A 46499-nucleotide genomic window follows, 5' to 3' on the forward strand; every position below is an offset into this window, starting at 1 on the left:
CCTCGGCGTGTCCACGTTCCAGCGCTGGCTGTGGCGCCGCTTCGGCGAAGAGCCCGGTGCGGCGATGCTGGTCAACCTGCTGATCCCGTTCGCGGCGTACCTGCTGGCTGAAGAGATCAACGCCTCGGGCATTCTTGCTGCGGTGGCAGCGGGCATCTCCATGAGCTACGTGGAAATGACCGGCCGTGTTTCCGGCAGCATGCGCGTGCAGCGTGCCGGCGTCTGGAACATGCTGCAGTTCAGCTTCAACGGCATCATGTTCGTGCTGCTGGGCGAGCAGTTGCCGGGCATCGTCGAACGCGCCACCACCACCATGAACGAGAGCGGCCACCAGAGCGCATGGTGGCTGCTGGTGTACGTGCTGGTGATCAACGCGACGCTGATCGCGCTGCGCCTGCTGTGGGTGTGGCTGTCGCTGCGCTGGAACCTGCTGCGCGCGCGACGCCGCGGCCTGGAGCATGGCGAGGCACCGAACTGGCGCATCGTGGTGGCCACCTCGGTGGCGGGCGTGCGCGGTGCGATCACCCTGGCCGGTGTGTTGACGCTGCCGCTGTTCCTGCCCGATGGCAGCCCGTTCCCGGCACGCGACCTGGTGATCTTCCTGGCTGCCGCGGTGATCCTGTGCTCGCTGGTCGGCGCCAGCGTGGCGCTGCCGCAGCTGTTGAAGGGCCTGCAGCTGCCGGCCGATTCGGGTGAGCGCAAGGAAGAGGATCTGGCCCGCAAGCTGTCCTCGAAGGCCGCGTTGGCGGGCGTGGAGCGCATGCGCCAGCAGCTGGTGCTGAACCAGAACACCGAGAACGTGCAGCTGTACAACGACGCCGCATCGCGGGTGAGCATGCTGTACCAGCGGCATCTGGACCGCGACAACCCCGACGTGGACCCGGAGAAAGTGAACCGGATGGAGGTCGGCTACCGCCAGCTGCGCAGCGCCGGCCTCAACGCCGAGCGCGAGGAACTGTTCCGGCTGACCCGCCGCGGGGTGGTGTCGGACGAGATCGCACGGCGGCTGATTCGCAACCTCGACCTGCTGGAATCGCGCAAGCGCGAGTGACCGTGCACCTCGGGTAGGTGCGGACCTTGGTCCGCACACCTTTCAGCCCTTATTCCGGCTTCTGTTCCAGGAAGTAAGCCTCGACCTTGCCCTTGACCTTGATGGTCATCGGGTTGCCGCGACGGTCGCGGGCCTTGCCGGCCTGCACGCGGATCCAGCCTTCGCTGACCGAGTATTCCTCGACGTTGTCGCGCTCGACATCGTTGAAGCGCACGCCGACGCCGCGCTCCAGGGCCTGCGCATCGTGGAAGGGGCTAGCCGGGTTGATCGCCAGGTGGTCGGGAGGGGTATCGCTCATCGCTTCATTCACAGTGACGGCCACCACGGCCGGCTTCAGCGGTACAGGATAAACCGTAGAATGCCCACCTGCTCCCGAGGATGTTCCGCCATGCCTGACAACAGCGACTATTTCGACTTCGAGGAAGACGCCCACGATTTCGACGAGGACGACTTCGAGGCGCGGGTCTGGAATCTGCTCGTGCTGATCAATCCGGGCGACGAAGAGCTGGCCCTGCAGCAGTTCAACCGCTGGCGCGAGCATCTGTCCGAGGACGGCCAGCCGCTGGAAGCCGACAGCGATTGGCTTCCGGCGCTGTTCACCGCCATCGCCTGGCAGTCCGGCTTCGAGGTCGAGCGTGATGACTTCGATTCGCTGCAGTCGGCGGTGAACGAGCTGTCAGCGCGCTTCAACCTGCAGCTGGACTGGGGTGGCGACCTGGACGATGAGGATTTCGCCGCAGACCTGGACGGCGTGCAGCTGATGAGCACTGCCTTCGACCGCCTGCGCGAGCACAACTACACGCTGTGGAGCGTGGATGCCGGCAACGAGGGCTTCAGTGGCTGGATGGCGCTGACCCGCGATGACGACGCCCTGCTGGCGCTGTGCTCGCTGCTGAACGTGGAAGTGCGGCTGGGCAGCGACCCGTTCTGAGAGTCACCGGTAGCGCCGGGCCATGCCCGGCGGCTTCTCGCCGCGCTGCGCGCTCGCCGGGCATGGCCCGGCGCTGCCCGTACCCGCCTACGGCCGGTACTGCGCCCTGGCGTTGGCGATCACCGCTTTCACCTGCACGCGATCCACGTGCCGGGAAATGGCCACCGCGCCCAGCGCGAGCGCCTGCGCACGAAGCTCGGCGGTGACATCGTAGTGCGCCCCGCTGGCCTTGTTCTGGAAGGCGCGTGGGGGAATGCCGAGCTGCGCCGCCATCGCGTGCAGCTCGGCCAGGGTATCGGCCATCAGGTGCGCCCAGCGCTGGCCGCGCCAGGGATGCACCGCGTCATCGACGTAGACCGACACCGCCGCCGCCGGATCAGGCCTGCGGCTTGCCGTCGGCGTCGGCGGCCGTAGCGGCCTCGGCGTCGGCAGCGCCTTCGGCGCCGGCAGTGTCCGCAGCCGCTTCATCGGCAGCTTCGCCTTCGGCAGCTGCGTCTTCAGCCTGCTCGCTGGCGAACTCGGCCACCAGCTTGTCCAGGTACTCCTCGGCGGTCTGGCCTGCTTCTTCGGCCAGGGTGTCGAGCAGCTTCTGCATCAGCTCGGAATATTCCAGGGTGACCTTGCGGCCTTCGGCTTCCTGCACGTTGGACAGGTGCTTGAGCATGGCCAGCATCGGCACCGGGTTGTCGGCGTTGCCCATGGTCTGGCCACCGATGGCCAGCAGCCACTCGCGGCCCTGCAGGCCGATGGCGGCCACGGCCTGGCCGTCTTCGTTGACCAGCACGGCATGGTTCTGCACCTGCTGCTGGGCGTTCAGACGGAGGAACGGGCGCTTGGCCTGCTGCTTCTTGCGCTTGTCGCGCTTGGCCTTGGAAGACTGGGACATGGGGGTGGGATCACCTGGAATCGGAAAGACCGCCATTGTACTGGGTGCCGCGCTGCGCGCTCGCCGGGCAATGGCCCGGCGCTGCCCTTTGGGCGTTGGGATCCGGTAGCGCCGGGCCATGCCCGGCGGAAACCGGTCAGGGGTCAGAGCCCTTTCCTGCAGAAAGGGATCCGACCCCGGCCTGCCCCTGCGCAGCCTGCACGTCCGGATCCACGGTGGTCGCCGACAGGCCCACCTGCGGGCCGGCACCGGCCAGCGCGGCTTCCTCGGCGGCCTTGGTCATCACCACGATGCTGATGCGGCGGTTGATCGGGTTCTGCGGGTCGGTCCTGTCGAACAGCACCGACGAGGACAGGCCGACCACGCGGGTGATCTTGCTGTCGTCCATGCCGCCATCGATCAGCGCACGGCGTGCGGCATTGGCGCGGTCGGCGCTCAGTTCCCAGTTGCCGTAGCCGCGTGCGGCCGAATAGGCGGTGATGTCGGTGTGGCCGGTCAGGCTGATCCGGTTCGGCACGTGGTTCAGGTACTCGGCCAGTTCGTGCAGGATCTGCTGCGTGTACGGCTTCAGGGTGGCGCTGCCGAGGTCGAACATCGGCCGGTTCTGCTTGTCCACGATCTGGATGCGCAGGCCTTCCGGGGTCAGGTCCAGCAGCAGCTGGTCCTTGAACGGCTCCAGCGCCTGGCTGCGGCTGATCGCCTCCTGCAGCTCCTTCATCAACGCTTCCAGCTGCTGCTTGTCGCGCTGCTGTTCGTCCACCGGCTGCGGTATCGCCTTCTGCTGGTTCTGGAAGGGATCGTTGTTGTTGCCGCGCGAGACGTCGGTGGCGCCGCCCAGCTTGATCATCGAGGTGCTGGCACCGCCCGGCCCGGCCATGCCCGGCGCCGGCGTCGCGCTGGAGCCGACCAGCGGGCTGGGGTTGCGGAAGTACTCGGAAATGGCCGCGCGCTCGGGCTTGCTGGTGCTGGCCATCAGCCACAGCACCAGGAAGAAGGCCATCATCGCGGTCACGAAGTCGGCATAGGCCACCTTCCACGAACCGCCGTGGTGGGCGGCGTGGCCGGCCTTCTTGACCCGGCGGACGATGACGGTGGGCTTGGTCTCGGCCATGGCTTACTTGACCGTCTTCAGGTGCTGCTCGAAGTCGGAGAACGCCGGGCGCACGTTCGACGGCAGCGTCTTGCGGGCGAACTCCAGCGCGATCTTCGGGTTGTAGCCGCGCAGGCAGGCCAGCAGGGCAGTTTTCACCGACTCGTAGATGCGGCTGTCCTGCTCGGCACGGGCTTCCATCGCCGAGGCCATCGGACCGACGAAGCCATAGCCCAGCAGGATGCCGAGGAAGGTGCCGACCAGCGCGCCGGCCACATGGCCACCCACTTCGACGATGTCGCCGCCGATCGAGCCCATGGTGATGACGATGCCCAGCACCGCCGCCACGATGCCGAAACCGGGCAGGCCGTCGGCGACCTTGTTCATCACCTGCGACGGCGCCATCGCTTCGGCGTGGTGCTTCTCCAGCTCCAGCTCCAGCAGCGGCTCCAGCTCGTGCGGCTCGATGTTGCTGCCGATCATCAGGCGCAGGCAGTCGGTGATGAAGTCGATCAGGTGGTGATCGGCCTGCACCTTCGGGTAGTTGCCGAACAGCGCGCTTTCGGCCGGGCGCTCGACGTGGTCTTCCAGGGCCATGAAGCCTTCACGACGGGCCTTGTTGAGCAGTTCGTACACCAGGCTGAGGACATCGATGTAGTCCTGCTGCTTGTAGCGCGGGCCCTTGAACACGCCGACCATGGCCTGCAACGTCTGCTTGACCGTCTTGGCCGGGGTGCCGACCAGGAACGCACCCAGCGCGGCACCGCCGATGATGACCAGTTCGTAAGGCTGCCACAGCGCCCCAAGGCGGCCGTGTGCGCCGAGGTAGCCGCCCAGCACGCTGATGATGACGACCAGGAATCCAACGATGATGAGCATGGCGCGACGCAAGGAGGGGGGATATCTCCTTGTCGGCCTGACACCGGTGTTTCTGAAGAGGGAATTCTGTGAAGTCGGTCAGCGGGCCATTCCGGCGCGTGTCAGCCCGCCACGCCGGCTTCCGCGCCGCCACGCTGCAGCGGATCGGGCCAGGGCTCGCCGTTGCCGGTGAATGAAAGTGAGACCGAGTTCAGGCAATGGCGCTCGTAGGTGGGCGGCGGACCGTCCGGGAATACGTGGCCCAGGTGGCTGCCGCAGCGGGCGCAGGTGATCTCGGTGCGGACCATGCCGTGGCTGCTGTCGCGGATCTCGCGCACATGTGCCGGGTCGAACGGAGCGAAGAAACTGGGCCAGCCGGTGCCCGAATCGAACTTGGTGCTGGAGCGGAACAGCGGCAGCGCGCACAGCCGGCAGCAGTATACGCCCTCACGCTTGTTGTCGAGGAACACCCCGCAGAAGGGCGCCTCGGTGCCGTGCTGCAGCAGCACGCGGCGCTCCTCGGCGCTGAGTCCGGCGACCAGGGCTTCGGTCTGCGTGGCGGTGGGGGGCGTCAGATCGAAAGCGCTCATGCCGGCTCTCCGTGGGGTTGTGGCCTGGGATGCCGCAGACGTGGGGGTGTCGGCACGCGCTTGCAAGTGTGATGGCCGTTCATGGCCGGCACACAGGGGCAGGCGCAGGGTGCATGTGGACCACCCCGGAGCGCGCCATGAAACCCCGCCTTGTCCTGCTGTTGTCGGCCCTGCTGCCTCTGCTCGCCCAGGCGCAGGTTCCCACCGGCAATCCGACCACTACCCGCAGCAGCTCGACGGTGGCACCGCCGCCTGTAGCCCCGCCACCGCAGGCATCGCGCCCGCAGCCGCAGGTGCTGCCCTCGCCGCAGCCGGCCCAGCCGATCCGCTCGACCGGCCCGGCCCAGGTGACCCCCACGCCCGCACCGGCACTGCCGGACAAGGTCTACGACCGCAACGGCCGCATCGTTCCCGGCGTCAAACCGGTCGGCCCCAACCGCGTGTTCGACTCGCGCACCGGCCGCTACTACGACAGCGTACCCACCGGCGACGGCCAGCAGATCAAGCGCTGACCCCAGCACCCGCAACCAATCGCGCAACCCAAAGAGAGCGCAGCGACCCGCTGTCGCTCTTTTTTCTTCTTTCCGTGGCTGGAGCCCGCGTGAACCTGTCAGAGGTCGGGCGGGTGGGGGCAGGCGGGGTGTCCGCGGCATGGATGCCGCGGCCAAGCCCCCAAGGACGGGTTCACGGCGTCCCCGCCTGACTCCACCCGCCCGGCCAACGCGCAGCGCCGCACCAGGCCCCAGCCACGAGGGGCTCAGCCGTTGGCAGGAATCCCGCCACCCACATGAACGCCGGAAAACAGCCCCCCCCACCCTGCACGCCCCGCATCACCCGTTTTTCGCCTGCGATTAACCGTGCCAGGACCACGGTGGACCTGCGCCGGCATCCCCGCCGCCGCGCTTCCCTCGTCCCCTTGGAATACGATCATGGCCAACCAGCAGAACCGTCATCCCGGCAAGGAACAGCAGGGCAAAACACCGCAGGAACAGCAGCGCCAGCAGCAACAGCAACAGCAGCCGAACGAGCAGCAGAAGAAGAACCCGCAACAGGGTTCCATGAAGAACCCGCAGCAGCGCTGATGCAGCCAGGGGCCAGAGTCCGTGCTACGGGGTCTGGCCCCGCTGCCGCCCGCCGACTCAATCGGGAATCGGCAGCGACCAGGTCTCCTTGACCTCTTCCATCACGATGTAGCTCTTCGATTCACGCACATGCGGCAGGGTCAGCAGGGTGCTGCCAAGCAGCTTGCGATAGGAGGCCATCTCGCTGATCCGTGCCTTCAGCAGGTAATCGAAATCGCCCGACACCAGATGGCATTCCAGTACGTTGGGCAGCTTCAGCGCCGCCCGCCGGAACTCCTCGAAGATGTCACCGGATTTGTAGGCCAGGCTGATCTCCACGAACACCAGCAGGCTGGCTTTCAGCGCCGACGGGTCCAGGTGGGCGTGATAGCCGGTGATCACCGCTTCGCGCTCCAGCCGGCGCACGCGCTCGGTGCACGGGGTGGTCGACAGACCGACCCGTTCGCCCAGCTCGGTGAAGGAAATGCGGCCTTCGCCCTGCAGGATGCGCAGGATCTTGCGGTCGATCTTGTCCAGTTCGCGGGGGCGGGTGGTCATGGCCGTCAACCTTGGGGAATGAATCAGAGGAAAATATCCTGCCTGCATTCCTAAAATCAGGCAAATCACCTAGGAACGGAAGAATATACTTCCCCGATTATGGCCCCTGCGCACCCAAATGCAGGGAATGATCGGGTTGGAGAATTTCCATGCGAGTCCTAGTTCTCGGCAGCGGCGTGATCGGCACCACCAGTGCCTGGTACCTGCGACAGGCCGGGTTTGAAGTCACGGTCGTCGACCGCCAGCCCGGTCCCGCGCTGGAAACCAGCTTCGCCAATGCCGGCCAGCTGTCCTTCGGCTACACCTCGCCGTGGGCCGCCCCGGGCGTACCGAAGAAGGCCATCGGCTGGCTGTTCGAAAAGCACGCGCCGCTGGCGATCAAGCCGGGCATGGACCTGGCCCAGTACCGCTGGCTGTGGCAGATGCTGCGCAACTGCACCCACGAGCGCTACGCGATCAACAAGGCGCGCATGGTGCGCATGTCCGAGTACAGCCGCGACTGCCTGAACGAGCTGCGTGCGCAGATCGGCATCGATTTCGAAGGGCGCGACCTGGGCACCACCCAGCTGTTCCGCACCCAGCAGCAGCTGGATGCCTCGGCGCAGGACATCGAGATCCTGGCCCAGTACGGCGTGCCGTACGAAGTGCTGGATCGCGCCGGCATAATCAAGGCCGAGCCCGCGCTGGCCCACGTCGATGGCCTGGTCGGCGCGCTGCGCCTGCCGCGCGACCAGACCGGCGATTGCCAGCTGTTCACCCGCCGCCTGGCGCAGATGGCGGCCGAAGCGGGTGTCGAGTTCCGCTACGACCAGGACATCACCGGTGTGGAATTCGACGGCGACCGCATCACCGGCGTGCGGATCGGCGGCAAGCTGGAAACCGCGGATCGCTTCGTGGTCGCACTGGGCAGCTATTCACCGGGGCTGGTCGCGCCGCTGGGCATGCGCCTGCCGGTGTATCCGCTGAAGGGCTACTCGCTGACCCTGCCGATCACCGACCCGGCGATGGCGCCGACCTCGACCATCCTCGATGAGAGCTACAAGGTTGCGGTGACCCGCTTCGACAACCGCATCCGCGTCGGCGGCATGGCCGAAGTGGCTGGTTTCGACCTGTCACTGTCGCCGCGTCGCCGCGAGACGCTGGAGCTGGTGGTGCGCGATCTGTACCCGAAGGGCGGCGACCTGGCCAAGGCCGAGTTCTGGACCGGCCTGCGCCCGGCCACGCCCGACGGTACGCCGGTGATCGGCGCTACGCCGTTCCGCAACCTGTTCCTCAACACCGGCCACGGCACGCTGGGCTGGACCATGGCCTGCGGCTCGGGCCGCTACCTGGCCGACCTGATGAGCGCGCGCCAGCCGCAGATCAGCACCGAAGGCCTGGATATCTTCCGCTACGGCCAGTACCGCCACGCCCCGCAACATGAGAACCGCACATGCGTCCTGCCCGCGCGCTGATCGATCTGGGCGCACTGCGCAGCAACTACCGTCTGGCCCGTGAACTGGGTGGTGGCAAGGCGTTGGCGATCATCAAGGCCGATGCCTATGGTCATGGCGCGGTGCGCTGCGCGCAGGCACTGGAAGGCGAGGCCGACGGCTTCGGTGTGGCCACGATCGAAGAGGCACTGGAACTGCGCCAGGCCGGTATCCGTGCACCGATCCTGCTGCTGGAAGGCATCTTCGAGCCCAGCGAAATGGCGCTGGTGGCCGAGCATGACCTGTGGTTCTCGGTGGGTTCGCCGTGGCAGCTGGAAGCACTGGCCGCGTTCGACAGCCCGCGTCCGCTGACGGTGTGGCTGAAGCTGGATAGTGGCATGCACCGGCTGGGCCTGGACGTTGCCGGTTTCCGCGCCGCGCACGCACGTCTGTCTGCATTGCCGCAGGTGGCGCGCATCGTACTGATGACCCACCTGGCACGCGCCGACGAGCTGGACAGCGAGCGTACCCATGAGCAGGCCGCCACCTTCGTCGAGGCCATCGAAGGCCTGCAAGGTGAGACCAGCGTCTGCAATTCGCCAGCACTGCTGGGCTGGCCGGACGTACGTAGTGACTGGGTACGCCCGGGCCTGATGCTGTACGGCGCCAACCCGCTGCCGGACAACAGCGAGCTGACCGCGCGCCTGCGCCCGGTGATGACGATGCAGTCCAAGGTGATCGCCGAGCGCTGGATCGAGGCCGGTGAGCCGGTCGGCTACGGTGCGCGTTTCGTCGCCAAGGCACGCACACGCGTGGGCGTGGTCGCACTGGGCTATGCCGATGGCTATCCGCAGTTCGCGCCCAACGGCACCCCGGTGCTGATCGATGGCCAACCTGGTGGGCTGATCGGCCGCGTGTCGATGGACATGCTGACCGTGGATCTGACCGCACATGCGCAGGCCGGCGTCGGCAGCGTGGTGGAACTGTGGGGCACAGCGCCGACGCTGTCCGAGCTGGCCCCGCGCTGCGGTGTCAGTGCCTACCAGCTGCCGTGCGGCGTCAAGCGCGTGGCACGTGTCTACCAGGATTGACCGGCGCTGGTAGCGGCCGACCTTGGTCGGCGCCGTGGATGCGTGTCGACCAAGGTCGACACCTACCGGTGGGTCGCGCTGCGCGGGGTTACCGGGCAGCGGTGACGCGCGAGGTCAGCTGACGCTTCACCCAGTCGTCGATCAGGCGCTTCTCATAGCGCAACGGATCGGTATCGCTCTTCAGGCCGATGTTGTGCAGGTAGCCGCTGTCGCTCAGGCGGGCGTCGCCTTCATCGATGATGCGCCCGCTGGCGTCCTTCAGCGTGTACTGCAGGGTGATCCGCGGCGGGTAGATGTCGCGCATGATCCGGATATCGCTGCCACGCGGGCCGTGCCACGGCTCGTAGTCGCCCGCGCGCTTGATATCGACCAGGGTCACGTCCAGCGTCTGCCCGGCCTGCAGCGGCTTGGCGGCGCTGGTCTGTACGTAGCGTGCCAGCTGCTGCACCCAGTCACCGCGTTCAGCCTCGAAGCGGTTGCTGCTCTGGCGGAGCTCGGTGAATTTCGCCGGATCGTCCCACTTCACGCTGACCGGGCCATCGGCCTGCAGCGCGCGCGGCGCATCGGGCGCCGTTACCGTCCGCGGCGCGGCGGCCACGCTGCCCACGGCAAGCATGCCGGCCAGCAGCAGGGCGGTTGAAAGCGAACGTTTCATGGCAGTCTCCTGCGTCCCCGAAGCGGGGAGGATGATGATCTCGGATCGAGTGTGATCCCGCCGCAGGGCCGCAGCAATGGCCAATAGCGTCAAATGCGTCAACAGTTGCCGCCAATTCATGGTCGTCAACCCTGACTGACGGCGCTTGACGCTGTGAATACGCGCTCTGGAAGATGCTGTACCTCCATCCGGTCTTTTCTTCCCCACGCCCTTGTCCACATTGCCGCCCCTCGTGGAGCGCTCACCCTTGATGGTGCCGACGCCCGAACCCGACCTGCACCATGGCGTGCTTGAGCGCATCCACGCAGGTTTCTGTGTGATCCAGGTGCTGTTCGACGGCGACGAGGCGATCGATTACCGCTTCCTCGAGGTCAACGATGCCTTCGAGCGTCATACCGGCCTGAAGGATGCCTGCGGCAAGCGTATGAGCGCGCTGGAGCCACAGCACGAAGGCGACTGGTTCCGGATCTACGGCGAAGTGGCGCGGACCGGGCGACCGGCGCAGTTCGAGATGGACGCCCGTGCCCTCGGGCGTTCGTTCGCGGTGGATGCGGTGCGTGTCGGCCGGCCGGGCGATGATCTGGTGGGCGTGCTGTTCTTCGATGTGACCGCGCGCAAGCAGATGGAAGTGGAGCTGGGCGAGAGCGAGGCGCGTTTCAGTGCACTGGCCGATGGTTTGCCGATGCCGGTGTGGGTGCTGGACGAGCGCGGCCACGCCCGCTTCGTCAACAGTGCCTTCAGCGAGTTCTTCGGCGGCGACGAGAACCGTGTGCCGGAAGATGTCTGGCGCGGCCTGGTGCATCCCGACGATGCGTCGGTGTTCGAGTACGAACTGCAGGAAGCGCTGAAAGCGCAGCGTTCGATGCATGCTCTGGTACGCGCCCGTCGCGCCGATGGGCAGTGGCGCTGGCTGGAAATGAACGCCCGTCCGCGCTTCTCGCGGATGGGCCGTTTCATCGGTCTGGCCGGCAGCAGCCCGGACGTCACCGAGCGTCGCGAGATCGAACTGGCGCGCGAGGAGCTGCTGCAGTCCGAGCGCGCCGCACGCAGTGCCGCGGAGAACATGGCGCGGCTGAAGGATGAATTCCTGGCCACGCTGTCGCACGAGCTGCGCACGCCGCTGACCACGATCCTGGGCTGGAGCGAACTGCTGCTGCAGCGCGTGGATTCCACCAGTCCGCTGTACAAGGGCCTGGGCGTGATCGCCAACAGTGCGACCGCGCAGAAGCGGTTGATCTCGGACATGCTCGATCTCAGCAGCATGCTGCTGGGCAAGGTGCAGCTGGAAGTGGAAGTGCTGGATCTGCGCGACCAGTTGAACGAAGCGATGGGCGCGCAGGAGCTGGTGGCCGAGGGCAAGGCGCTGGACGTCACCCTGCAGTTGCCGGCGCAGGCGTGCCAGGTGCTGGGCGATGCCACCCGCCTGCAGCAGGTGTTCTGGAACCTGCTGTCCAACGCTATCAAGTTCACCCCAGCCGAGGGCCGCATCGACGTGCAGCTGCAGGCCGATGGCAACTATTGGACGATCACCGTGCGCGATACCGGCGACGGCATCGCACCGGAGTTCCTGAACCATCTGTTCAGCCGCTTCCGCCAGGCCGACGGCACCACCACCCGCCGTCATGGCGGTCTGGGCCTGGGCCTGGCGATCGTGCAGCAGCTGGTAGAACTGCACGGCGGTACGGTCAGTGCGGCCAGCGATGGCCATGGTCACGGCGCCACCTTCACCGTGCGCCTGCCACAGCACCTGCCCGATGCCGAACGGCGTCCGCTGCGTGAGGTCGTCAGCGGTCCGATCCTGGAACCGATGGTGGTCGAACCGTACCCGTTGCGCGGCCTGCATGTGCTGGCCGTGGAAGACCAGCCAGAAGTGCTGGAGTACCTGCGGCGCATGCTGGAAGAGCAGGGCGCCAGCGTGTCCGCGGCCAGCTCTGCGGGCGAGGCACTGGTGCTGCTGGCCGACAATGGCCACCTGCAGTACCACGTGCTGCTGACCGACATCGGCATGCCGGGCATGGATGGCTATGGCCTGGTGAGCACGCTGCGCGAGGACCTGGGCGTGGATGCCACGGCATTGCCTGCGGTGGCGGTGACGGCACTGGCGCGTGCTGATGACCGTCGCCGTGCGTTGGCCTCGGGCTTCCAGGAGCATGTGGCCAAGCCGTATTCGGTGGCCCAGTTGGTGGGTGTGGTGCGGCGCGTGCAGGCCACGCGCGGGGACAGCCTGCTGCACTGAGCATTCACGGCCAATCGGCGACCCTGCACGTCTGCACGCAGGAGGTTGTCGATGTCCCGTATTGCTCCCCGGATCCATACCGATGCCGCGCAGATCGCGCGCCTGGAAGCCCTGCTGCCGCAGTTGCACGGGGAAACTCAGGTGCAGCTGACCCTGCACGACGGCCGCCGCCTACTGGGCACGGTCGCGGTGCAGCCGACGCTGCAGCAGTACCGCAACGAGGCCGGCGACGAAGGCAGCAACGGCCAGCTGCGGCTGGACGATCTCGATACACCGGTGCAGCAGCATCACGTGTGGCTGGATGAAATCGCCAGCATCCGCGAGCTGCCGCCCACGGCGCCTTGATCCGATGTAGAGCCGAGCCCATGCTCGGCTGCCGTCCGCGCGGCTGCGCCGCCGCCCGAGCATTGGCTCGGGCGCTACAGGCCTATCAATGCTCGAACAGCGTTGCCGTCGCCTCGAACCTGCGCGCATAGGCGCGCTCCTCGGCTACCCGGGTCACTTCATCGTCTGCCAGGTCCGGCGCGCCATAGACGGCGTAGGCCACGCTGCCATCGGCGCCGTGGCCGACCTGGTGCAGGCGGTAGCGGGAATGGCCGCCGCCGGTGTCCTCCGGGTAATGCACGGGGGGATGGCTGCCTTCCAGGTCCATTTCACTGTTGTCGACAACACCTCCGACGAACAAGGCGCGCATGCAGGATCTCCAGGAGTTGCGGGGGAGCTTCTACCCTGAACGCTGGCATGTTGCTGCGGCATCAAGGCAACGTTGAAGTTTCGCAAAGCGGCGGCCGGGGCCGGGCCGGACAAGCCGGTACAATGGACGGCCCTCACGCTTCCAGTACCCGCGCCGATGGCATCCAGCGACGACGCCCCCCTGCAGACCTTGTTCCTGCCGTTCTCCAGCGGCGCCCTGCGCTGGCCGGAGGGTCCGGTGGCCTTCCTGCGCGCCCGTGACGGCTGGCCCCTGCGCGAGCAGGCCGGCGGCCGCGAGGTCGACTGCGAGCAGAGCTTTGCCCCGTTCGCGCAGCCGCTGCAGCAGGCCGCTGGCTGGACCGTCAGCGGCCAGCTGGATGATGTTGCCGGCCGCGGCCGTTACCCGCTGGTGCTGGTGCTGCCGCCGCGCCAGCGCGAGGAAGCCCGCGCGCTGTTCGCCCGCGCCCTGGCGCTGGTCGCCGAGGGTGGCCGCATCGTGGCCTGCCAGCACAACAACGAAGGCGCCCGCTCCGGCGAAGGCGACCTCAAGCAGTTGGCCGGCCTCGGCGGCAGCCTGACCAAGAACCACTGCCGCGTGTTCTGGACCGCGCCGTTGCAGGGCCAGCACGATGCGGACGTGGCCAAGCGCTGGGGCAGCCTGGACGCAGTGCGGCCGATCGTCGGCGGCCGTTTCCTCAGCCGCCCGGGCGTGTTCGCCTGGGACCGCATCGACCCGGCCTCGGCGCTGCTTGCCGAACATCTGCCGGCCGACCTGGCCGGGCGTGCGGCCGACCTCGGTGCCGGTTACGGCTACCTGTCGCGCGAGCTGCTGGAGCGCTGCCCGAAGATCACCGCGCTGGACCTGTACGAGGCCGAGAAGCGCGCGCTGGACCTGGCCGAACTCAACCTCGCGCCGCCACCGCGCCCGGTGCCGCTGCGCTTCCTGTGGCGCGATGTCACCGCCGGCATCGAGCCGGACTACGACGTCATCATCAGCAACCCGCCGTTCCACACGCCCTCGCGTGCGGATCGTCCGGACATCGGCCAGCGCTTCATCGCCGTAGCCGCGCAGGCGCTGCGCCCGGGCGGGCGCCTGTACGTGGTGGCCAACCGTCACCTGCCGTACGAGTACACGCTCAACGAGAGCTTCGGCGCGGTGCGCGTGGTTGCCGAGCGCGATGGCTTCAAGCTGGTCGAGGCAGTGAAGGGCAAGGGGAAGGCCCGGTGAAACTGGTCAAGCTCATCGCCAACCTCGGCTACGGCAGCCGCAAGCAGGTGCAGTGGATGTTCCGCGAAGGCCGCGTCACCGACGCCGACGGCGAGGTGCTGTATGCCGACGACCAGGTGCCGCATGAAGCGGTGCGCGTCGATGGCGAGCCGCTGGACCCGCCGGTGGGCCTGTCGCTGGCGATGTACAAGCCGGCCGGCTACACCTGTTCGACCAAGGACAAGGGCCGCCTGATCTACGACCTGCTGCCGCCGCGCTTCCGCGACCGCGACCCGGTGCTGTCCACCGTCGGCCGCCTGGACCGCGAGACCAGCGGCCTGTTGCTGCTGACCGACGACGGCAACCTGCTGCACCGGATCATTTCGCCGAAGTCGAAGCTGCCCAAGGTCTACGAAGTGGAGCTGGCCGACGACCTGCGTGGTGACGAGGTGGCGCTGTTTGCCAGCGGCACGCTGATGCTGGAAGCGGAGAAGACGCCCCTGCTGCCGGCTGAACTGCAGGTGCTCGGGCCGCGCAAGGCGCGCCTGATACTGCACGAAGGCCGCTACCATCAGGTACGCCGCATGTTCGCTGCCGCAGGCAACCACGTGCAGGCACTGCATCGCAGCCGTGTTGGTGGCCTGGACCTGCAGGGACTGGCCGAAGGGCAATGGCGGCTGCTGACCTCCACCGACCTGGATACGTTGTTCGCTCCATGACCTCCATCGCTGCGCTGCCGTTCCTGCCCGACGCCGTCATCTTCGACATGGACGGCCTGATGATCGACAGCGAGCGCGTGTCGCTTGCCTGCTGGAGCGAAGCGGCGGAGGAATTTGGCCTGCCGCTGGATGCCAGCTTCTTCGTGCGCATGGTCGGTCTTGGCGACCGCGACAGCCAGGCGCTGCTGCGCCAGCAGGGCATCGAAGACAGCATGATCGAGGCCTTGGCCGCGCGTTGCCATGATCTGTACGAGGAACGCACGCAGACAGGGTTGCCGCTGCGCCCGGGCATCCTGGAACTGCTTGAGTTGTTGAAGTCGCACGCGGTGCCGCGTGCGGTGGCGACCTCGACCCGACAGCCGCGGGCCAACCGCAAGCTGGCGGCGACCGGGTTGTTGCCGTACTTCGATGCGGTGATCGCCGGTGGCGACGTGGCGCGGGCCAAGCCGGCACCGGACATCTACCTGCTGGCCGCGCAGCGGCTGGGCAAGGCACCGGAACGCTGCCTGGCGCTGGAGGATTCCCCGGCCGGCACGCGTGCCGCGCTGGCTGCGGGCATGACCGTGATCCAGGTGCCGGACCTGGTGCATCCCGATGAAGAACTGCGCGCGCTGGGCCACCGCATCGTCGGCTCGCTGGTGGACGCCCACGCGCTGCTGCTGCCGCTGTTGCCGAGGTAGCTGCCAACCTTGGTTGGCACTGAGCCGAGCATGGGCTCGTCTCTACATCCATGGCAACCGCTCTGGTGGGTGCCGACCGTTGGTCGGCACGCTTTCAGATCACACCCTGCCGAACACCAGCGCCGCGTTGGTGCCACCGAAGCCGAAGCTGTTGGACATCACCGTGTCCAGCTTCTGCTCGCGGCTTTCGCGCAGGATCGGGAAGCCTTCCACCCTCGGGTCCAGCTCGCCGATGTTGGCCGAACCGGCCACGAAGCCGTCGCGCATCATCAGCAGGCAGTAGATCGCTTCATGCACGCTGGCAGCACCCAGCGAATGGCCCGACAGCGCCTTGGTCGAGGACAGCGGCGGAATCGCATCACCGAACACCTCGCGGATCGCACCCAGCTCGGTCACATCACCCAGCGGGGTGGAGGTGCCGTGGGTGTTGAGATAATCCAGCGGACGGTCGACGTTCTGCAGCGCCATCTTCATGCAGCGCACGGCACCTTCACCGGACGGGGCGACCATGTCGGCGCCATCGGAGGTCACGCCATAACCGATCAGCTCGGCATGGATATGCGCGCCACGTGCCACGGCGTGGTCGTAATCCTCCAGCACCAGCATGCCGCCACCACCGGCGATGACGAAGCCATCGCGGTCCTTGTCATACGGGCGCGAGGCGCTCGCGGGGGTGTCGTTGAAGCTGGTGGACAGTGCACCCATCGCATCGAACATCACGCTCATCGACCAGTGCAGGTCTTCACCGCCACCGGCGAACATGATGTCCTGCGCGCCGTGGCGGATGAGGTCGGCAGCCGCGCCGATGCAGTGTGCGGAGGTCGCGCAGGCGGCCGACAGCGAGTAGCTGACGCCCTTGATCTGGAATGCGGTGGCCAGGCAGGCCGACACGGTCGAGCACATCGTGCGCGGCACCATGTACGGACCGACCTTGCGCACGCCGCGGCTGCGCAGCAGATCGACCGCACCCACCTGCCATTCGCTGGAGCCACCACCGGAACCGGCGATCAGGCCGGTGCGCAGGCCACTGACCTGTTCCGGGGTCAGGCCCGCATCGGTGATGGCATCGGCCATCGCCAGGTAGGCGAAGGCGGCGGCATCGCTCATGAAGCGCTTCTGCTTGCGGTCGATCAGCGCGTCCAGGTCGAGGTCGACGCGACCGCCGACCTGGCTGCGCAGGCCGGCTTCGGCGTGGTCGGCCAGCGCGGTGATGCCGGCGCGGCTCTCGCGCAGGGCGGCCGAAACGGTATCCAGATCATTGCCGAGGCAGGACGTGATGCCCATGCCGGTGATGACGACGCGACGCATCAGAAGCTCCCGGTTTCAGTGAACAGGCCCACGCGCAGGTCGCGGGCGTTGTAGATCTCGCGGTCGTCCACGTACATGCGCGCGTCGGACTGGGCCATCACCAGCTTGCGGTTGATGACGCGGCTGATGTCGATCTCGTAGCGCACCAGCTTGGCATCGGGCAGCACCTGGCCGGTGAACTTCACTTCGCCGCAGCCCAGGGCGCGGCCCTTGCCGGGCGCACCCAGCCAGGTGAGGAAGAAGCCGGTCAGCTGCCACATGGCATCCAGGCCCAGGCAGCCGGGCATCACCGGGTCGCCGATGAAGTGGCAGCCGAAGAACCACAGGTCCGGACGGATATCCAGTTCGGCGCGTACCATGCCCTTGCCATGCGGTCCGCCGTCCTCGCGGATTTCGGTGATGCGGTCGAACATCAGCATCGGGTCGTTGGGCAACCGGCCGGCGGCAGCGCCGAACAGTTCACCGCGTGCGCTGGCCAGCAGCTGGTCGCGGTTGAACGCGTGGAGACGAGTCATGGAAAGCGCAATCCTGGAAGCGAAAACAAGGCAACGAGTTCCCGAGGATGCACGACGGATCAGGCGGATATCAAACCGCGTCTCCGTACGCGTGCGTAGTGTTTTCAGCTGAAACCACGCATCCCGTTGATGCACAACGACCATACTTCGGCGTCTGGACGGTTACGGTGCAGGTATCATGTGGGCCAACCATGAACGCACTGCGCAAGATCATCCACGTCGACATGGACGCCTTCTACGCGTCGGTGGAGCAGCGCGACGATCCGTCACTGCGCGGCAAGCCGGTGGTTGTGGCATGGCGCGGCGCGCGTTCAGTGGTGTGTGCCGCCTCGTACGAGGCGCGCGTGTTCGGCGTGCGTTCGGCGATGCCGGCCCTGCGCGCCGAGCGCCTGTGCCCGGACGCGATCTTCGTGCCGCCGGACTTCGCACGTTACAAGGCGGTGTCGCGCCACGTGCGCGAGATCTTCCTGCGCCATACCGACCTGGTCGAGCCGTTGTCACTGGATGAGGCCTATCTGGATGTCACGGTGCCGAAGAGTGACATCGTGCTGGCCACCGACATCGCCCGCACCATCCGCGCACAGATCCGCGAGGAAACCCACCTGACTGCTTCAGCCGGGATCGCGCCGAACAAGTTCCTGGCCAAGATCGCTTCGGACTGGCGCAAGCCCGACGGCCAGTTCGTGATTCCGCCGCAGCGGGTGGATGCGTTCCTGCTGCCGCTGCCGGTGAACCGCGTGCCCGGTGTCGGCAAGGTGATGGAAGGCAAACTGGCAGCGCGCGGCATCGTCACCTGCGGCGACCTGCGGCAGTGGACGCTGCCGGATCTGGAAGAAGCCTTCGGCAGCTTCGGCCGCAGCCTGTACAACCGCGCACGCGGTGTCGACGAGCGTCCGGTGGAGCCTGACCAGCAGGTGCAGTCGATCTCCTCCGAAGACACTTTCGCCGAGGACCTGTTGCTGGAAGACCTGGCTGAAGCGATCGTGCAGCTGGCCGAGAAGACCTGGCATGCCACGCGCAAGACCGAACGCATCGGCCACACCGTGGTGTTGAAGCTGAAGACCGCGCAGTTCCGCCTCCTCACCCGCAGCTTCACCCCGGAACGCCCGCCGGAATCGATGGCCGAACTGCGCGACATCGCGCTGGCACTGCGCGCCCGTGTAGATCTACCCGCCGACACCCGCTACCGCCTGGTCGGCGTCGGCCTCGGCGGCTTCCGTGAAAAGGAGCCGGTAGTGCAGGGCGAATTGTTCGAGCACACCCCGACCGACCGATCCTGATTGTTCATCCACGCATGTCTGGATCTGCGTGTCGACCAAGGTCGACACCTACCAAGGGCAGGCCATGCCATCCAGACAGATTGCGGAAATCTGTCGAAGGCGGGGTGGGTCCGGTTGCGGGGGCGTGAGCCGCATGGATGCGGCGACCGAGCTTACATGGACGTACTTGCAGCGTCCCCCGCAACCGGACCCACCCCGCCAACCCACGGAATGCCCGCTTTTGCCGTTGCCGTTGCCGTCGATTCGGCAGGTGCAGGGCGCAGCCCTGCAAAAGAAAACCCCTACCTTACGGCCACTGCATCTCGCCCTTGGCCACCTTCGCACTCAACTCCAGCGACTCCACGCCCGCCAGCTTCGGATAGCGCGCCTGCATCGCCTTCACCAACGCCGCACTGTCCTTGGCCTTGGCTGATTCAACATCGAAGGCGCGGATGTACTCCGCCGTGAAGCGCAACGCACTGGCATCCAGTGCCGCACCCTCTGCGTAATGACCGGGCACCACCACCTTCGGCTTCAACGCCTGCAGCTGCTGCAGCGTGCGCAGCCAATCGGCATGCGACTTCGGCGTCTGCGTATCGGCCATCCACACATGCTCGCCGGCCACCACCGGAATGCCACCGACGATCGCGCGCAGTGACGGCACCCACAGCACGCTGCGGTCCGGCGTCGGTCCATCCAGGCCGATCAACGGCAGGCGCTGGCCTTCCAGCTGCAGTGCATCGCCTTCCAGTACCGCCGGCACCACGATGCGTGCGGGAACGTCGGCGCCCATCTTCGGCCCCCAGTACGCCAGCTTGCCGGCCTGGGATTCACGGATATGCGCCACGGTCTGCGCGGTGGCGACGATGCGCGCCTGCGGGAACGCGTCCTGCACGGTGGCCAGGCCGAAGTAGTAATCCGGATCGCCATGGCTGATGTAGATGGTGGTCAGCTGCTTGCCGCTGGCGCGGATCTGCTCGACCAGCCGACGCGCATCGCCGGCAGCGAACTGCGCGTTGACCAGGATCGCATCGTTGCGCCCTTCGATCAGCACCGAGGACACCGAGAACATCGCCTGCGGGCCGGGATGGAAGGTCTGCAGGCGCAGTTGCGATTTCGCGGCGCTGGCAGGCGCAGGCGCGGCCGGTGCGGCCAGCAGCGGGGTGCTGGCGGAACCTGCAGCCAGCGCGAGGGGGAACAGCAGGGCAGCGGTACGCATGGGAGGTGTCCTTTGGGATATCGAGCCGAGCGTGGGCTATGCCGGGCGTCCTTGCCCGGCCCCCTACGGGCCGTCGCAAGCGACGTTGGCAACGGCTCCTGCCGTTGCCTTCGGCTTTACAGGTGGGTAGCGCCGGGCCATGCCCGGCGGGCGGGCGGGCAGGCCGGCGGGCGCCATGATCAATACGCTGCAGTGATGATCTGCTTCGGGTACTTGCGCGCTTCCAGTTCGGCGACGAACGCGGCGCCGTAGTCGGCGTAGCTGATGCGGCTGTGGCCGCTGGCATCGGCGAGGAAGGCCTTGGGCTGCACGCGATACTGCCCACGCTCTTCACCCGGGCCGATTTCGGCCGCCGGCGAGAAGAAGGTCCAGTCCAGGTCATCCACTGCCTGCAGGCGGTTGAAGGCTTCACGGTGGGCCAGCGCGTAGGGCTTGTAGGCCTCCGGGAAGGTGGGGGTGTCGACCAGCTGCACGCCGGGGGCGACTTCCAGGCTGCCGGCACCACCGACCACCACCAGGCGCGGCACGTTGGCCTTGCGGGCGGCGTCTGCAAGCTGCGCGGCAACTTCGCCGACGCGGCCGATGTCGTCGCCCGGGCGCGGGCCGTAGGCGCTGGCCAGCACATCGTGGCCGGCAATGGCGGCGACCAGGGCATCCTGGTCGTCCAGCGAGGCGATGACCGGATGGGCGCCGGCCAGCTCGGCCGGCAGGTCCTGCGCACTGCGCACGATGACGGTCAGTTGGTGGCCGTTGGCCAGCGCGTGGCGGGCGATCTGGCGGCCGATATTGCCGGTGGCACCGACGAGGGCGATCTTCATGGCAGGATTCCGTGGGGTGGGGCTGGGGAATGAGGCCACTGTAGGCCGCTGCAGTCGCTCGAAAAACAGCGTATAACGCGCTTGTTTGTTGCATGGATCGAGCAGATGGACCGATTGACCGCCATGACCGTGTTCGTCGAAGTTGCCGAGCGCGGCAGCCTGACCGCCGCCGCCGAGGTGCTGGACATGTCGCGGGCGATGGTCAGCCGCTACCTCGCCGAGGTGGAGGGCTGGCTGGGCGCGCGGCTGCTGCACCGGACCACGCGGCGGGTCAGCCTGACCGGGGCCGGTGAAGCCGCGCTGGCGCGTTTCCGGCAGATGCTGGCAATCGGCGAGGAACTGCAGGGCGAGCTGGCCAGCGACGATCCCGAGCCACACGGAACGCTGCGCATTACCGCCAGCGTGTCGTTCGGGCAGAGCCATCTGGCGCGCGCGGTGGCCGCGTTCGTGCAGCGCCATCCGGCCGCACGCATCGAACTGCTGCTGGTCGACCGCATGGTCAACCTGGTGGAGGAGCGCGTCGACCTGGCGGTGCGCATCGCAAGGCAGATCGATCCCAGCCTGATCGCACGTCGCTTGGCGATCTGCCGCTCGGTGCTGTGCGCGACGCCGGCCTACCTGCAGGCACGTGGCACGCCGACTGCACCCGAACATCTCGCCGCGCACAACTGCCTGACCCATCACTACGTCGGCAAGAGCCTATGGCAGCTGCATCGCGAAGGGCGTTCGTTGTCGGTTGCGGTGGGCGGCAACATCAGTGCCAATGAAGCGTCGCTGCTGCTGGAGGCCGTGCGCGCCAATGCCGGCATCGCCATGTTGCCGACCTACCAGGTCGCACCGTTGCTGCGCAGTGGCGAACTGATCGAACTGCTGCCCGAGTACAGCCTTGACGAGCTCGGCATCCATGCGGTGTACGCGTCGCGTCGACAGCAGCCCGCTATCATGCGGCGATTCCTGGACTTCCTCGCCGAATGCTTCGCGAGCCCGGCCTTCCAGGATCTGGACTGGCGCCCTTCGGGCAAGGAGAACACATGAACCATGGACAGGCGTTGATCGACCACAACCGTGCTGCCTGGGACCGCCAGGCCAGCGAGGTGCGCGAGTGGTCGCGACCGGTGGATGCCGCAACGATTGCCGCCGCCCGCGAGGGGCGTTGGCAGGTGCACCTGACGCCGCGTGCGCTGCCGCTGGATTGGCTGGGCGATGTGCGGGGCAGGCGCATCCTGTGCCTGGCCTCGGCCGGTGGCCAGCAGGCGCCCGTGCTTGCTGCGGCAGGCGCCGAGGTGACCGTGTTCGATCTTTCCGACGGGCAGCTGGCGCAGGACCGCGCTGTGGCCGACCGCGATGGTCTGTCGCTGCGCACCGTGCAGGGTGACATGCGTGATCTGCAGGCCTTTGCCGACGACAGCTTCGACGTCGTGTTCCATCCCATCTCGAACCTGTATGTGCCCGACGTGCGCCCTGTGTGGGGCGAGTGCCGCCGGGTGCTGGCGCGCGATGGCCTGCTGATGGCCAGCTTCTACAATCCGGTGGTGTTCGTCGCCGCGCGTGACGCACAGTTGAGTGAGCAGGGCCTGATCCGCCCGCAGTACGCGATTCCCTATTCCGACCTGGAAGACCTGGAGCCGGCCGCACGCGAGGCAAAGCTGGCCCGTGGCGAAGCGCTGACATTCGGCCACAGCCTGGGTGATCTGATCGCCGGGCAGCTGGATGCAGGGTTCGTCATCGATCGCTTCATGGAAGACTGGCAACCGCAGCCGCGCTTCCTGATCGACCGCTACCTGCCGACCTTCCTGGCCACCCGCGCACGCCGGGTCGGCTGAAGGCGCGGGCGTACAATGGACGGCCCCACGTTGCACGAGTGAGCCGTCCCTTGTCGTATCCCTATCCGCTGGTCGTGTTCGACCTCGATGGCACGCTGGTCGACAGCGCCGCCGATATCGCCGAAGCACTGAACCGCACGTTGCAAGACATCGGCCTGGCACGCGTACCCGAAGCCACCGTGCTGGGCTGGATCGGCGACGGCGTGCGCCGGCTGGTCGAACAGGCGGTGCAGGCTGCCGGGCGCGAGATCGATCTGGCAGCGGTGATGCCGACCTTCATGGTCCACTACCGCGAATGCCTGCTGCGCAGCCCGCAGCTGTTCGATGGCGTGGTCGAAGCGCTGGCGCAACTGCGCGCGTTGAACGTACCGCTGGCGATCTGCACCAACAAGCCGGCCGCGCTGGTGCCGCCGTTGCTGCAGCACCTGGGCATCGCCGAGGCCTTCGCGCTGGTGCTGGGCGGTGATTCGCTGCCGCAGCGCAAGCCCAGCGGTGAGCCGTTGCGGCATATCGCCGCGCACTTCGAACTGCCCGTCGATGCGTGCCTGATGGTGGGCGATTCGCTTACCGATTACCGCGCCGCCGAAGACGCCGGCATGCCGATCGCGCTGGTGCGTTACGGCTATCCGCGCGGACTGGACCTGGACAACGCGCACGCGGTTGCGGTGATCGACGACCTGCGCGAACTGCCGGGGTTGGCTGCAGGCATTCCGGTGTAGAGCCGAGCCTGCGCTCCGCTGTTTCGATGCCTGAGCCGAGCATGGGCTCGGCTCTACAAGTAGATCGACGCCATGCGTCGATGGCATCAGGGGGCGCCGGGCAATGCCCGGCGCCTCTTTTCACTTTGGCTGGTAACGCACGCTCAGCTGGTACTCGCGGCCGGGCTGGTTGAACCACGCCACGGTCTCGTACTCGCGGTCGAACACATTGGCCACCCGCGCCAGCACCGACCATGCCGGGGTCAGCGCGTATTCGGCGCGCAGATCCAGCGTGCCGTAGCCGCCGACCTTCACCGCGTTGGTGGCATCGTCGTAGCGCTTGCCCGCGCCCTGCACGGTCAGGCCAGTGCGGAAGTCGCCGAAGCGGCGGTCGATGTCCAGGCGCGCGGTCTGCTGCGCACGGCGTGCCAGCCAGTTGTCGAACTGCGCGCTGCCGCTGGTGCGGTTGCGCGGATCGGTGAAGCTCAGCTGCGCGTTGATGTCGAAGCCGGCCAGGGTGGCGCCGCCGGTCAGTTCCGCACCGCGGATGCGTGCCTTCTCGACCTGCTGCATGCGGAAGGTGGCCGCGTCATAGGTGATCAGGTCATCGATGCGGGTCTCGTACACATCCAGGCCCCAGCGCCAGCCCTGGCCCTGCTGCGAGATGCCGAGGTTGGCACTCTTGGACTTCTCCGGGTCCAGCGTCGGCACGCCGCTCCACGGGTCGTACAGGTCGCTGAAGGTCGGCGCCTTGAACGCGGTGCCGTAGCTGGCGTTGACGCGCAGGCCATGGCCCAGCTCCATCGCCCAGCCGAGGCTGCCGGTGGCGTGGTTGCCGAACTGCTGGTTGTCGTCATTGCGCGCGCTGGCCTGCAGCTGGTGACGGCCGAAGCGCGCCTGGTACTGCAGGAACACGCCGGTATTGCGGCGGCTGTCGACCAGGTAGCCGGCGCTGCTGCCGTCCAGGTTGTCTTCGCTCCAGTCCACGCCGGCACTGAGCAGCTGGCCTTCGGCCACACCGATGTCGGCCTGCAGCGAGGCGCTGTCGCGGTGTGTCTGTGCGCTGCCGCGTGCACCGAAATCGCCGAAGTTGTCGGACTCGTTGTCGCTGCGGCCGACATTGGCAGTCAGCGTCAGCTGCTCGGACGGGGTGTAGCGCACCTTGCCGGCCAGCACCTGCTGGCGGGTCTCGGAGTAGTTGTAGTAGCCGTCGTAGTGGTTCTTGCCGTCGGCGCGCAGGGCGCTGCCTTCCACGGTCCACTGGTCGCTCAGGTTGTAGCCACCGCGCAGGCTCTTGGACAGGTTGCGGTAGCCGTCGCGGTCGGGTTCATCGGCGAAGCAGCCGGCAAACAGCGTGGCCGAGCCACGGCAGGCATCGATGCCGTCCGAATGCTGGTAGGCGATGTCGGCGCCGAACCAGCCGCGTTCGGTGCCACCGCCGATGCCGCCACTGGCTTCACGCAGGCCGTTGCTGCCGCCGCCCAGCTGGAAGTGCGGAGCGAAGTCGCCCTGGTTGCGGCGGGTGAAGATCTGGATCACGCCACCGATGGCGTCGGCACCGTACAGGCTGGACTGCGGGCCGCGCACGATTTCCACGCGCTCGATCTGCGCCAGCGGCAGATCCTGGTACATCGCCAGGCCGAGGTCGGCGCTGTTGATGCGCACGCCATCAACCAGCACCACGGTATGCGAGGAGTTGGTGCCACGCAGGAACAGCGAGCTCTGCTTGCCCAGGCCACCGGCATTGGTCAGGTTGATGCCGGCGCGGCCCTGCAGCAGTTCCTGCAGCGAGGTGGCCTGGCTGGATTCGATCTGCGCACGGTCGATCACCTGCGCAGGCGCAATGCTGTCCTGCAGGGCGATCGGCGTGCGGGTGGCGGTGACCAGCACCTGATCGAGGTCGGCGGCGCGATCTTCGGCCAGGGCCAGCGCAGGAAGAGCGGCCAGCACGGCCAGGGACAGCATTCGGGACTGCAGCTTCATCGGGGGGACTCCAGGTGCCGCGCACGCCCGCGCAGCGAAGGGGAGGAGTCACAACAGGCAGGCACGCGCCGATGCCGCGGCCATCGCCACAGACATCCAGCGCCATGCCCACCGCATCGCGACCTGAGGCTTCCGGGCCGGTCTCCGGGCTCGCCGCCGGGTGGCCCAAGGCCACCGTCCAGGCGCCTTCCCATGCCTGCGGCACAGTGGCGGGTTGCCTGGAACTGACGTGCTTACCGTTGCGGGGGCAGCGCCGGCATGGCGTGTTGTCACGCGTCACCGGCTTCCCGTTTCAACCTGCCGGCAGGGCCGCAGGTCACCTGGAAGTGCGCGCAGTCTACGGCATCGCGACCGGCCGGTAGCGTCGAACCTGCTCGGCTGATCAGGTGCGGATGTGCCTGCACGGTGCAGCAGACCTGCGCCAGCGCCTAGAATGCAGCTCGAATTATCGTGGTGCCGTTGCCGATGTCCGTCTGTTTTCCGCTGTTCCCGCGCCGCCCTGACTGGGCACGCGCATGATCCTCGACCTGGTCCGCCATGCCGGCAACGGTCGTGATGAGTTCCTCGATGGCCGCAGCGATCCGCCGCAGCTGGCCCGCCTGCCGCAGGAGCTGGTCGATGCCTATGCCGGGCAGTCGTGGGAACGGGTGATCAGTTCGCCGCGCCTGCGCTCGCTGCATACGGCGATGGCACTGGCCACACCGCGCGCGCTGGACGTGGAGGCGGACGAGGAGTGGGAAGAGCTGGATTTCGGCGACTGGGATGGCCAATCGCTGTTCGACCTGCCGGAAGACGCATTGGCCGCCTTCCACGCGGATCCGCACGCGTTTCCGCCGCCGCATGGCGAGAGCTGGGGCCATTTCGAACGGCGCATCGCACGCGCGCTGGATCGACTGCTGGACGACGACGACCCGGCGCCGACGGTAGTGGTCAGCCACGGTGGTCCGCTGCGCATGGTGCTGTCGCAGGTATGTGGCCTGCCGATGTCGTTGTGCTGGGCGTTGCGCATCGACCACGGCACGCGCCTGCGCGTGTGGGTCGAGCGCGGTGAAGCCGGGCTGGTGGGTGAGCTGCTGGAGCTGCAGCAGCCCTGAGCGCGCTCGCCGGGCATGGCCCGGCGCTACCGATCAATCCTCGTCGGTGCTTTCGGCCGCGCCTTCTTCGCCGTCGTCCTCGGCGCCGAAGCGCTGCTCATGCACCGGGCCTGATGCCGGGCCTGCCGCCTTCAGCGGATGCACGGCGATACGTGCTTCGTAGTCCTGCACCAGCGCGGTGCGCTGCGGTTCGCTCAGTTCCTGCCAGTGGCAATCCAGCAGCGCACCTTCCAGCGAATACAGCAGGTTGAGGCTGGGCTTGAAGCCGGCACGCTTGACCTTGACGAAGGCGCCGACGGCACCGATGGCGACCAGATCCTCGCGGCTGCGCAGGCCTACCTGGCGCAGCCACGCCGCACTCTTCGGGCCGATGTTGCGCAGCTTGACCGCGCTCACTTCAACGCCCCGACGAACACGTGGGCGATGGCTTCCAGACCGGCCTGGTCTTCAGCATCGAAGCGGCTGACGATGGGGCTGTCGATATCGAACACGCCGATCAGCTCCTCACCCCGGACCAATGGCACCACCAGCTCCGAGCGCGATGCGGCATCGCAGGCGATATGGCCGGGGAAGGCCTCCACGTCTTCGATGCGCTGGGTCACGCGCTGGCTGGCGGCCGCACCGCACACGCCCTTGTCCAGCGGAATGCGTACGCAGGCCGGCAGGCCCTGGAACGGACCGACCACCAGTTCCTTGCCGTCATACAGGTAGAAACCCACCCAGTTCAGGTCGGGCAGGGCGTGGTAGACCAGAGCAGCGAGGTTGGCCGCATTGGCGATGCGGTCGGACTCGCCGTAGACCAGGCCACGGGCCTGTTCCAGCAGCTGGGCGTATTGTTCCGGCTTGCTGCCGGTGAGCGAGGCGTTGGCGAACATGGCCGCAGTCTAGCAAGCGTGCCGGGCCAGCGATAATGCAGGCTCTGTTGCCCTGCTGGAGCCTGTGATGTCCCTGCCTGCCACGTTGCCGACGGCCCTGTTCGTCACCGGCACCGATACCGAGATCGGCAAGACCGCCGCCAGTACCGCGCTGCTGCACGCGCTGCGCCGGCGCGGCCTGCGCGCGGTGGGCATGAAGCCGGTGGCCAGCGGCAGCCACGATCTGGGGCAGGGCCTGCGCAACGACGACGCGCTGGCACTGCAGGCCGCCAGCCTGCCGATGCCGGACTATGCCGATCTGAACCCCTACGCATTGCGCCAGCCGTTGGCGCCGGAGCTGGCGGCGGCAGAAGATGGCGTGCGCATCGAACTGTCCCCGATCGTGGCGGCCTTCGAACGCCTGCGCGCACAGGCCGACGTGGTGGTGGTCGAAGGCGTGGGCGGCTGGCTGGCGCCGCTGTCTGCGCAGCTGGACCAGCTTGACCTGGTGCGTGCGCTGCGGCTACCGGTGGTGCTGGTGGTCGGCCTGCGCCTGGGCTGCGTCAACCACGCGCGGTTGACCGCACAATCGCTGCAGGCCAGCGGCGTGGACTGCCTGGGCTGGATCGGCAACCACATCGATCCGTCGATGCAGCGCCAGGATGAGAATTTCGCGACCCTGCAGCAGCGCCTGCCGATGCCCTGCTGGGGACGGCTGCCGCATCTGCCGGAAGCCGGTGGCGAAGCGTTGAGCACACACCTGCACGACGCGTGAGGGTAGCGCCGGGCCATGCCCGGCGAGCGCTCAGCGCGGCAGGCAGAGAAGCCGCCGGGCATGGCCCGGCGCTACCGATCCATCAGCGCGCCACCAGCTCCCGCGCGATCGCACCCAACCGTTCCACCGCACCGATGAAGCGCGCGTCCAGGGTCTGGCAACACGACAACCGCAGGCAATGCCGGTACCGCGCGCCACGCGAATACACCTGGCCCGGCATGAACACGATGTCCTCTGCCAGTGCGCGCTCAAACAGTTCACGGGTGTCCACGCCCGGCAGCTCCAGCCACAGCAGGAACCCGCCCTGCGGCTCGGTCGCGCAGGTGCCGGCCGGGAAATGTTCGGCGACCAGTTGCCGCAGGCGACCGACCTGTTCGCGGTACAGGCGGCGCATGCGATGCAGGTGGTGCTCGTAACTGCCTGCTTCCAGGTAGGCGGCCACCGCATCACCGAGCAGCTGCGGTTCGCCGCCGGTGGACTGGAACTTGAGCAGCGCGATGCGTTCGGCAAAGCGTCCGCCATCGAGCCAGCCGATCCGGTAGTCCGGTGCCAGCGTCTTCGAAAAGCCACCGACCACCATCACCCAACCATCGCGGTCGAACGCCTTCAGCAAGGGGGCCGGCGGCTCGCAGAACTGCAGTTCGGCATACACCGCATCTTCGATCAGCGGCAGCTGGCGTGCGTTGACCAGCTCGGCCAAGCGTTGCTTGTCGGCGATCGGCATCGTACAGCCCAGAGGGTTGTGTACGGTCGGCATCACCACCAGCGCCGCCACCGGTGTGTGCTCCAGCAGTGCTTCCAGCGCATCCACGTCCAGGCCGCGCTGCGGATGGGTGGGTAGTTCGATCGGTTGCAGGCCGAGCGTGGTCAGCAGGGGGTACAGGTTGAAGTACGAGGGCGCCTCGATGCCGACGGCATCACCGGCCTGGGTGACCGCGCGCAGGGCCAGCTGCAGTGCCTCCATCGCGCCATGGGTCAGCAGCAGGCGCTCGGCATGGGTATGCAGGCCCAGCCGGGGCCCACGCCGCACGATCTGCGCCAGCAGGCGCTGCGAACCGTTGGGACGGGCGTAGGTTTCCACGGTCTGCTGACCATGGCGCAGTACCTGCGCGGTGTGCCGGGCCAGCTGCGCGCCCGGGTAGAACTGTCGTCCGCGCGGGCCGGCAAAGGCCAGGTCGACCACGCCGGGGCGGCGCTGTGCTTCCAGCACGCGAGCCATCAGCACCTGTTGCAACGGCGCAGTGGGTGCTGACGGTGCATCGCGCAGCGATCGCTGCGGCGCCGACAGTCGCGGCGCGACTTCGAATCCGGCCTTAGGCCGTGGAATGACCAGTCCGGCGTCTTCCAGCTGGCGATAGGCCGCAATCACGGTGTTCAGGCTGAGCTGGCGCTGCGAAGCCATCTGCCGCAGCGACGGCAACCGGCTGCCGACCGGCAGGCGCCCGCCGTGGATGGCTTCAGCCAGCTCGTCCGACAGCCGCTGGTAGCGGGGTGGGATCATCGTGGTGGTGTCTTCTGTATCCATCGACTCGACCCGCATCTGGTTCTGTACCCATGATGCCGACGAGCCTAGCATGTCGTTGTCGGCCGGGCCTGATCGGGGCCGGGTCGATACTTCCCAAGCGCACGGCCCTGTGGCCGTGCGTCTTTTTTTGTTGTGTGTAGAGCCGAGCCCATGCTCGGCTGCTCTTTCGCCAACAGCAGCCGAGCATGGGCTCGGCTCTACAGAAGAGGGGTGTCACCGCATCGGCACCAGCGCCGGATCGCGGCGGTACAACGCCGGGAACTGCTTGCCCAGCGCGGCCAGCTTGGGCGCGTCGTAGTAGCGGATGTACGCGGCCTGCGGGTAGTTGCTCATGTAGTTCTGGTGGTAGCTCTCGGCCGGGTAGAAGCGCTGGCCACTGCCCACCTGGGTAACGATCGGCGCGCGGTAGCTGCCGGCCTGGCCGAGCTGGCCGATGTAGGCGCGGCTTGCTGCCTGCTGGCGCGTGTCATCGACGAAGATCGCCGAGCGGTACTGGCTGCCATGATCGGGCCCCTGCCGGTTGAGCTGGGTCGGGTCGTGCACCACCGCGAAGAACACCTGCATCAGCTGTCCATAGCTGACCTGGCGCGGGTCGTAGTCCACCTTCACCGCTTCGGCGTGGCCGGTGCGGCCACCGCTGACGCGCTCATAGCGGGCATCGGTGGCACTGCCTCCGATGTAACCGGACACCGCGTTGCTCACGCCTTTGACGTGCTGGAACACGCCCTGCACGCCCCAGAAACACCCGCCGGCAAAGACCACGCTGGCATGGCTGGCGTCATCGCGGAACGCTGCGTCGCCGCTGGGCGCAGGCAGCGCCTGCACCTTTGCCGTGGGCTCGGCCGCTGCGGCCACCGCACCGCGGTCCACCAGCAGCACACCCGCGACCAGCGCGGTGGCGACCAGGCCGGCGACGCCGGCGGCAATGCCCTGTTCGAAGGAGAGTTTCATCGTGTGCTCCCGGTTCAACCGAAGGTGAAGGCGTAGGCCTGCACGCCTGCGTCGAGGAATTCGATCTCGAAACGATGCGGACCGATCGTGCCGCGTTGGCGGATCAGCTGGTACAGACGGTGTTCGTTGACGGTGCCGGTGCCATCGGCAGCCACGTCGGCGCCGGCATCGGCCGCTGGCAGTGGCTTGCCATCAAGCAGCACGCGGAAACGCACCGGCGTTCCGTCCTCGCCCGGTGCCAGCACCAGGTGCAGGTCGCGGGCATGGAACTGGAAGGCGATGCGGCCGCCGGCCTGCTGCAGCTGTGCCGCTTCATCGTCGACCCGCCACAGTCCGGACAGGCCCCATTGGTTCAGCGCCAGGGTGGATGGCAGCGTGTAGCCGAATACTGCGTCGACGCGCTGCCCGCCCGGCGAGGCGAACTGCTCGGCACGTGCGTGGCCCAGGTAGGTTTCCGGCGAACGCAGGTTGCCCATGTCGGCCTGCGTGGCTACGCCCTGCAGGTCGGCCGCAGCGGGGTCCGCAGGCGGTGGCAGGTCGGTCTGCCCGGCTTCCACCAGCAGACGACGGATCACCTGTTCGGAGTGCGCGTAGTTGCCCTCGCCGAACTGATGGCCGCGGATGTTGCCCTGCGCGTCGATGAAGTAGTGCGCCGGCCAGTAGCGGTTGTTGAACGCGCGCCAGATCGAATACTGGTTGTCGAGCGCGACCGGATACTCGACCTTCAGCTGCTGTACGGCCTTCATCACGTTGCGCGGGTCGCGCTCGAACGCGAACTCCGGCGTATGCACACCGACCACCACCAGGCCATGGTCGCGGTAACGCTGCGCCCACTCGTGAACGAACGGCATCGCGCGCAGGCAGTTGATGCAGGAGTAGGTCCAGAAATCGATCAGCACCACCTTGCCGCGCAGCTGCTCGGCAGTCAGCGGCGGGCTGTTGAGCCAGCCGGTGGCGCCGCTCAGCGAAGGCAGTGTGCCTTCCACTGGCAGCGGCGCGCCTGCCTGCCCGGCCGCCATCATCATCATTGGCGGTGCTGCTGGTTGTGCGTCGGGCACGGCATCCAGCAGGCCCTGTTCGATGCGTGCGGTACTGACCGCGGACAGACGGGTCAGCAGGCCGGTGTCCCAGCCCAGGCCGATCGCCACCACCGCCAGCAGCGCGGCCACACCCAGCACCCGGCGCACCACATTACCCAGCCCGAGCCGGGCCTGCAGGGCACGGAACACGCGGCCACCCACCCACACCGCCAGCGCCAGCGCGGTGACTGCGCCCAGCGCGTAGGCCAGCAGCAGCGAACTGGTGCCGACACTGGCGCCGTTCAGGGCGGCGCCGGTCAGCACCAGGCCGAGAATCGGGCCTGCGCAGGGCGCCCACAGCAGGCCGGTGGCGATGCCGATCAGCAGCGAAGTCCCGGCGCCGCCACGGCCGGCCGCATCAGCGGCGTCGGCACGCGCGCTCAGTCGCGCACCGATGCGCTGGAACGGCGCCAGCAGATGGTCGGCCAGGGTCGGCCACAGCAGTGCGATGGCGAACACGGCCATCAGCACCAGTGCCACCCAGCGGCCGATCTGGTTGGCCTGCGCCACCCACTGGCTGCCGACCGCGGCCAGGCTGGCAACCACGGTGAAGGTCAGCGCCATGCCCAGCAGCAGCGGCAGGGTGCTGCGCAGGAAAGGACGATCGGCGCGTGCGAACACGAACGGCAGCACCGGCAGGATGCACGGGCTGAGCAGGGTCAGCACGCCCCCGAGATAGGCAAGCAGCAACAGCAGCATCATCACGCTCCCGAAGTGGGGGAAGAACCCAGCGGCACGCGCCAGTCGCCGGCGGCGTCCTGTTGTGCAGCCCCGGGAATGAACGCCATCGCGGCGCCGTTCATGCAGTAGCGCAGTCCGGTCGGACGCGGGCCGTCGTTGAACACGTGGCCGAGGTGGCCGCCACAACGACGGCAATGTGCCTCCACCCGCAACATGCCGAAGGTGGTGTCACGGTCCTCGCCGATGGCGTTGTGCAGCGGCGCCCAGAAGCTGGGCCAGCCAGTGTGGCTCTCGAACTTGGTGGACGACGAGAACAGCGGCAGCGCACAGCCGGCGCAGGCGAACGTACCCTGCCGGTGTTCCTTGTTCAGCGGGCTGCTCCAGGGACGTTCGGTGGCCTGCTGGCGCAGCACGGCATACTGCGTCGGGCTCAGCAGCCGACGCCACTCGGCATCGCTGCGGGCCACCTCGAACTGTCGCGAAGGCCGCGCCTCGGCAGCGGCGGGGGCAGCGCGGCTGCACGCGCCCAGGCCCAGCAGGCCGGCGGCGGTGACAGCACCGCCCAGGCCCAGCAGATGGCGGCGGGTGAGGGACATGGTGGACTCCGGGAAGGGGCGACGGGGTCATGCTGCGCCCCCTCCGGTCAACGAATCCTCACGCAGGATTCAATTTTTCGTGAGGTATCCACGCCGCTCCCGCGCCACAATGCGGGCAGCCTCCCCACTGGCCCGAACCTGCCGATGTCCGCCAAACGTGTCCTGATCGTTGAAGACGATGCCCATATCGCCGACCTGCTGCGCATGCACCTCGGTGATGAGGGCTATGAAGTCGCGCACGCCGCCAGCGGCGATGCCGGCCTGCGCCTGATCGAACAGGAAGGCCCGTGGGATGCGCTGGTGCTGGACGTGATGCTGCCGGGCGTGGATGGCCTGCAGGTCTGCCAGCGTGCACGCGCGATGGCGCGCTATGTGCCGATCATCATCATCAGTGCACGCGGCAGCGAAACCCAGCGCATCGTCGGCCTGGAACTGGGCGCGGACGACTACCTGGCCAAGCCCTTCTCGATGCCGGAGCTGGTGGCACGCGTGCGTGCGCTGCTGCGCCGCGCCGAAGCCATGGCACAGAACGCGCGCATCGATGCCGGGGCGATCGAACTTGGCGGGCTGCGCCTGGACCCGGTCGCGCGTACTGCCGCCGTCGATGGCAATGCACTGGAACTGACACCGCGTGAGTTCGAACTGCTGCTGTTCTTTGCCCGCCACCCGGACCAGGTGTTTGCGCGGATGGAACTGCTCAACCAGGTCTGGGGCTACCAGCACGATGGTTACGAGCACACGGTCAACACCCACATCAACCGCCTGCGCAGCAAGATCGAAACCGACCCGGGCAACCCACGGCGTCTGCTGACCGTATGGGGGCGCGGCTACAAGCTGGTCGACCCGGCCGGGGCGGCAGCATGATCAAGCCGAACCTGTGGCAGAAACTGGCGCTGGTGATGTCAGCGCTGATGCTGACGTGCTGCATGGCGCTGCTGGCCTGGCAGATGCGCACCAATACCCGCCATGAGCAGGAAGTGGTGCAGCGCCTGTCGCTGGGCTTGGCCGAGCACATCGCCCAGCGTAGTGAGCTGATGGACACCAGCGGCATGCGCGATGCGGCGGTGCGCGCCTTGTTCGGCCAGCTGATGGCGGTCAACCCCAGTGTCGAGGTGTACCTGCTGGACGACCAGGGCCGCATCCTCGGCCACGATGCGCCCAGCGGCCATCTGATGCGCAGCCAGGTGGACGTGGCACCGCTGCGGCGCCTGCTGTCCGGCGCGGCGCTGCCGATCCTCGGTGACGATCCGCGCAGCACGGATGGTCGCAAGGTGTTCAGTGTGGCGCCGCTGGTGGTGCAGGGGCGGCAGGCCGGCTACGTGTACGTGGTGCTGGTGGGCGAACACCGGCAGATGCTGGCCGATGACCTGGCCGCTGGCAGCCAATGGCACACCACCCTGTGGTCGGTGCTGTTGATAGGCGGGCTGGGCTTGCTTGCCGGCCTGGTGGCCTTCTACTGGGTGACCCGGCCGCTGCGCCAGGTCACCCGGCGCATACAGGCCTTCGACATCGACGCACCGACGCCGCTGCCCGCATCGGTACCACTGCGCGCGGGCGAGCGCGATGAGCTGAAGATCCTCGAACATGCCCATGCACAGATGGCACAACGGCTGGGCGAACAGTGGCAGCAGCTGCGCCAGCAGGACCTGCAGCGCCGCGAACTGGTGGCCAACATCTCGCACGACCTGCGTACGCCGTTGTCCTCGCTGCACGGTTACCTGGAAACGCTTGCGCTGAAGGAAGCCACGCTGTCGCCGCAGGAGCGCCGTCGCTATCTCGGTATCGCACTGGCGCAGAGTGCCAAGGTCGGCCGTCTTGCCCGCGCACTGTTCGAACTGGCACGGCTGGAACACGGCGAAGTGCGGCTGGAGTGGGAGGTGTTCGCGCTGCCGGAACTGCTGCAGGACGTGCTGCAGAAATTCGAACTGGCCGCGCAGGCACGCGGGCAGCGCCTGCATGCTGAGTTCCCGCCGGGCCTGCCGCTGGTACGCGCCGATCTCGGTCTTGTGGAGCGCGTGCTGACCAACCTGCTCGACAACGCGCTGCGACATGCGCCGGACGGTGGCCGCGTGCAGGTGCAGCTGTCGGCGCTGCCCGACAGTGTGCAGGTGGCGGTGCAGGACGATGGCCCCGGAGTGCCGCCAGCGCTGCGTGGGCAACTGTTCCTGGCGCCGGCGGCACTGGGGGCGCGGCGTGGCGAAAACGGCGGGCTCGGCCTGCTGATCGTGCAGCGCATCGTGCAGCTGCACGGCCGCCGCATCGAGCTGCGCGAAAGCGAGCAGGGTGCGCTGTTCGTGTTCGCCTTGCCACGCGCGGATGCGGAGACGAACTAGACGTCTTCTGCCGGTGGCGCGACACCGCTTTCCATCGGCAGCAGCAGCCGGATGCAGGCACCACCGAGCGCCGAATCGGCCACTTCCACGTGGCCGCGATGCTTGTCCGCCACCACCTGCACCAGCGCCAGCCCCAGCCCGAAACCCGGGCTGGCCTGGTCCAGCCGCACGTAGGGCTGCAGCACCTGGCTGCGCAGTTCGACGGCGATGCCGGGGCCGTCGTCCTCCACCTGCAGGCACAGCCATCCCTCGTTGAGCGTGCTGACAATGCGGATCTGCCGACGCGCATAACGCAGCGCGTTGCCCAGCAGGTTGCGCAGCGCCAGTTCCAGCATGTGCCGGTTGACGTTGACCAGCCCTGCGGGTGACAGGTCCAGCTGCACCGGGATCGTCAGTGGTGCGAACTGGTCGACCACCCCGCGTACCAGTGCGGCCAGTTGCAGGCGCTGACGGGTGAGCTGATGGCAGCGCCCGAGTGCCGCATATTCAACGCCGGCGTCGGTCAGGTGCTGCAGCCGGTCCACATCGATGCGCAGCCCCGACAGTGCATCGCGCTGGGCATCATCCAGTCCGGTTTCTTCCAGGTCTGCAAGGCCGAAGCGCATCCGTGCCAGCGGCGTGCGTACTTCGTGCGCCACCGCCTGGGCCAGCACGCGCTGGCTTTCCAGCAGCAACTGCAGCTGTTCGGCCATGTGGTTGAACGCCTTGGCCAACGGGCGCACCAGCGCGGTACCGGCGCGCGGCGCACGGCTGTCGAGCTGACCATCGCGCATCCGTCGCGCGGTCTGCGCCAGTTGCGAGACATCCCGCCACAGCCGGTAGACCATCACATACATCGGCAGCGCCACCGCCACCATCAGGATCAGCAGGATGATGGCCACGCCGGAGGCTTCGCTGTCCTGCCAGCCTTCCTCGGGCAGGGCCTGGTCCAACGGTCCCAGGATCAGCGCACTGCTGCTGTTGCCGACGCGCTGCAGGCTGCGCATGCTGTCCAGCTCGATCTGCACGTGTCCGTTGAGCAAGCCCTTGCGCTGTTTCGCCGGCAGTATCGCGGCAGCCTCGGTCAGCGGCATCAGCTGCAGCGGATAGGCGAAATCGCTGTCCAGCTGTTGTGCCAGGGCTGGCCACTGCGCCGGCGGCGTTTCGGCGAAGCGATGTTGCAGCATCGCATGTGGGCCGCGCATTTCCGCCTGCAGGCTGGCCTCGGTGCGATCTTCCAGCAGCGCATCCCAGGCCCACAACCCGGCGACGATCAGCAGAAGGTGGACGACGAGGAAGCCGATGCCGTAGCGCAGGAAGTGGAAGGCGTGGCCACGCATGGCCGAAGATGGGTGCTTCATCCCCATGCCGATCGGCTGAACAGGTAACCACGGCCGCGCACGGTCTTGATCCGCTCGGGCTGTTCCGGGTTGTCGCCCAGCTTGCGCCGCAGGCGCGAGATGCGTGCATCGATCGAGCGGTCCAGGCCATCGAAGGCGATGCCGCGCAGGCCGCGCAGCAGCGCATCGCGGTCGAGGATCTGGCCCGCGTTGCCGGCCAGCAGGAACAGCAGGTCGAATTCGGCGGTGGTCAGCTCCAGCAGGCGGCCCTGCAGGTGCACGTTGCGGGTGGACGGATCGATGCTCAGTTCACCGAAACGCAGCGCTTCATCGCGTGGCTCGACCCGACGGTGGCGGCGCAGATGGGCGCGCAGCCGGGCCAGCAGCACCCGCGGTTCGATCGGCTTGCCGATGTAGTCGTCGGCGCCCAGTTCCAGCCCCAGCACCTGGTCGATGTTGTCGGTACGGGCGCTCAGCACGCAGATGATCCCGTCATAGTGGGGCCGGATCTGCCGACACACTTCGAAACCATCCTGGCCCGGCAGGCCGATGTCGAGCAGGACCAGCGCCGGCTTTTCGCTGAGGATCCGGGCGATCGCGCGCTGGCCGCAGCGCTCATGGGCGACCTGGTAACCGTGGCGCTGCAGGTAGTCGCTGACCATCGTGCCCAGCCGAGCGTCGTCTTCAACCAGTACGATATCCAGCATTTACAAGGCCTCCGGGGCGCTTCCGTACCGCCGTGGCACGAGCGCGGCGATGCTATCCCAGCTGTCGGGCCGCCCGGGTCCTGGGGGCGGGCGCCATTCAGCCGGGGTTGCTGGCGCACGGGCCGGGCCTCAGGCCGGGCAATGACTTGGCTGCAGGGTAGCAATCCGGTTGTTACAAAACGTTACGCAAGGCGCGCCTGCGGTGACGGTCGCTGACAGCGCTACGACTGACGTGGCGCGCGGCGGGGCGGAGCATGGCAGCTCTCCCCATCCGCGTGCCGCCCTCATGCCGTCCGCCTCCTGTCCCGTGCTTTCCCTTGATTGCCATTGCCATGGAGGCCAGCGATGAGCGGCGTGGTCGGGGCCTGGCTGCCGCCTGCCGACGACGAGCAGCTGCTGCAGCAGCTGGCGCCGATGCTGCGGGCGCTGCAGCAGCGCGGCCGCGGTCGCATCGGTTACTGGACCGATGCCGACGCAGGACTGGCCCTTGGTCATTGCCGCGCGCCGACCGACATGCCGTTGCAGCCGCTCAGTTCCAGCTGTGGGCGTTACGTGCTGTGCCTGGATGGCCGCATCTACAACAGGGCGGCGCTGCAGTCGCAGCTGCGCGATCTGCCGCGCAGCTGCACCGATGCACGCCTGCTGCTGCAGGCCATCGTCGAGTGGGGCGTGCAGCGTGCGCTGTCGCGCATCGAAGGGGCGTTTGCGTTCAGCGTCTGGGACCGCCATGCGCATGAACTCTGGCTGGCGCGCGACCCGGTCGGCGAACGGCCGTTGTATTACGGGTGGTACCAGGGCCAGTTCCTGTTCGCTTCGGAGTTGAAAGCGCTGCAGGCCTTCGCCGGGTTCGCTCCCAGCATCGACCAGGATGCATTGAGCCTGCTGCTGCGCCATGACTATGTGCCTGCGCCGCATACCATCTATCGCGGCATCCACAAGCTGGTGGCCGGGGCGATGCTGCGCGTGGACCTCAACGACCATGCCGCCGGCGGATCAACGCAGGCGACGCAGGGAGGCCATCGCTACTGGTGCGCGCGCGATGCGATGCAATCAGCGCTGCAGGAGCCGTTGCAGCCGGCGCCCAGCCTGGAGCAGGCCACCGACCAGTTGGAGGTGGTGCTGCAGCAGGCGATCGCCGCGCGCATGCATTCACCGGTGGCCTGCGGTGCGTTCCTGTCCGGCGGTACCGATTCGTCGCTGGTGGTGGCGATGATGCAGGCGCAATCGGCGTTGCCGGTCGAAGCATGGACGGTGGGTTTCGATGACCCTGGTCACGACGAGAGCGACTGGGCCTCGCAGGTCGCCCGCCATCTGGGCGTGCATCACCACCTGCACAGGATGGACAGCCGGCAGGGCCTGGATCTGCTGCAGCGCTTGCCGCAGGTCTGGTGCGAACCGTTCGCCGATGCCTCGCAGCTGCCCACCTTGCTGGCCAGCGAGCTGCTCGGCGCGCGCAAGCCGGTGGCGCTGACCGGCGACGGCGGCGATGAACTGTTCTTCGGCCACCCCAGCTACGGCCGCGCGTTGCGCAATGCGCGCCTGTGCGGTGGCCTGCCGGACTGGGTGCGTGATCTCGCGCGGCGTGGCAGCAGCCGCTTGAACGTGGAGCGTGGTCGGCTTGGCGGTTGGCGGGCACTGGTGGCCGAAGTGGCGGCCAACGATGTGGAGGGGCATTACCTGCAGCGCGTCACCCGCTGGCGGCAGCCGACCCAGGTGGTGTTGGGCGCACGCGAGCCGGCGACGATCTTCCAGCAGCAGGACACCGCACTGCCGGCAGAAGCACGCATCCAGCTGCTGGATTTCCGCATGGATCTGGCCGAAGGCATCCTTGCCAAGGTCGACCGTGCAGGCATGGCGGCCGGCGTGGAAACGCGCTCGCCGCTGCTGGACATGGAGGTGGTGCGCCTGGCCTGGCGCCTGCCGCAGCACCTGAAATACCACGACGGTGAGCACAAGCGGATCCTCAAGCATCTGCTGTCGCGCTATCTGCCCGCACCGCTGGTCTATCGTCCCAAGCGCGGTTTCGGCCCGCCGATGGCGCGCTGGCTGGCCGGCCCACTGCGCGACTGGGCGGAAGCACTGCTCGATCCGCAACTGCTGCGCAACCAGGGCTGCTTCGATGCGGTGCGCGTGCGCGCGATCTGGGAGGCGTTCCTGCGCGGCGAGCGCAAATGGCATACGCACCTGTGGAACGTGTTGATGTTCCAAGCGTGGTACCAGCACTGGCACGGCAACCGCGGGCGCTGAGTATTCCTTGCGCGACGAACTCATTCTGCGCGGCGCAGGGCGGAGGCCCTTGCGTGCGAATGTCCTCCGGCGCCGGCCGGTGGCCGTCACCTCCCCCTTTACTTCGCACGCAAGGGCCTCCGCCCTGCATGGGGAGATCTTCGGTGGCCTCGGGAAAAGCAGCGATCTGCGCGCCTGGGCCCCGCAAGCCGAGCGTCGTCGTGGCCGGTAAGGGTTTGGACAAAGTAAAGGAGGAGGGGGCGGCCGCAGGCCGGCGCCGGGGGACATTTGTCCAAACCCTTACCGGACACGGCGAGGCCCATCCGGTCGCGGCTGATCCAGGCGAAGAAGCCTGCCTGGCGGAGGCGAAAAAAAAGACCCGGCAGAGGGAGGGATCTGCCGGGTCCGGATTGCATGGGGGGAGGGACCCATGCAATGAGCGTGGGCGTCGCGCCAGTGGCTGTTGCCAGTCGCATCCGCCGTGCATTTGTATTGATGCAATGCAGCATACGCCGATCATGCGGCATTGCAACAAAAAATATGAAGGCGCCGTTTCCGGCGCCTGGATTCCTTTCAGATCAGTGGGTTGATCAGGCGGCAGGGCCGCGGTAGCGGCAGCCCGAGGTGCAGGTTTCGTGCACCGTGATCTCGCTCAATGCCGGCAGGACGGGCTTGAGCTCGTTCCATATCCACACTGCCAGATTCTCGCTGGTCGGGTTCTCCAGGCCGGGGATGTCATTGAGATAGTGGTGGTCCAGGCGGTCGTAGATCGGCTGGAAAGCCGCCTTCACATCGCCGAAATCCATGATCCAGCCGGTCTGCGCACCCGGCTCGCCCTCCACCTTCAGTTCCACCCGGAAGGAGTGGCCGTGCAGGCGCGCGCATTTGTGCCCCGGCGGCACGTTGGGGAGGCGGTGCGCCGCCTCGAGCATGAAGACTTTGAAGATTTCCATGTCGCGATTGTACGCCGCAGGCGCCCGATCAGCCCGGTCCCGCGTTGTCCTTTCGTGAAGAAATTCTTTCCATCCGGATGAAGAGATGATAGTTTCTCTTATATCCGTATGAAGAGATGTTATTGGCCGCAGCCCGGCCAGGCATGGATTACTGCGGAACTTACCTCGTCCTTCCACTACCTCCCCCACATCGTCATGCCCCAGCACACCCTGCTCGTGGCGGCCCTGGCCGTCGCTCTGGCCGCGCCTTTGTCTGCCGCCGCCGAAACCACCGCCGACGCCAGCGGCGACGCCAGTACCCTGGCTGCCGTGCGCGTCACCGGTTCCAACATCAAGCGCGCCGATACCGAAGCCTCCAACCCCGTGCAGGTGATCGGCCGCCAGCAGCTGGAACAGACCGGCAAGGCCACCGTGGCCGATGTGCTGCGCTCGATCTCGGCCAACACCGGCAACGCCAGCAACGAGACCACCAACAACGGTTGGGCATCGGGCTCGGCCGGCATCGGTCTGCGCGGCCTCTCGCAGAAGAACACGCTGGTGCTTCTCAACGGCCGGCGCCTGGCCAACTACGGCTTCCCGGCCGGCGGCCTGTCGGACACCTTCGTCGATCTCAACGCGCTGCCGCTGGTGGCTGTCGAACGCATCGAAGTGCTCAAGGACGGTGCATCCGCGGTGTACGGCAGCGATGCAGTGGCCGGCGTGGTCAACATCATCACCCGGCAGAACTTCGAAGGCGCCGAGATCGGTGGCAGCTTCGGTGGCGCCGACCAGGGCGGCCTGCACGAGCAGAACCTGAAGTTCGTCGGCGGTCTGGGCGACATCGACAAGGACGGCTACAACATCCTCTTCAGCCTGCAGGCCTACAACCGCGAGCGACTGGACCAGGACGAGCGCAACCTGACCAAGAGCGGCATCTACAGCGACCAGCCCGGCGGCCGCTGGAACGGCTGGTCGGCCAAGGGCGCACGCTATCTGGTCAATGGCACCTCCGTGCCGATGCTCGATGCCAACGGCAACTGCCCCACCGGCACCACCCGCGTGGCCAGCGCGCCGATCGACGGTCTGGCCGGTGACACCTGCGGCTTCAACCAGGCGCCGTACACCACCCTGATTCCCTCGACCAAGCGCTACCAGGCCTACGCCAACGGCACCTTCCGCCTTGGCGACAACGTCGAAGCGTTCGGCGAAGTGCTGTACAGCCAGATCAAGAGCGCTGCGTGGTTCGGCAGCAGCCCGTTCTTCACCCTGGAAAGCGGTCGCTTCGCACTGAACGCGCAGACCGGCCTGGCCGAGCCGGTGTCGTCCAACCTGCCTGCCGGCAATCCGTACAACCCGTACGGCCGCGCGATTCCGATCGAATACACCTTCTTCGACCTCGGCGGCACCATCAAGACCAACCGCTCCACCGCCTATCGCGGTGTGTTCGGGCTGCGTGGCAACACCGAGAAGTGGGACTGGGAAGTGGCCGCGTTCGGCGCGCGCAGCAGCGAGCGCGAAACCGTCTCCGGCGGCTTCGCCAACCGCTGGGCGCTGGCCAATGCGCTGGCGACCGGCAGCTACAACCTGCTGAATCCGGCGGCGACGCCGCAGTCGGTGCGCGACTCGATCAACATCGCCACCCTGCGTCCGGCCGAATCCAAGCTGCAGGGCATCGACGCGAAGATCTCGGGCAGTCTCGGCCACACCTGGGCCGGCGACATCGGTTTCGCCGCCGGTGCCGAATGGCGCCGAGAGAAGCTCGATTCGAACAACCCGTGGCAGATCGACGCCGGCCTGCAGGTGCGCCCGGCGATTGCCGAAGTGCACGGCGAGCGCAAGGTCAGCGCCGCCTATGCCGAGGTCAATGTGCCGCTGGCATCGACCCTGGAGCTGTCCGCCGCCGCCCGCGCCGATCATTACGATGATTTCGGCGACGCGTTCTCGCCCAAGCTCGGTCTGCGCTGGCAGCCGCTGGATTTCCTGCTGGTGCGTGCGTCCGCGTCGAAGGGCTTCCGTGCGCCGTCGCTGTCGGAGAACTCCAACAGCACCAGCATCGCCTACGGCAGCGTGGTCGACCCGCGTGATCCGGACGTGCCGGGCTCGCGGCAGAACCCGACCTTCTTCACCGTCGGCAACAACGACCTGAAGCCGGAGCGTACCAAGAGCGTGAACTTCGGCGTGGTGCTGTCGCCGTGGGCGAACACCAACCTGAGCGTCGACTACTACCGCATCCAGCTGGACAACCTGGTCGGTACCAACAACACCCAGGCCCTGGTCAACGACAACGTCGCCGGTGCCGTGCAGCGCGATGAGCGTGGCAAGCTGCAGGCGGTCTACAACCGCTACCAGAACCTGAGCGAGCTGAAGACTTCGGGCATCGACGTCGAGCTGCGCCAGCGCATCCCGACCACCGCCTTCGGTGACTTCACCGTGACCTCGGCCTACACCCACGTGCGCGACTACCGGCGCCCGACCGTGGTCGGTGGCCCGTTGGTGGATTACGCCGGCAGCAACCTCGGCGCCACCCTGCCGAAGAACAAGGCCACCACCACACTGGACTGGAACTACAGCGACTACACCGCTGCGGTGACCTGGTACTACACCAGTGGCTACGACCAGAAGGCCAGCACCGCCGCCGCCGCGGTGCAGAGCCGCGTCGATGCCTACAACCAGTTCGATCTGTACCTGGGCTACACCGGCATCGAGAACCTGACCGTGTATGCCAAGGTGCAGAACCTGGGTGACAAGACGCCGCCGTACGACGCCTCGTTCCCGGGCATCCGCGCGCCGTACGACTTCAGCCAGTACGACCTGCGTGGCCGCTACTTCACGCTGGGCTTCGATTACCGCTTCTGATCCACCCGCCGCGGCCGGCCACCCCGTGTGGCCGGCCGTGTTGCCATGTTTCTGGGGAGTCACCGTGTCCTTCCGCCGCCGTGCTGTTCTACCGCTGTTGCTTGCCGTCGCCACCGCCGTATCGCTGCCGTCTGCGGTGCATGCGCAGAGTGCCTATTTCTTCCCGAAGGCCACCGATGCAGCGGCCTTCGATACCGCCATTCCCACGCCGGAGCAGTTCCTCGGCTATCCGATCGGCAGCCGTTACACCCGCCACGACCAGCTGGTGGCTTACTTCCAGGAGCTGGCCAAGCACTCGGACAGGATCAGCGTGCGCGAGATCGGCCGCAGCTATGAGGGCCGACCGCTGCTGATTGCCACGGTCACCGCTGCCGGCAACCACGCGCGGCTGGAACAGATCCGCCAGCAGCACGCGACCCTGGTTGATCCGGCGCAGCCGCGCAGCGCTGCCGGTGACAGTCCGGTGGTGGTGTGGCTGGGCTACAGCGTGCACGGCAACGAGACCTCCAGCGGCGAAGCGGCGATGCTGACCGCGTACTACCTGGTGGCCAACCGCAGCGCGGAAACGCAGCAGTGGCTGCAGCAGGCGGTGGTGCTGTTCGATCCGGCGCAGAATCCCGATGGCCGCGACCGCGCCGCCAACTGGCACAACGCCTGGGCGTCAGATCCGGCCTCGGCCGATCCGGCCGACAAGGAGCACGTTGAGCCGTTCCCGCAGGGCCGCACCAACCACTACTTCACCGATCTCAATCGCGATTGGCTGGCGCTGACCCAACAGGATTCGCGACCGAAGGTGGCACAGTTCCACCAGTGGTACCCGAACGTGCAGATCGACTTCCACGAGATGGGCAAGGACAGCACGTACTACTTCGAGCCATCGCCGAAGAGCATGCATAGTCCATTGATCCCGGCGGCGTCGTACGAGTTCAACAAGACCCTGGCCAAGTACCATGCCCAGGCGCTCGATGCGCTGGGCTCGCTGTACTACACCGGTGAGAACTTCGACAATTTCTCGCCCGTGTACGGCTCTACCTATCCGGACTTCCACGGCGCGGTTGGTGTCACCGTCGAACAGGCCAGCTCGCGTGGTCGCGTGCAGGAATCGGTGAATGGCCTGTTGACGTTCCCGTTCACCATCCGCAACCAGGTTGCCACCGGCTTGGGCACGGTGCGCGGCGCGGTGACCGAACGCAACGCCCTGTTCGATCTGCAGAAGCAATTCTTCCAGAGCGCGCTGAAGCAGGCCGCACAACAGCCGGTGAAGAGCTTCGTATTCGGCGACGCGCATGATCCGGCATTGACCCGACGCCTGCTGGAACTGCTGTTGCTGCACAGGATTGAAGTGCATGCGCTGGATCGCGCCGTCACCGTGGATGGCCAGCGTTTCGAAGCGGGCAGCGCCTACGTGGTGCCGGTGCAGCAGGCGCAGTTCCGGCTGGTCCATTCGATCTTCGCCGAGACCCCGCCGATCAAGGGCGACGTGTTCTACGGCAGCACCAGCTATGCGATCGCCCCGGCCTACGGCGTGGCCTCTGCCGGCAGCCGCAGCCGCATCGACGGCGGCGCCCGCGTGCTCGAGGTTCCCGAAGTACAGGGCGGGGTGATTGGTGGTGAAGCGGGCTTCGCCTACGTGATCGACTGGCGCGACTACAACGCGGGCCGCGCACTGGCCGGTCTGCAGGCCAAGGGCTTGTCCACGCGTGCCACCTTCCAGCCGTTCACCGCCAGCACCGCACAGGGTGACGTGGCCTTTGCCGGTGGCAGCATCGTGGTACCGGTGGCCGGGCAGCCACTGCAGGGCGCGGCGCTGCAGGAAGCGGTCGCCGCCGCAGCGCGGGCAGCCGGCGTGCAGGTGCATGCGCTGTCCAGTGGCCGCAGCCGCGATGGCATCGACCTTGGCAGTGACGGCGTCAAGGCACTACGCAAGCCAGCAGTGGCGCTGGTGATGGGCGAGGGCGTGGCCGCCACCGAAATCGGTTCGGCCTGGTTCCTGCTCGACCAGCAGCTGCGCCTGCCGGCCAGCAAGCTGGACCCCCAGCAGCTGGGCAAGGTATCGCTGGACCGCTACACCACGATCGTGCTCTCCGGCGGCACCTACACGGGGATCGACGCAACCGCGGTAGCGGCATTGAAGCGCTGGATCCAGGCCGGTGGGTCACTGGTGACCTATGGCAGCGCTTCAAAGTGGGCGATCGAACAGAAGCTCGCCGAGGGCGAGAAGCTGGGCAAGGAAGAGGACGCGGGAGACACCGCGCGCCGCGCCTTCGGCGACCAGCGCGATATCGCCGCCATCGAGCGTGTCAGCGGCAACATCCTCAGTGCCGACGTCGACCCCAGTCATCCTTTGGCATTCGGCGTGCCGCGCCGGCAACTGGCGATCAACAAGGAGAACACGGTCATCCTGCAGCCGAGCGCGAACGGGTTTTCCACGGTGGTGCGGATCGACGACACGCCGCGGGTGAACGGGTATCTGTCCGAGCGCAACCGCAGTCGCGTGGCGGGCAGTGCGTGGCTGCTGGTGTCGGCGCAGGGGCAGGGCAACGTGATCCTGTTTGCGGATGATCCGGCGCATCGCAAGTACTGGCATGGCACGGACCGGTTGCTGATCAATGCGATCTTCTTTGGGAATCTGGTGAATCCGAGTAAAGCGCGGGGTTGAGGCATTACGCGCCGAACTGACGCTGGGATTGGGAGGACGGATGGGCCGCGCAGGACACGCCGCAAGTACGTCCCTGTAGGCTCGTAGGCGCCATCCATGGCGCCTGCGGTCCTGCGCGGCCCATCCGTCCTCCCCAGACAGTTTCCTGCGGGCGCGGATGCAGCAAACCCAAGGCGGGAGCAAGGGCAAAATCAAAAGCAAAAGCTGGAATTCCGGCTTTTGCTTTTGTCTTTGTCTTTGTCTTTGAATTTGATCCTTCTTCTCCCGGCTACCCGGCGGGACAAGTAGGCGCTGGAAATGTCTGAAGCGCTGGGGAGCGGGGTCGGCGCAAAACCGCAGGCGCCATGGATGGCGCCTACGAGCCCCCATGGATGGGTTGCGGCGTGTTTTGCGCCGACCTCGCTCCCCAGCGCCCACACGAAACCCACCGCCAGCTCTCAAACCACCCGGCAGCCAGCAACAAAAAAGGGACGACGCGTTAGCGTCGTCCCCCGATAAGCAGCCCCCGCGCAGCGGGCGACGCCATCCCTGTCAGCTGGGATCAGCTGGCGCGACCGCCGCCGCCACCCTG

The 46499-nt window shown here is 67.3% G+C and carries 45 protein-coding genes and 1 riboswitch (1 of these 46 only partly in view); of the genes, 22 read left to right on the forward strand and 23 right to left on the reverse strand.

Features of this window, described 5'->3' with window-relative positions:
- Positions 1-1051, forward strand: the 3' portion of a protein-coding gene (locus tag AC27VL_RS10415; RefSeq protein ID WP_089238427.1) for a Na+/H+ antiporter. It extends 593 nt beyond the left edge of the window; only the last 1051 of its 1644 coding nucleotides appear in the window; its start codon lies off the left edge, out of view; it ends in the stop codon at positions 1049-1051.
- 49 nt (positions 1052-1100) lie between these two features.
- Here the strand turns inward: AC27VL_RS10415 and AC27VL_RS10420 are convergent, their stop codons facing one another.
- On the reverse strand, positions 1101-1349 hold the full coding sequence (locus tag AC27VL_RS10420) for a DUF3297 family protein (RefSeq protein WP_025878401.1): 249 nt from the start codon (positions 1347-1349) through the stop codon (positions 1101-1103).
- A 90-nt stretch (positions 1350-1439) separates the two neighbouring features.
- Between AC27VL_RS10420 and AC27VL_RS10425 the strand changes: the two genes are divergently transcribed.
- Positions 1440-1982, forward strand: coding sequence for a DUF6630 family protein (locus tag AC27VL_RS10425; RefSeq protein WP_089238429.1), 543 nt, complete (start codon positions 1440-1442; stop codon positions 1980-1982).
- An 87-nt stretch (positions 1983-2069) separates the two neighbouring features.
- Here AC27VL_RS10425 and AC27VL_RS10430 read toward each other — a convergent pair whose 3' ends face one another.
- The 5 genes from AC27VL_RS10430 to msrB (AC27VL_RS10450) all read right to left on the reverse strand — a co-directional run bounded on the left by AC27VL_RS10430 (position 2070) and on the right by msrB (AC27VL_RS10450) (position 5406).
- Entirely contained in the window at positions 2070-2345 is a 276-nt protein-coding gene (locus AC27VL_RS10430) for a DUF4031 domain-containing protein (RefSeq protein ID WP_089238431.1), read from the reverse strand.
- 13 nt (positions 2346-2358) lie between these two features.
- Positions 2359-2868 (reverse strand): hypothetical protein, encoded by a 510-nt coding sequence (locus tag AC27VL_RS10435; RefSeq protein ID WP_165376158.1) that lies wholly within the window; start codon positions 2866-2868, stop codon positions 2359-2361.
- Between the two features lie 136 nt (positions 2869-3004).
- Positions 3005-3979, reverse strand: coding sequence for a flagellar motor protein MotB (gene motB / locus AC27VL_RS10440; protein WP_488766309.1), 975 nt, complete (start codon positions 3977-3979; stop codon positions 3005-3007).
- Positions 3980-3982: 3 nt separating this feature from the next.
- Positions 3983-4837, reverse strand: coding sequence for a flagellar motor stator protein MotA (gene motA, locus AC27VL_RS10445; protein ID WP_089238437.1), 855 nt, complete (start codon positions 4835-4837; stop codon positions 3983-3985).
- A 101-nt stretch (positions 4838-4938) separates the two neighbouring features.
- On the reverse strand, positions 4939-5406 hold the full coding sequence (msrB, locus tag AC27VL_RS10450) for a peptide-methionine (R)-S-oxide reductase MsrB (RefSeq protein ID WP_089238439.1): 468 nt from the start codon (positions 5404-5406) through the stop codon (positions 4939-4941).
- 137 nt (positions 5407-5543) lie between these two features.
- On the opposite strand from msrB (AC27VL_RS10450), the gene AC27VL_RS10455 reads away from it, so the two are divergent.
- Complete coding sequence (locus AC27VL_RS10455) at positions 5544-5918, forward strand: classical arabinogalactan protein 4 (protein WP_100554685.1); 375 nt, start codon at positions 5544-5546, stop codon at positions 5916-5918.
- Between the two features lie 417 nt (positions 5919-6335).
- The gene (locus AC27VL_RS10460; protein ID WP_025878408.1) at positions 6336-6488 is read left to right on the forward strand and encodes a hypothetical protein; all 153 of its coding nucleotides are present in this window, start codon (positions 6336-6338) and stop codon (positions 6486-6488) included.
- 57 nt (positions 6489-6545) lie between these two features.
- Here the strand turns inward: AC27VL_RS10460 and AC27VL_RS10465 are convergent, their stop codons facing one another.
- Positions 6546-7025, reverse strand: a complete 480-nt coding sequence (locus AC27VL_RS10465; protein ID WP_089241164.1) for an Lrp/AsnC ligand binding domain-containing protein — start codon at positions 7023-7025, stop codon at positions 6546-6548.
- Positions 7026-7174: 149 nt separating this feature from the next.
- Between AC27VL_RS10465 and AC27VL_RS10470 the strand changes: the two genes are divergently transcribed.
- Together AC27VL_RS10470 and alr are read left to right on the forward strand one after the other, a co-directional pair.
- Complete coding sequence (locus AC27VL_RS10470) at positions 7175-8479, forward strand: D-amino acid dehydrogenase (RefSeq protein WP_025878410.1); 1305 nt, start codon at positions 7175-7177, stop codon at positions 8477-8479.
- Positions 8458-9528: an alanine racemase gene (gene alr, locus AC27VL_RS10475; RefSeq protein WP_205405378.1), complete on the forward strand. Its 1071-nt coding sequence runs from the start codon at positions 8458-8460 to the stop codon at positions 9526-9528. The genes AC27VL_RS10470 and alr overlap by 22 nt, the downstream gene beginning before the upstream one ends.
- Before the next feature lie 88 nt (positions 9529-9616).
- Here the strand turns inward: alr and AC27VL_RS10480 are convergent, their stop codons facing one another.
- Positions 9617-10183, reverse strand: coding sequence for a DUF3016 domain-containing protein (locus AC27VL_RS10480; RefSeq protein ID WP_488766312.1), 567 nt, complete (start codon positions 10181-10183; stop codon positions 9617-9619).
- A 250-nt stretch (positions 10184-10433) separates the two neighbouring features.
- On the opposite strand from AC27VL_RS10480, the gene AC27VL_RS10485 reads away from it, so the two are divergent.
- Together AC27VL_RS10485 and AC27VL_RS10490 are read left to right on the forward strand one after the other, a co-directional pair.
- Positions 10434-12419 (forward strand): hybrid sensor histidine kinase/response regulator, encoded by a 1986-nt coding sequence (locus AC27VL_RS10485; protein WP_488766314.1) that lies wholly within the window; start codon positions 10434-10436, stop codon positions 12417-12419.
- A 51-nt stretch (positions 12420-12470) separates the two neighbouring features.
- The gene (locus tag AC27VL_RS10490) at positions 12471-12764 is read left to right on the forward strand and encodes a DUF3247 family protein (protein WP_100554634.1); all 294 of its coding nucleotides are present in this window, start codon (positions 12471-12473) and stop codon (positions 12762-12764) included.
- Positions 12765-12849: 85 nt separating this feature from the next.
- Here the strand turns inward: AC27VL_RS10490 and AC27VL_RS10495 are convergent, their stop codons facing one another.
- Complete coding sequence (locus AC27VL_RS10495) at positions 12850-13113, reverse strand: hypothetical protein (protein ID WP_025878415.1); 264 nt, start codon at positions 13111-13113, stop codon at positions 12850-12852.
- A 156-nt stretch (positions 13114-13269) separates the two neighbouring features.
- Here AC27VL_RS10495 and AC27VL_RS10500 point away from each other — a divergent pair, with 156 nt between their 5' ends.
- From AC27VL_RS10500 to AC27VL_RS10510, 3 genes are read left to right on the forward strand one after another with little or no spacing between them, the layout of a single operon-like run.
- Entirely contained in the window at positions 13270-14340 is a 1071-nt protein-coding gene (locus tag AC27VL_RS10500; protein WP_100462787.1) for a class I SAM-dependent methyltransferase, read from the forward strand.
- On the forward strand, positions 14337-15038 hold the full coding sequence (locus AC27VL_RS10505) for a pseudouridine synthase (protein WP_100554635.1): 702 nt from the start codon (positions 14337-14339) through the stop codon (positions 15036-15038). The genes AC27VL_RS10500 and AC27VL_RS10505 overlap by 4 nt, the downstream gene beginning before the upstream one ends.
- Positions 15035-15718, forward strand: coding sequence for an HAD family hydrolase (locus AC27VL_RS10510; protein ID WP_100554636.1), 684 nt, complete (start codon positions 15035-15037; stop codon positions 15716-15718). The genes AC27VL_RS10505 and AC27VL_RS10510 overlap by 4 nt, the downstream gene beginning before the upstream one ends.
- 99 nt (positions 15719-15817) lie before the next feature.
- Here AC27VL_RS10510 and fabB read toward each other — a convergent pair whose 3' ends face one another.
- Together fabB and fabA are read right to left on the reverse strand one after the other, a co-directional pair.
- Positions 15818-17026 (reverse strand): beta-ketoacyl-ACP synthase I, encoded by a 1209-nt coding sequence (fabB, locus tag AC27VL_RS10515; protein WP_025878419.1) that lies wholly within the window; start codon positions 17024-17026, stop codon positions 15818-15820.
- Complete coding sequence (gene fabA / locus AC27VL_RS10520; protein ID WP_025878420.1) at positions 17026-17541, reverse strand: 3-hydroxyacyl-[acyl-carrier-protein] dehydratase FabA; 516 nt, start codon at positions 17539-17541, stop codon at positions 17026-17028. Before fabA ends, fabB begins: the two co-directional genes overlap by 1 nt.
- 191 nt (positions 17542-17732) lie before the next feature.
- On the opposite strand from fabA, the gene dinB reads away from it, so the two are divergent.
- Entirely contained in the window at positions 17733-18821 is a 1089-nt protein-coding gene (gene dinB / locus AC27VL_RS10525; protein ID WP_488766316.1) for a DNA polymerase IV, read from the forward strand.
- A 286-nt stretch (positions 18822-19107) separates the two neighbouring features.
- Here dinB and AC27VL_RS10530 read toward each other — a convergent pair whose 3' ends face one another.
- Together AC27VL_RS10530 and AC27VL_RS10535 are read right to left on the reverse strand one after the other, a co-directional pair.
- Entirely contained in the window at positions 19108-20019 is a 912-nt protein-coding gene (locus AC27VL_RS10530; protein WP_488766318.1) for an MBL fold metallo-hydrolase, read from the reverse strand.
- A gap of 179 nt (positions 20020-20198) precedes the next feature.
- Positions 20199-20837 (reverse strand): NAD(P)-dependent oxidoreductase, encoded by a 639-nt coding sequence (locus AC27VL_RS10535; protein ID WP_099821588.1) that lies wholly within the window; start codon positions 20835-20837, stop codon positions 20199-20201.
- A 105-nt stretch (positions 20838-20942) separates the two neighbouring features.
- On the opposite strand from AC27VL_RS10535, the gene AC27VL_RS10540 reads away from it, so the two are divergent.
- From AC27VL_RS10540 to gph, 3 genes are read left to right on the forward strand one after another with little or no spacing between them, the layout of a single operon-like run.
- The gene (locus tag AC27VL_RS10540) at positions 20943-21872 is read left to right on the forward strand and encodes a LysR family transcriptional regulator (RefSeq protein WP_089238466.1); all 930 of its coding nucleotides are present in this window, start codon (positions 20943-20945) and stop codon (positions 21870-21872) included.
- Positions 21869-22660 (forward strand): class I SAM-dependent methyltransferase, encoded by a 792-nt coding sequence (locus AC27VL_RS10545; protein WP_488766321.1) that lies wholly within the window; start codon positions 21869-21871, stop codon positions 22658-22660. The genes AC27VL_RS10540 and AC27VL_RS10545 overlap by 4 nt, the downstream gene beginning before the upstream one ends.
- A gap of 50 nt (positions 22661-22710) precedes the next feature.
- A complete protein-coding gene (gph, locus tag AC27VL_RS10550; protein WP_488766343.1) occupies positions 22711-23379 on the forward strand; it encodes a phosphoglycolate phosphatase in 669 nt (222 codons plus the stop codon).
- 120 nt (positions 23380-23499) lie between these two features.
- On the opposite strand, the gene btuB is transcribed toward gph, so the two are convergent.
- Complete coding sequence (gene btuB, locus AC27VL_RS10555; protein WP_488766323.1) at positions 23500-25341, reverse strand: TonB-dependent vitamin B12 receptor; 1842 nt, start codon at positions 25339-25341, stop codon at positions 23500-23502.
- Positions 25342-25459: 118 nt separating this feature from the next.
- Positions 25460-25680: riboswitch (cobalamin riboswitch) on the reverse strand.
- A 176-nt stretch (positions 25681-25856) separates the two neighbouring features.
- On the opposite strand from btuB, the gene AC27VL_RS10560 reads away from it, so the two are divergent.
- A complete protein-coding gene (locus AC27VL_RS10560; RefSeq protein ID WP_089238474.1) occupies positions 25857-26435 on the forward strand; it encodes a histidine phosphatase family protein in 579 nt (192 codons plus the stop codon).
- 33 nt (positions 26436-26468) lie between these two features.
- On the opposite strand, the gene AC27VL_RS10565 is transcribed toward AC27VL_RS10560, so the two are convergent.
- Positions 26469-26831, reverse strand: a complete 363-nt coding sequence (locus AC27VL_RS10565; protein WP_100554643.1) for a TfoX/Sxy family protein — start codon at positions 26829-26831, stop codon at positions 26469-26471.
- Complete coding sequence (locus tag AC27VL_RS10570; RefSeq protein ID WP_100554644.1) at positions 26828-27310, reverse strand: GAF domain-containing protein; 483 nt, start codon at positions 27308-27310, stop codon at positions 26828-26830. Before AC27VL_RS10570 ends, AC27VL_RS10565 begins: the two co-directional genes overlap by 4 nt.
- Positions 27311-27377: 67 nt before the next feature.
- Between AC27VL_RS10570 and bioD the strand changes: the two genes are divergently transcribed.
- Positions 27378-28064, forward strand: coding sequence for a dethiobiotin synthase (gene bioD / locus AC27VL_RS10575; RefSeq protein ID WP_488766325.1), 687 nt, complete (start codon positions 27378-27380; stop codon positions 28062-28064).
- A gap of 82 nt (positions 28065-28146) precedes the next feature.
- Here bioD and AC27VL_RS10580 read toward each other — a convergent pair whose 3' ends face one another.
- From AC27VL_RS10580 to msrB (AC27VL_RS10595), 4 genes are all read right to left on the reverse strand, one after another.
- Positions 28147-29589, reverse strand: coding sequence for an aminotransferase-like domain-containing protein (locus tag AC27VL_RS10580; RefSeq protein ID WP_488766327.1), 1443 nt, complete (start codon positions 29587-29589; stop codon positions 28147-28149).
- A 213-nt stretch (positions 29590-29802) separates the two neighbouring features.
- Positions 29803-30540 carry a peptide-methionine (S)-S-oxide reductase MsrA gene (gene msrA / locus AC27VL_RS10585; protein ID WP_488766329.1) on the reverse strand — a complete coding sequence of 246 codons (738 nt, stop codon included), beginning with the start codon at positions 30538-30540 and terminating at the stop codon, positions 29803-29805.
- A 14-nt stretch (positions 30541-30554) separates the two neighbouring features.
- Positions 30555-32318, reverse strand: coding sequence for a cytochrome c biogenesis protein DipZ (locus AC27VL_RS10590; RefSeq protein WP_488766331.1), 1764 nt, complete (start codon positions 32316-32318; stop codon positions 30555-30557).
- A 2-nt stretch (positions 32319-32320) separates the two neighbouring features.
- The gene (gene msrB, locus AC27VL_RS10595; RefSeq protein WP_488766333.1) at positions 32321-32896 is read right to left on the reverse strand and encodes a peptide-methionine (R)-S-oxide reductase MsrB; all 576 of its coding nucleotides are present in this window, start codon (positions 32894-32896) and stop codon (positions 32321-32323) included.
- Between the two features lie 144 nt (positions 32897-33040).
- Between msrB (AC27VL_RS10595) and AC27VL_RS10600 the strand changes: the two genes are divergently transcribed.
- Entirely contained in the window at positions 33041-33760 is a 720-nt protein-coding gene (locus AC27VL_RS10600) for a response regulator transcription factor (protein ID WP_025878436.1), read from the forward strand.
- Positions 33757-35229: a sensor histidine kinase gene (locus AC27VL_RS10605; protein WP_488766335.1), complete on the forward strand. Its 1473-nt coding sequence runs from the start codon at positions 33757-33759 to the stop codon at positions 35227-35229. Before AC27VL_RS10600 ends, AC27VL_RS10605 begins: the two co-directional genes overlap by 4 nt.
- On the opposite strand, the gene AC27VL_RS10610 is transcribed toward AC27VL_RS10605, so the two are convergent.
- On the reverse strand, positions 35226-36569 hold the full coding sequence (locus tag AC27VL_RS10610) for an ATP-binding protein (protein WP_100554650.1): 1344 nt from the start codon (positions 36567-36569) through the stop codon (positions 35226-35228). The two genes, AC27VL_RS10605 and AC27VL_RS10610, sit on opposite strands and share 4 nt — an antisense overlap.
- A complete protein-coding gene (locus tag AC27VL_RS10615; protein WP_099821602.1) occupies positions 36566-37255 on the reverse strand; it encodes a winged helix-turn-helix domain-containing protein in 690 nt (229 codons plus the stop codon). Before AC27VL_RS10615 ends, AC27VL_RS10610 begins: the two co-directional genes overlap by 4 nt.
- 345 nt (positions 37256-37600) lie before the next feature.
- Between AC27VL_RS10615 and asnB the strand changes: the two genes are divergently transcribed.
- Positions 37601-39502 (forward strand): asparagine synthase (glutamine-hydrolyzing), encoded by a 1902-nt coding sequence (asnB, locus tag AC27VL_RS10620; RefSeq protein WP_100554651.1) that lies wholly within the window; start codon positions 37601-37603, stop codon positions 39500-39502.
- A 569-nt stretch (positions 39503-40071) separates the two neighbouring features.
- Here the strand turns inward: asnB and queD are convergent.
- Entirely contained in the window at positions 40072-40434 is a 363-nt protein-coding gene (gene queD / locus AC27VL_RS10625; protein WP_100554652.1) for a 6-carboxytetrahydropterin synthase QueD, read from the reverse strand.
- 195 nt (positions 40435-40629) lie between these two features.
- Between queD and AC27VL_RS10630 the strand changes: the two genes are divergently transcribed.
- Both AC27VL_RS10630 and AC27VL_RS10635 read left to right on the forward strand, forming a co-directional pair.
- Positions 40630-43269 (forward strand): TonB-dependent receptor, encoded by a 2640-nt coding sequence (locus AC27VL_RS10630; protein ID WP_488766337.1) that lies wholly within the window; start codon positions 40630-40632, stop codon positions 43267-43269.
- Between the two features lie 64 nt (positions 43270-43333).
- On the forward strand, positions 43334-45928 hold the full coding sequence (locus AC27VL_RS10635) for a M14 family zinc carboxypeptidase (protein ID WP_488766339.1): 2595 nt from the start codon (positions 43334-43336) through the stop codon (positions 45926-45928).
- The last annotated feature ends 571 nt before the right edge of the window (positions 45929-46499 follow it).

The sequence above is a fragment of the Stenotrophomonas sp. 14P6.2.3 genome, assembly GCF_057799055.1.

What these genes read in the sequence shown, in the direction of transcription:
- AC27VL_RS10420 (WP_025878401.1), bottom strand. Translation starts at nt 1,349, where the DNA reads ATGAGCGATACCCCTCCCGACCACCTGGCGATCAACCCGGCTAGCCCC.
- AC27VL_RS10425 (WP_089238429.1), top strand. Translation starts at nt 1,440, where the DNA reads ATGCCTGACAACAGCGACTATTTCGACTTCGAGGAAGACGCCCACGAT.
- AC27VL_RS10435 (WP_165376158.1), bottom strand. Translation starts at nt 2,868, where the DNA reads ATGTCCCAGTCTTCCAAGGCCAAGCGCGACAAGCGCAAGAAGCAGCAG.
- motB (WP_488766309.1), bottom strand. Translation starts at nt 3,979, where the DNA reads ATGGCCGAGACCAAGCCCACCGTCATCGTCCGCCGGGTCAAGAAGGCC.
- motA (WP_089238437.1), bottom strand. Translation starts at nt 4,837, where the DNA reads ATGCTCATCATCGTTGGATTCCTGGTCGTCATCATCAGCGTGCTGGGC.
- msrB (WP_089238439.1), bottom strand. Translation starts at nt 5,406, where the DNA reads ATGAGCGCTTTCGATCTGACGCCCCCCACCGCCACGCAGACCGAAGCC.
- AC27VL_RS10455 (WP_100554685.1), top strand. Translation starts at nt 5,544, where the DNA reads ATGAAACCCCGCCTTGTCCTGCTGTTGTCGGCCCTGCTGCCTCTGCTC.
- AC27VL_RS10460 (WP_025878408.1), top strand. Translation starts at nt 6,336, where the DNA reads ATGGCCAACCAGCAGAACCGTCATCCCGGCAAGGAACAGCAGGGCAAA.
- AC27VL_RS10465 (WP_089241164.1), bottom strand. Translation starts at nt 7,025, where the DNA reads ATGACCACCCGCCCCCGCGAACTGGACAAGATCGACCGCAAGATCCTG.
- AC27VL_RS10470 (WP_025878410.1), top strand. Translation starts at nt 7,175, where the DNA reads ATGCGAGTCCTAGTTCTCGGCAGCGGCGTGATCGGCACCACCAGTGCC.
- alr (WP_205405378.1), top strand. Translation starts at nt 8,458, where the DNA reads ATGCGTCCTGCCCGCGCGCTGATCGATCTGGGCGCACTGCGCAGCAAC.
- AC27VL_RS10480 (WP_488766312.1), bottom strand. Translation starts at nt 10,183, where the DNA reads ATGAAACGTTCGCTTTCAACCGCCCTGCTGCTGGCCGGCATGCTTGCC.
- AC27VL_RS10485 (WP_488766314.1), top strand. Translation starts at nt 10,434, where the DNA reads ATGGTGCCGACGCCCGAACCCGACCTGCACCATGGCGTGCTTGAGCGC.
- AC27VL_RS10490 (WP_100554634.1), top strand. Translation starts at nt 12,471, where the DNA reads ATGTCCCGTATTGCTCCCCGGATCCATACCGATGCCGCGCAGATCGCG.
- AC27VL_RS10495 (WP_025878415.1), bottom strand. Translation starts at nt 13,113, where the DNA reads ATGCGCGCCTTGTTCGTCGGAGGTGTTGTCGACAACAGTGAAATGGAC.
- AC27VL_RS10500 (WP_100462787.1), top strand. Translation starts at nt 13,270, where the DNA reads ATGGCATCCAGCGACGACGCCCCCCTGCAGACCTTGTTCCTGCCGTTC.
- AC27VL_RS10510 (WP_100554636.1), top strand. Translation starts at nt 15,035, where the DNA reads ATGACCTCCATCGCTGCGCTGCCGTTCCTGCCCGACGCCGTCATCTTC.
- fabB (WP_025878419.1), bottom strand. Translation starts at nt 17,026, where the DNA reads ATGCGTCGCGTCGTCATCACCGGCATGGGCATCACGTCCTGCCTCGGC.
- fabA (WP_025878420.1), bottom strand. Translation starts at nt 17,541, where the DNA reads ATGACTCGTCTCCACGCGTTCAACCGCGACCAGCTGCTGGCCAGCGCA.
- dinB (WP_488766316.1), top strand. Translation starts at nt 17,733, where the DNA reads ATGAACGCACTGCGCAAGATCATCCACGTCGACATGGACGCCTTCTAC.
- AC27VL_RS10530 (WP_488766318.1), bottom strand. Translation starts at nt 20,019, where the DNA reads ATGCGTACCGCTGCCCTGCTGTTCCCCCTCGCGCTGGCTGCAGGTTCC.
- AC27VL_RS10535 (WP_099821588.1), bottom strand. Translation starts at nt 20,837, where the DNA reads ATGAAGATCGCCCTCGTCGGTGCCACCGGCAATATCGGCCGCCAGATC.
- AC27VL_RS10540 (WP_089238466.1), top strand. Translation starts at nt 20,943, where the DNA reads ATGGACCGATTGACCGCCATGACCGTGTTCGTCGAAGTTGCCGAGCGC.
- AC27VL_RS10545 (WP_488766321.1), top strand. Translation starts at nt 21,869, where the DNA reads ATGAACCATGGACAGGCGTTGATCGACCACAACCGTGCTGCCTGGGAC.
- btuB (WP_488766323.1), bottom strand. Translation starts at nt 25,341, where the DNA reads ATGAAGCTGCAGTCCCGAATGCTGTCCCTGGCCGTGCTGGCCGCTCTT.
- AC27VL_RS10560 (WP_089238474.1), top strand. Translation starts at nt 25,857, where the DNA reads ATGATCCTCGACCTGGTCCGCCATGCCGGCAACGGTCGTGATGAGTTC.
- AC27VL_RS10570 (WP_100554644.1), bottom strand. Translation starts at nt 27,310, where the DNA reads ATGTTCGCCAACGCCTCGCTCACCGGCAGCAAGCCGGAACAATACGCC.
- bioD (WP_488766325.1), top strand. Translation starts at nt 27,378, where the DNA reads ATGTCCCTGCCTGCCACGTTGCCGACGGCCCTGTTCGTCACCGGCACC.
- AC27VL_RS10580 (WP_488766327.1), bottom strand. Translation starts at nt 29,589, where the DNA reads ATGGATACAGAAGACACCACCACGATGATCCCACCCCGCTACCAGCGG.
- msrA (WP_488766329.1), bottom strand. Translation starts at nt 30,540, where the DNA reads ATGAAACTCTCCTTCGAACAGGGCATTGCCGCCGGCGTCGCCGGCCTG.
- AC27VL_RS10590 (WP_488766331.1), bottom strand. Translation starts at nt 32,318, where the DNA reads ATGCTGCTGTTGCTGCTTGCCTATCTCGGGGGCGTGCTGACCCTGCTC.
- msrB (WP_488766333.1), bottom strand. Translation starts at nt 32,896, where the DNA reads ATGTCCCTCACCCGCCGCCATCTGCTGGGCCTGGGCGGTGCTGTCACC.
- AC27VL_RS10600 (WP_025878436.1), top strand. Translation starts at nt 33,041, where the DNA reads ATGTCCGCCAAACGTGTCCTGATCGTTGAAGACGATGCCCATATCGCC.
- AC27VL_RS10605 (WP_488766335.1), top strand. Translation starts at nt 33,757, where the DNA reads ATGATCAAGCCGAACCTGTGGCAGAAACTGGCGCTGGTGATGTCAGCG.
- AC27VL_RS10610 (WP_100554650.1), bottom strand. Translation starts at nt 36,569, where the DNA reads ATGAAGCACCCATCTTCGGCCATGCGTGGCCACGCCTTCCACTTCCTG.
- AC27VL_RS10615 (WP_099821602.1), bottom strand. Translation starts at nt 37,255, where the DNA reads ATGCTGGATATCGTACTGGTTGAAGACGACGCTCGGCTGGGCACGATG.
- asnB (WP_100554651.1), top strand. Translation starts at nt 37,601, where the DNA reads ATGAGCGGCGTGGTCGGGGCCTGGCTGCCGCCTGCCGACGACGAGCAG.
- queD (WP_100554652.1), bottom strand. Translation starts at nt 40,434, where the DNA reads ATGGAAATCTTCAAAGTCTTCATGCTCGAGGCGGCGCACCGCCTCCCC.
- AC27VL_RS10630 (WP_488766337.1), top strand. Translation starts at nt 40,630, where the DNA reads ATGCCCCAGCACACCCTGCTCGTGGCGGCCCTGGCCGTCGCTCTGGCC.